This window comes from Anaeromyxobacter diazotrophicus (assembly GCF_013340205.1).
GTDB classification, from domain to species: Bacteria; Myxococcota; Myxococcia; order Myxococcales; family Anaeromyxobacteraceae; genus Anaeromyxobacter_A; species Anaeromyxobacter_A diazotrophicus.
In genome coordinates this window covers 57,672-111,862 of sequence record NZ_BJTG01000011.1, presented here as the reverse complement: position 1 = coordinate 111,862, position 54,191 = coordinate 57,672, and the positions used below count along the sequence as shown (strand labels likewise).

At 75.3% G+C, this 54,191-nt stretch carries 59 protein-coding genes (2 of these 59 cut by a window edge); 43 read left to right on the top strand and 16 right to left on the bottom strand.

Going from position 1 to position 54,191, the window contains the following annotated elements; all coding sequences use genetic code 11:
- The 5 genes from HWY08_RS19840 to HWY08_RS19820 form a co-directional block, all read right to left on the bottom strand.
- On the bottom strand, positions 1–142 hold the 5' portion of the coding sequence (locus tag HWY08_RS19840; RefSeq protein WP_176068487.1) for an N-acetyltransferase. 1,043 nt of this gene lie to the left of the window's left edge; only the first 142 of its 1,185 coding nucleotides appear in the window; the start codon lies at positions 140–142; its stop codon lies off the left edge, out of view.
- Between the two features lie 24 nt (positions 143–166).
- Positions 167–1,723, bottom strand: a complete 1,557-nt coding sequence (locus tag HWY08_RS19835; RefSeq protein WP_176068486.1) for an aminotransferase class I/II-fold pyridoxal phosphate-dependent enzyme — start codon at positions 1,721–1,723, stop codon at positions 167–169.
- Positions 1,724–1,788: 65 nt separating this feature from the next.
- Complete coding sequence (locus HWY08_RS19830; RefSeq protein WP_176068484.1) at positions 1,789–4,353, bottom strand: MMPL family transporter; 2,565 nt, start codon at positions 4,351–4,353, stop codon at positions 1,789–1,791.
- Entirely contained in the window at positions 4,350–5,462 is a 1,113-nt protein-coding gene (locus tag HWY08_RS19825; protein WP_176068482.1) for a Gfo/Idh/MocA family protein, read from the bottom strand. The genes HWY08_RS19830 and HWY08_RS19825 overlap by 4 nt, the downstream gene beginning before the upstream one ends.
- Positions 5,463–5,511: 49 nt before the next feature.
- Positions 5,512–6,858: an aspartate aminotransferase family protein gene (locus tag HWY08_RS19820; RefSeq protein ID WP_176068480.1), complete on the bottom strand. Its 1,347-nt coding sequence runs from the start codon at positions 6,856–6,858 to the stop codon at positions 5,512–5,514.
- Between the two features lie 88 nt (positions 6,859–6,946).
- Between HWY08_RS19820 and HWY08_RS19815 the strand changes: the two genes are divergently transcribed.
- Genes HWY08_RS19815 through HWY08_RS19790 form a run of 6 tightly spaced genes read left to right on the top strand, consistent with a single transcriptional unit; the run spans position 6,947 to position 11,891 of the window.
- Positions 6,947–8,299 carry a TolC family protein gene (locus HWY08_RS19815; RefSeq protein WP_176068478.1) on the top strand — a complete coding sequence of 451 codons (1,353 nt, stop codon included), beginning with the start codon at positions 6,947–6,949 and terminating at the stop codon, positions 8,297–8,299.
- On the top strand, positions 8,284–8,895 hold the full coding sequence (locus HWY08_RS19810; RefSeq protein WP_176068476.1) for an MlaC/ttg2D family ABC transporter substrate-binding protein: 612 nt from the start codon (positions 8,284–8,286) through the stop codon (positions 8,893–8,895). The genes HWY08_RS19815 and HWY08_RS19810 overlap by 16 nt, the downstream gene beginning before the upstream one ends.
- Before the next feature lie 59 nt (positions 8,896–8,954).
- Positions 8,955–9,746: a CDP-alcohol phosphatidyltransferase family protein gene (locus HWY08_RS19805; protein WP_176068474.1), complete on the top strand. Its 792-nt coding sequence runs from the start codon at positions 8,955–8,957 to the stop codon at positions 9,744–9,746.
- Positions 9,743–10,255 carry a GtrA family protein gene (locus tag HWY08_RS19800; RefSeq protein ID WP_176068472.1) on the top strand — a complete coding sequence of 171 codons (513 nt, stop codon included), beginning with the start codon at positions 9,743–9,745 and terminating at the stop codon, positions 10,253–10,255. The genes HWY08_RS19805 and HWY08_RS19800 overlap by 4 nt, the downstream gene beginning before the upstream one ends.
- A complete protein-coding gene (locus tag HWY08_RS19795; protein ID WP_176068470.1) occupies positions 10,252–10,926 on the top strand; it encodes an MtnX-like HAD-IB family phosphatase in 675 nt (224 codons plus the stop codon). Before HWY08_RS19800 ends, HWY08_RS19795 begins: the two co-directional genes overlap by 4 nt.
- Entirely contained in the window at positions 10,926–11,891 is a 966-nt protein-coding gene (locus tag HWY08_RS19790; protein ID WP_176068468.1) for a hypothetical protein, read from the top strand. Before HWY08_RS19795 ends, HWY08_RS19790 begins: the two co-directional genes overlap by 1 nt.
- Positions 11,892–11,895: 4 nt before the next feature.
- Here the strand turns inward: HWY08_RS19790 and HWY08_RS19785 are convergent, their stop codons facing one another.
- Positions 11,896–12,882 (bottom strand): phosphatase PAP2 family protein, encoded by a 987-nt coding sequence (locus tag HWY08_RS19785; protein WP_176068466.1) that lies wholly within the window; start codon positions 12,880–12,882, stop codon positions 11,896–11,898.
- 304 nt (positions 12,883–13,186) lie between these two features.
- On the opposite strand from HWY08_RS19785, the gene HWY08_RS19780 reads away from it, so the two are divergent.
- From HWY08_RS19780 to HWY08_RS19710, 15 genes are all read left to right on the top strand, one after another.
- Positions 13,187–13,741 (top strand): flagellar basal body-associated FliL family protein, encoded by a 555-nt coding sequence (locus HWY08_RS19780; RefSeq protein ID WP_176068464.1) that lies wholly within the window; start codon positions 13,187–13,189, stop codon positions 13,739–13,741.
- Between the two features lie 9 nt (positions 13,742–13,750).
- Positions 13,751–14,752 carry a flagellar motor switch protein FliM gene (locus HWY08_RS19775; RefSeq protein ID WP_176068462.1) on the top strand — a complete coding sequence of 334 codons (1,002 nt, stop codon included), beginning with the start codon at positions 13,751–13,753 and terminating at the stop codon, positions 14,750–14,752.
- 4 nt (positions 14,753–14,756) lie between these two features.
- A complete protein-coding gene (gene fliN / locus HWY08_RS19770; RefSeq protein ID WP_176068460.1) occupies positions 14,757–15,050 on the top strand; it encodes a flagellar motor switch protein FliN in 294 nt (97 codons plus the stop codon).
- Between the two features lie 2 nt (positions 15,051–15,052).
- Entirely contained in the window at positions 15,053–15,712 is a 660-nt protein-coding gene (locus tag HWY08_RS19765; RefSeq protein WP_176068458.1) for a flagellar biosynthetic protein FliO, read from the top strand.
- Positions 15,709–16,407, top strand: a complete 699-nt coding sequence (gene fliP / locus HWY08_RS19760) for a flagellar type III secretion system pore protein FliP (protein WP_235969718.1) — start codon at positions 15,709–15,711, stop codon at positions 16,405–16,407. The genes HWY08_RS19765 and fliP overlap by 4 nt, the downstream gene beginning before the upstream one ends.
- Positions 16,404–16,673, top strand: a complete 270-nt coding sequence (locus HWY08_RS19755) for a flagellar biosynthetic protein FliQ (RefSeq protein WP_176068456.1) — start codon at positions 16,404–16,406, stop codon at positions 16,671–16,673. Before fliP ends, HWY08_RS19755 begins: the two co-directional genes overlap by 4 nt.
- Positions 16,670–17,413, top strand: coding sequence for a flagellar biosynthetic protein FliR (locus tag HWY08_RS19750; protein WP_176068454.1), 744 nt, complete (start codon positions 16,670–16,672; stop codon positions 17,411–17,413). The genes HWY08_RS19755 and HWY08_RS19750 overlap by 4 nt, the downstream gene beginning before the upstream one ends.
- Positions 17,414–17,419: 6 nt before the next feature.
- Entirely contained in the window at positions 17,420–18,490 is a 1,071-nt protein-coding gene (locus tag HWY08_RS19745) for an EscU/YscU/HrcU family type III secretion system export apparatus switch protein (protein WP_176068452.1), read from the top strand.
- A 1-nt stretch (position 18,491) separates the two neighbouring features.
- A complete protein-coding gene (gene flhA / locus HWY08_RS19740; protein WP_176068450.1) occupies positions 18,492–20,573 on the top strand; it encodes a flagellar biosynthesis protein FlhA in 2,082 nt (693 codons plus the stop codon).
- An 18-nt stretch (positions 20,574–20,591) separates the two neighbouring features.
- Complete coding sequence (flhF, locus tag HWY08_RS19735; protein ID WP_176068448.1) at positions 20,592–21,812, top strand: flagellar biosynthesis GTPase FlhF; 1,221 nt, start codon at positions 20,592–20,594, stop codon at positions 21,810–21,812.
- A gap of 2 nt (positions 21,813–21,814) precedes the next feature.
- Positions 21,815–22,681 carry a MinD/ParA family protein gene (locus tag HWY08_RS19730; protein ID WP_235969717.1) on the top strand — a complete coding sequence of 289 codons (867 nt, stop codon included), beginning with the start codon at positions 21,815–21,817 and terminating at the stop codon, positions 22,679–22,681.
- Between the two features lie 2 nt (positions 22,682–22,683).
- The gene (locus HWY08_RS19725; protein WP_176068446.1) at positions 22,684–23,373 is read left to right on the top strand and encodes a sigma-70 family RNA polymerase sigma factor; all 690 of its coding nucleotides are present in this window, start codon (positions 22,684–22,686) and stop codon (positions 23,371–23,373) included.
- A 20-nt stretch (positions 23,374–23,393) separates the two neighbouring features.
- The gene (locus tag HWY08_RS19720) at positions 23,394–24,578 is read left to right on the top strand and encodes a glycosyltransferase (protein ID WP_176068445.1); all 1,185 of its coding nucleotides are present in this window, start codon (positions 23,394–23,396) and stop codon (positions 24,576–24,578) included.
- 250 nt (positions 24,579–24,828) lie between these two features.
- A complete protein-coding gene (locus HWY08_RS19715) occupies positions 24,829–26,154 on the top strand; it encodes a cytochrome ubiquinol oxidase subunit I (protein ID WP_176068444.1) in 1,326 nt (441 codons plus the stop codon).
- On the top strand, positions 26,151–27,182 hold the full coding sequence (locus HWY08_RS19710; protein WP_176068443.1) for a cytochrome d ubiquinol oxidase subunit II: 1,032 nt from the start codon (positions 26,151–26,153) through the stop codon (positions 27,180–27,182). The genes HWY08_RS19715 and HWY08_RS19710 overlap by 4 nt, the downstream gene beginning before the upstream one ends.
- 15 nt (positions 27,183–27,197) lie before the next feature.
- Here HWY08_RS19710 and HWY08_RS19705 read toward each other — a convergent pair whose 3' ends face one another.
- Complete coding sequence (locus HWY08_RS19705; protein ID WP_176068442.1) at positions 27,198–27,617, bottom strand: flagellar FliJ family protein; 420 nt, start codon at positions 27,615–27,617, stop codon at positions 27,198–27,200.
- A 274-nt stretch (positions 27,618–27,891) separates the two neighbouring features.
- Here HWY08_RS19705 and HWY08_RS19700 point away from each other — a divergent pair, with 274 nt between their 5' ends.
- The 15 genes from HWY08_RS19700 to HWY08_RS19630 all read left to right on the top strand — a co-directional run bounded on the left by HWY08_RS19700 (position 27,892) and on the right by HWY08_RS19630 (position 41,161).
- Complete coding sequence (locus HWY08_RS19700) at positions 27,892–28,602, top strand: flagellar hook basal-body protein (protein ID WP_176068441.1); 711 nt, start codon at positions 27,892–27,894, stop codon at positions 28,600–28,602.
- Positions 28,603–28,625: 23 nt separating this feature from the next.
- Complete coding sequence (flgG, locus tag HWY08_RS19695) at positions 28,626–29,411, top strand: flagellar basal-body rod protein FlgG (protein ID WP_176068440.1); 786 nt, start codon at positions 28,626–28,628, stop codon at positions 29,409–29,411.
- 4 nt (positions 29,412–29,415) lie between these two features.
- Positions 29,416–30,000 (top strand): hypothetical protein, encoded by a 585-nt coding sequence (locus HWY08_RS19690; protein WP_176068439.1) that lies wholly within the window; start codon positions 29,416–29,418, stop codon positions 29,998–30,000.
- Positions 29,997–30,680: a flagellar basal body L-ring protein FlgH gene (locus HWY08_RS19685; protein WP_176068438.1), complete on the top strand. Its 684-nt coding sequence runs from the start codon at positions 29,997–29,999 to the stop codon at positions 30,678–30,680. Before HWY08_RS19690 ends, HWY08_RS19685 begins: the two co-directional genes overlap by 4 nt.
- 7 nt (positions 30,681–30,687) lie before the next feature.
- A complete protein-coding gene (locus HWY08_RS19680; protein ID WP_209005195.1) occupies positions 30,688–32,001 on the top strand; it encodes a flagellar basal body P-ring protein FlgI in 1,314 nt (437 codons plus the stop codon).
- 7 nt (positions 32,002–32,008) lie between these two features.
- Positions 32,009–32,764 (top strand): peptidoglycan DD-metalloendopeptidase family protein, encoded by a 756-nt coding sequence (locus HWY08_RS21665; protein WP_235969716.1) that lies wholly within the window; start codon positions 32,009–32,011, stop codon positions 32,762–32,764.
- 18 nt (positions 32,765–32,782) lie between these two features.
- Positions 32,783–33,085, top strand: coding sequence for a flagellar biosynthesis anti-sigma factor FlgM (locus tag HWY08_RS19670; RefSeq protein WP_176068437.1), 303 nt, complete (start codon positions 32,783–32,785; stop codon positions 33,083–33,085).
- Positions 33,086–33,118: 33 nt separating this feature from the next.
- Positions 33,119–33,592 (top strand): flagellar export chaperone FlgN, encoded by a 474-nt coding sequence (gene flgN / locus HWY08_RS19665; protein WP_176068434.1) that lies wholly within the window; start codon positions 33,119–33,121, stop codon positions 33,590–33,592.
- A gap of 11 nt (positions 33,593–33,603) precedes the next feature.
- Positions 33,604–35,013 (top strand): flagellar hook-associated protein FlgK, encoded by a 1,410-nt coding sequence (flgK, locus tag HWY08_RS19660; RefSeq protein WP_176068432.1) that lies wholly within the window; start codon positions 33,604–33,606, stop codon positions 35,011–35,013.
- 7 nt (positions 35,014–35,020) lie between these two features.
- The gene (flgL, locus tag HWY08_RS19655; RefSeq protein ID WP_176068430.1) at positions 35,021–35,899 is read left to right on the top strand and encodes a flagellar hook-associated protein FlgL; all 879 of its coding nucleotides are present in this window, start codon (positions 35,021–35,023) and stop codon (positions 35,897–35,899) included.
- A 6-nt stretch (positions 35,900–35,905) separates the two neighbouring features.
- Entirely contained in the window at positions 35,906–38,170 is a 2,265-nt protein-coding gene (locus tag HWY08_RS19650; RefSeq protein WP_176068428.1) for a hypothetical protein, read from the top strand.
- 36 nt (positions 38,171–38,206) lie between these two features.
- The gene (locus HWY08_RS19645) at positions 38,207–39,037 is read left to right on the top strand and encodes a flagellin N-terminal helical domain-containing protein (protein WP_176068426.1); all 831 of its coding nucleotides are present in this window, start codon (positions 38,207–38,209) and stop codon (positions 39,035–39,037) included.
- Positions 39,038–39,108: 71 nt separating this feature from the next.
- A complete protein-coding gene (gene fliD, locus HWY08_RS19640; RefSeq protein WP_176068424.1) occupies positions 39,109–40,482 on the top strand; it encodes a flagellar filament capping protein FliD in 1,374 nt (457 codons plus the stop codon).
- An 8-nt stretch (positions 40,483–40,490) separates the two neighbouring features.
- Positions 40,491–40,886 carry a flagellar export chaperone FliS gene (gene fliS, locus HWY08_RS19635; RefSeq protein ID WP_176068422.1) on the top strand — a complete coding sequence of 132 codons (396 nt, stop codon included), beginning with the start codon at positions 40,491–40,493 and terminating at the stop codon, positions 40,884–40,886.
- On the top strand, positions 40,883–41,161 hold the full coding sequence (locus tag HWY08_RS19630) for a hypothetical protein (protein WP_176068420.1): 279 nt from the start codon (positions 40,883–40,885) through the stop codon (positions 41,159–41,161). Before fliS ends, HWY08_RS19630 begins: the two co-directional genes overlap by 4 nt.
- 27 nt (positions 41,162–41,188) lie before the next feature.
- Here HWY08_RS19630 and mobB read toward each other — a convergent pair whose 3' ends face one another.
- Both mobB and HWY08_RS19615 read right to left on the bottom strand, forming a co-directional pair.
- Positions 41,189–42,052 carry a molybdopterin-guanine dinucleotide biosynthesis protein B gene (gene mobB, locus HWY08_RS21975; protein ID WP_235969715.1) on the bottom strand — a complete coding sequence of 288 codons (864 nt, stop codon included), beginning with the start codon at positions 42,050–42,052 and terminating at the stop codon, positions 41,189–41,191.
- On the bottom strand, positions 42,049–43,218 hold the full coding sequence (locus tag HWY08_RS19615) for a molybdopterin molybdotransferase MoeA (protein ID WP_176068418.1): 1,170 nt from the start codon (positions 43,216–43,218) through the stop codon (positions 42,049–42,051). Before HWY08_RS19615 ends, mobB begins: the two co-directional genes overlap by 4 nt.
- Positions 43,219–43,448: 230 nt before the next feature.
- Here HWY08_RS19615 and HWY08_RS19610 point away from each other — a divergent pair, with 230 nt between their 5' ends.
- Together HWY08_RS19610 and tatA are read left to right on the top strand one after the other, a co-directional pair.
- The gene (locus tag HWY08_RS19610) at positions 43,449–44,105 is read left to right on the top strand and encodes a Crp/Fnr family transcriptional regulator (RefSeq protein WP_176068416.1); all 657 of its coding nucleotides are present in this window, start codon (positions 43,449–43,451) and stop codon (positions 44,103–44,105) included.
- A 56-nt stretch (positions 44,106–44,161) separates the two neighbouring features.
- Positions 44,162–44,356 (top strand): twin-arginine translocase TatA/TatE family subunit, encoded by a 195-nt coding sequence (tatA, locus tag HWY08_RS19605; protein WP_176068414.1) that lies wholly within the window; start codon positions 44,162–44,164, stop codon positions 44,354–44,356.
- A gap of 95 nt (positions 44,357–44,451) precedes the next feature.
- Here tatA and HWY08_RS19600 read toward each other — a convergent pair whose 3' ends face one another.
- Positions 44,452–45,141 (bottom strand): CBS domain-containing protein, encoded by a 690-nt coding sequence (locus HWY08_RS19600; RefSeq protein ID WP_176068412.1) that lies wholly within the window; start codon positions 45,139–45,141, stop codon positions 44,452–44,454.
- Positions 45,142–45,434: 293 nt separating this feature from the next.
- On the opposite strand from HWY08_RS19600, the gene HWY08_RS19595 reads away from it, so the two are divergent.
- The 5 genes from HWY08_RS19595 (at position 45,435) to HWY08_RS19575 (ending at position 49,432) form a co-directional block, all read left to right on the top strand.
- On the top strand, positions 45,435–45,857 hold the full coding sequence (locus HWY08_RS19595) for a universal stress protein (protein WP_176068410.1): 423 nt from the start codon (positions 45,435–45,437) through the stop codon (positions 45,855–45,857).
- Between the two features lie 60 nt (positions 45,858–45,917).
- Positions 45,918–46,391 carry a CBS domain-containing protein gene (locus HWY08_RS19590; RefSeq protein WP_235969714.1) on the top strand — a complete coding sequence of 158 codons (474 nt, stop codon included), beginning with the start codon at positions 45,918–45,920 and terminating at the stop codon, positions 46,389–46,391.
- A gap of 73 nt (positions 46,392–46,464) precedes the next feature.
- Positions 46,465–47,601 (top strand): sensor histidine kinase, encoded by a 1,137-nt coding sequence (locus HWY08_RS19585; RefSeq protein WP_176068408.1) that lies wholly within the window; start codon positions 46,465–46,467, stop codon positions 47,599–47,601.
- A 17-nt stretch (positions 47,602–47,618) separates the two neighbouring features.
- Positions 47,619–48,329, top strand: coding sequence for a response regulator (locus tag HWY08_RS19580; RefSeq protein WP_176068509.1), 711 nt, complete (start codon positions 47,619–47,621; stop codon positions 48,327–48,329).
- Positions 48,326–49,432 (top strand): sensor histidine kinase, encoded by a 1,107-nt coding sequence (locus HWY08_RS19575; protein WP_176068407.1) that lies wholly within the window; start codon positions 48,326–48,328, stop codon positions 49,430–49,432. The genes HWY08_RS19580 and HWY08_RS19575 overlap by 4 nt, the downstream gene beginning before the upstream one ends.
- A 14-nt stretch (positions 49,433–49,446) precedes the next feature.
- On the opposite strand, the gene HWY08_RS19570 is transcribed toward HWY08_RS19575, so the two are convergent.
- From HWY08_RS19570 to HWY08_RS19545, 6 genes are all read right to left on the bottom strand, one after another.
- Entirely contained in the window at positions 49,447–50,892 is a 1,446-nt protein-coding gene (locus tag HWY08_RS19570; RefSeq protein WP_176068405.1) for a sigma-54-dependent transcriptional regulator, read from the bottom strand.
- Between the two features lie 116 nt (positions 50,893–51,008).
- A complete protein-coding gene (locus tag HWY08_RS19565) occupies positions 51,009–51,674 on the bottom strand; it encodes a TatD family nuclease-associated radical SAM protein (RefSeq protein ID WP_176068402.1) in 666 nt (221 codons plus the stop codon).
- Positions 51,675–51,747: 73 nt separating this feature from the next.
- Entirely contained in the window at positions 51,748–52,056 is a 309-nt protein-coding gene (locus tag HWY08_RS19560; protein ID WP_176068400.1) for a TraR/DksA family transcriptional regulator, read from the bottom strand.
- Positions 52,057–52,219: 163 nt separating this feature from the next.
- Positions 52,220–52,663, bottom strand: coding sequence for a CBS domain-containing protein (locus HWY08_RS19555; RefSeq protein ID WP_176068398.1), 444 nt, complete (start codon positions 52,661–52,663; stop codon positions 52,220–52,222).
- A 63-nt stretch (positions 52,664–52,726) separates the two neighbouring features.
- Complete coding sequence (locus HWY08_RS19550) at positions 52,727–53,203, bottom strand: universal stress protein (RefSeq protein ID WP_176068396.1); 477 nt, start codon at positions 53,201–53,203, stop codon at positions 52,727–52,729.
- Positions 53,204–53,332: 129 nt separating this feature from the next.
- Positions 53,333–54,191 carry the 3' portion of an HD-GYP domain-containing protein gene (locus HWY08_RS19545; RefSeq protein ID WP_176068394.1) on the bottom strand. It continues 506 nt past the right edge of the window, so only the last 859 of its 1,365 coding nucleotides appear in the window; its start codon lies beyond the right edge, outside the window; the stop codon is at positions 53,333–53,335.

The window sequence follows — 54,191 nt, the reverse complement described above, 5'->3', positions numbered from 1 at the left end:
GCAGGTCGTCCTGGTAGATCTTCCAGGGGAACTTGATGAAGCGGTCCCGCTCCAGCGCGTCGACGACGCGGGTCACCTCGACGCTCCCGCTGGCGCTGGCGCCGGGCGTGGCGGCGAGGGAGGGCTTCACGGCGGTGGTCATGGTCTCTCTTCTCTCTTCCTGAGCTCAGCGGCCGTCGGCTTCGGTCGCGTCGGACGCTTCGGCGCCCCGGCGCGGCCCGCGGCGGCTCATCCAGTTCATGCCCATCGAGAGCAGCTTGTTCTGGATGCGGTGCCGCTGCGTCCAGATGCGCTCCGGCAGCTGCGCCAGCCGGCGGACGTCGTCGCCGTCGGTGTTGAGGGCGCGCCAGGTGAGGAGCTCGGCGGCGTCGTCCAGCCGCTGGCGCAGCGAGTCGGCGTGGTTGCGCAGGATGGCGCCCAGCTCGAGCGGCTCCGCCTGCTCGGCGCGGGCGGCGGTCGCGACCGCGTCCTCCGAGGAGGAGGTGAAGCCGTCCGCGCCCGGGCGCGCCATCTTCACCTCGACGCGGGTGTGCGGGCGCTCGTACGGGATGATGCCCACCTCCCGGCCGCAGCGCTGGAAGATCTCGAGCGCGCGCTCGACCTGCTCGTCGGTGTGCGTCGCCATGAAGACGGCGCGGACGCAGTCGCGCTCGACGGCCGGCTTGGTGAAGGGGGAGACGAACAGGCCGGCGTCGGTGAGCTTGCGCCAGAAGATGAAGTTGAGGGCCTGATCGCCGACCGCGATGGGCACCACCGGCGTGACCGAGGGGCGGGTGTCGAAGCCCATGAGGCGGAGCTCGCGGTGGACGCGCTCCGAGATGTCCCACAGCCGCTCGCGCCGCTCCGGCTCCTGCTGGATGATCTCGAGCGCCTTGAGCGCGCCCGCCGCGGCGGAGGGCACCATCGAGGCCTGGAAGATCATGGACCGGGCCTTGTGCTTCACCCAGTTGATGACGTCGGCGCGCCCCGCGATGACGCCGCCGATGGAGGCGAGCGACTTCGAGAAGGTGCTCATGATGAGGTCGACGTCTTCGTGGACCCCGAAGTGCTCGCCGGTGCCGCGGCCGTTCCGGCCCATGACGCCGAGGCCGTGCGCCTCGTCCACCATCAGGCGGGCGCCGTGCTTCTTCTTGAGCTCCACGATGCGGGGCAGGTCGGCCAGGTCGCCCTCGGCCGAGTAGACCCCGTCCACCACGATGAGCTTGCCCGCCTCGCGCGGCGCGGCGACGAGGTGCCGCTCGAGGTCCTCCATGTTGTTGTGGCGGAAGCGCTTCGCCTCGCCGTAGCAGGCGTGGATGCCCTCGACGATGGAGCCGTGCACCTGGCGGTCGGCGTAGACGAGGTCGTGCCGCTCCACCAGCGCCGAGATGGTCCCGAGGTTGGTGGTGAAGCCGGTCGAGAAGGTGGCGGCCGCCTCCTTGCCGAGGAAGGCCGCCAGCTTCTGGTCGAGCTCGTCGTGCAGCGCCAGGGTGCCGTTGGCGAGCCGCGAGCCGCAGGTGGACGAGCCCCAGTCGCGGGCCGCCTGCGCCGCCGCCTCGCGCACGCGCGGGTCCTGCGCCAACCCCAGGTAGTTGTTGGAGCAGGCCATGATCAGGCGCTTGCCGCCGATGACCACCTCCGTGCCGTCGTGCTGCTCGATGACGCGGAAGTACGGATAGTGCCCGGCCAGCTTGATGAGCTGGACCTGCTTCCACTGCGCGCACTTCTCGAAAAGGTCGGCCATCTTCTCTTCTGTTCTCCGCGCCTGCGGCTGTCGAACGAGCTAGGTACCGGCCCTGGCGGGGCGCGTCAAGTGCGGGGCCGGTCGGTGGGTGTAGGTGTGCCGCCCGCCTCCCGCGGACGGAGGAGCCACGCCGGCAGCGCCAGCAGCGCGGCGGTGACGCAGGCGAGCTCGCCGACCGAGGCGAGCAGGCCGAAGCCGCGCAGCGCGCGGTTGTCGGCGACGAGGAGGGAGGCGTAGCCGATGATGGTGGTGAGCGAGCACAGCCCGACCGCGCCACCTGTCTCCCGCAGCACGCGGTGGAGCGAGTCGGGCCCTTCGAGGCGCCAGCGCTGGACGATGTTGACGGCGTAGTCCACGCCGATCCCGAAGGTGATGGGGAACACCACGAAGTTGAGGAAGTTGAGCTTCACCCGGGCCCAGGCGGCGAGCCCCACCAGCCAGACCACGCCGAGCACCAGGCTCCCCAGCACCAGCAGCGCGGGCCGCAGGCGCCGCATGGCGGCGAACACCAGCAGCACCACCGCCGCGAAGGCGAGCGCGGTGGCCTTGGGCCCGTCGCGCACGATGGCCCGCGCGATGTCGGCGAAGAGCAGCGGCTGCCCGACCGCCTGGGCGTGGCCGCCGGCGCGCGCGATCGCGCCGCGGATGAGGTCCACGATGTCCTGCGTCTCGCGGGCGCTCATCCAGCCGACGCGCTTCGGGAAGGCGAGGCCGATGTGGCCGGTGGTCCCGTCGCGCTCCACGAGCGGCAGCCGGAACGTGAGCGGCAGGTCGTCGATCGTGACCGGCCGCGGGTCGGGCGGCGGGCGGAAGAGGAGCGCCTTGCGCCGCACCTCCGGGTCGAGCTGGGCGAGGCGCGCGTCGCTGAGCGACTCGCGGAGGCGCCGCAGCCGCGGGAGCTTCTGCTCCTGGTCCGGCGGCACCACCGTCTCGAGGGTGCGCACCTCGCGGATGGGGTCGGCCGGGCCGCGCCGGGCGCGCTCGCGGTCGAGCTCCGCCACCACCTTCTTCAGCTCCTCCGGGCTGTCGGCGCGGATCATGATGGGCGTGAGGTAGGCCTTGAAGACCTGGTCCACCTTGCCGCCCCAGTACTGCGCCCCCTCGCGCGCGCTCTTGGCGGCCCGGAGCTGGTCGAGGTCGTACTCGATGATCTCGCCGCGGTAGGTCGCGACGCCCGCCAGCGCGACCGCCGCCAGCGCCAGGGAGACCACCCGCACCAGCCGGCCGTGCCGGGTGTCGATCCGGTTCACCAGCACGCCGACGATCGAGCGCTGCCCCGGGTCGACGGCCCGCTTGCTGCGCGAGTCGAGCGCCGCCAGGAGCGCCGGCAGCGTCAGGTAGGCCACGGCCCAGCAGATCGCCATGCCGAGGCCGCCGATGACCCCGAACTGGCTGAACCCGCGGAAGTCGGTCACGGCGAGCGACAGGTACGCGAGCCCGGCGCCGAACGAGGCGACGAAGGTGGCGGCCAGCGTCCCGGCCCAGGTCACCTGCATCGCCTCCACCAGCGGGAGGCCGCGCCGCCGCTCCTCCAGGAAGCGCGCCACGAAGATGATCGAGACGTTGATGCCGTTCCCGACCACGATCGAGCCGAGGAAGGCGGTGTTGGCGTTGAGGTAGCCGACCAGGACCCAGGAGAGCCCGAACGTGAGCGCGCAGCCGACCGCCAGCGCGCCCAGGATCGAGAGGATGGCCGTCCAGCGCCGGAAGTACACGTAGAGGACGGCCAGCACCAGGACCAGCACCACCACCGTCGAGGAGACGAGGTCGGCCTCGAGCGCCGCCTGCTCCTCGACCAGCGTGCCCACCTCGCCGTCGTAGCCGACGCGCACCGCGGGGTCGTACCGGGTCGGCTGGAGCGCCTCCACCTCGCGCTTCACCGCGTCGAGCACGCGCTGGTTCGCGGCGAGGCCGGTGGCCGACTCGGGCGGCCGCACCAGCATCACGAGGAGCTTGCCGTCGGGGGTCTGGAAGTAGCCGTTCCGGAACTGCGCCAGCGCCCCGGTCACCGCGCCGTACTTCCGCTCGATGTCGGAGAAGTCGAGCGACGGCTCGGGGCCGAGCTCGCGCGTGTCCTCGCCGAGCAGGCCGAGGAACGGGTTCTGCTTCTGCTTCTCCCACGCGACGCGAGCGTCGAGCCGGCGCTGGATCTCGGCCAGGTCCTCGTTCGACAGGTACAGGCCGCCGAAGCGGCGGAAGAAGGCCTCCTGCTCGTCGGTGCGGTACTCGACCCGGTCCACGATGTCGCCGGGCAGCGTGCGGAGGCGCCGGGCCAGGTCGTCGGCCAGCCGCTCCAGGGCGTCGCCGTCCTTCCCCTCGAACACGACCGAGAGGTGGGTGACGTTGTGGAGCTTCTTCGCCACGGTGCGCGCCACCTTGACGCTGGCCGCGTTGTCGGGGAGCAGCTCCTCGAACCCGGACCGCAGGTTCGAGTAGAGGCGGACCGCGTAGATCGACCCGAGGACGAAGGCGAGCAGCGCGAGGAGCAGCACCACCCGCCGCTCGCGCACGAGCCACGGGACGAGCGCGCGGCAGCACGGGCCCGGCTGCCCGGGCTCCCGCCGCGGCCCGGGCGCCCCCGGCCCGGCGCGCACCGCGCCGCCGGCCCCGGGGAGATCGCGATCGTTCACCGCGGCGCCCCGGCGCCGCCCGGCGGCACGCCGGCGAGCGGCAGCTCCCGGCAGCCCTCGGCCGACGAGCGGTAGGCCGTGGTGATGATCTCGATGCACCGGTAGGCGTCCTGCGCCTCCTTGCCGGCGAAGTCGTCGCTCGCCACCGCCGCCAGGAACTGGTCGAACATGGCGTTGAACCAGCGGGTGTGGCTGGCGTCCATCCAGTCGGAGGCGATGGTCCGGCGCTCCACGTCCCAGGTGACCGCGCCCTGCGCCACGTCCGGGCCGTCGGTGCGCCGCATCACGGCGATCTGGAGGTCGTCGTCGTCCACGGTGAGGGCGCCGCGCTCCCCCTGCACGTTGTAGATGACCTTGCGCACGCCGGCCGTCCAGGTGAGGTGCACGTCGGCGAGGCCGGTGGGGAAGGTGAGCACGGCCGAGAAGTTGTCCTCGGTGTCCCACTTGGACGGCTCCTGGTTGGTCAGCTTGGCCGTCACCGCGGTCGGCCAGGCGTCCATCCAGTCGAACGTCAGGTAGAAGGTGTGGCTGCCGTGGTCCATGGCGATGCCGCCGCCGGAGTGGCGCACCTCGCGCCGCCAGTGGGTGTTCCACTCGGTGACGCCCTTGGCGTGGGTGTTGCGGAAGGTCGAGAGCGACACCGCCCGGACCTTGCCGATCCGGCCGGAGCGGATCACCTCCCGGATGGCGGTCACCACCGGCGCGTGCTTGTAGTTGTGGCAGGGGAAGAGCACCCGCCTGGCCGAGCGCGCCTTCTCGAGCAGCGCCGCCGCGTCGGCGAGGCGCGTGGCGAGCGGCTTCTCGCACAATACGTGCAGGCCGAGGTCGAGCGCGCGCAGCGCGAGGCGCGCGTGCTCGCTCGGCGGGGTGGCCACGTCGACGAAGTCGATCCGGCCCTGCTCGGCGGCGAGCAGCGCGTCGGCCGACTCGTAGACGCGCGCCCGGGGGAGCTGCGCCGCGACGAGCGCCCGGCGGGCCGGGCAGATGTCGGCCACCGCCACGAGCTCGACGTCGCTCCGCTTCAGGTACGCCGGGACGTGCCCCTGCGCGCCGATGAAGCCATAGCCGATGAGGGCGCCGCGCAGGCGCGGGCCGTGAGTGGGGGTCATCGCTTCCTCTCTGCTCCGGGGTCCGGAGCCCGCGATCCGATCCGGCGGATCACCGCCAGCGGCCGCTCTCGTCCAGCTCCCGGAACGCCTCGTCGAGCAGGGACAATCCCTCGAGCGCCGTGTCCTCGTCGATCGTGAGCGCCGGCTGGAGGCGGATGTGGGGGCTGTAGGTCATGGCGAGGAGCCCCCGCCGCACGCACCGCTGGTAGACGTCCTTCATGACCGCCGTGTCGACCGGCTCCTTGGTCTTGCGGTCCTTCACCATCTCGATGGCGAGGAACAGGCCCGCTCCGCGGACCTGGCCGATGAAGGGGTGCCGCTCCTGCATCCGGCGCAGCTCCGCGAGCATGGCCGCGCCGACCTTCTCGGCGTTCTCCCACAGCTTCTGGTCACGGATGGTGCGCACCGACGCGCGCGCCGCCGCCGCGGCCAGCGCGTTGCCGCCGTAGCTGGAGGAGGCGCCCGAGGGGTTCGCCCAGGGCTTCGCCTGCGAGATGGCGTCGCGGGTGAGCACGCCGGCGATGGGGAAGCCGGAGCCGAACCCCTTGCCGAGCGTCACGATGTCCGGGCGGGCGCCGGAGTGATCCACGCCCCACGGCTTCCCGGTCCGGCCGAAGCCGGTGATCATCTCGTCGGCGATGAACAGCGCGCCCAGCTCGTGGGCCGCGTCGGCCATGGCCGGGAGGAACTCCTTGGGCGGGATGACGTTGCCGGCCGTGCCCTGCATCGGCTCGGCGATGACCGCCGCCACCGGGCCGGACGGCTGCGCCTTCATCGCCTTGCGGGCCAGCTCGATGCACGCCAGGCCGCAGCTCGCCTCCTCGAGGGCCAGCGGGCAGCGGTAGCAGTCGGCGTACGGGACGAGGGTGGTGCCGGCCGGGAACGGCCCCAGGCCGTACTTGGAGGTCGACCCCATGAGCGCGGCCGCGCCGGCGGTCTTGCCGTGGAAGCCGCCCCAGAAGCCGACCACCTCCTGCCGGCCGGTGGCGTGGCGGGCGAGCCGGAGCGCGGACTCGACCGCCTCCGCGCCCGACGAGTAGAGCTGCAGCCGGTCGAGGCCGGCCGGGGCCATCCCGCAGACGTCGTTCACCAGGTCCGCCCGCGGCGCCGAGGTGAAGCTGCCGACGGTGAGCTGCTGCGCCTGCTCGGTGAGCGCCGCCACGTAGGCCGGGTGGCAGTGGCCGAGCGCGTTGACGCCGATCCCGCCGATGAGGTCGACGTAGGTGTTGCCGTCGACGTCGGTCAGCGTGGAGCCCCGCCCGTGGTCCATGGCGACGCCGGCCCAGAGCGCGAAGCCTTGCAGGCCGGGCGCGAGGTGGCGCTGCTCCTGAGCGACGATCTGCTGCGAGCGCGGGCCGGGGATGGCGGTCCGGAGGACGACGTTCTTTTTCTTCATGTGTTTTTTGGGAGCCCCCCGCGGGCCGCTAGTTACTTGAAAAGCCTGACATTGCCAAGTAGCTTGCCGCCGCCACCGGCTCTCCCTGATGACCACCTACATCGTCGCCACGCTCCTCTTCGCGGCCGGCCCACCGTGCGGGCCGCTCGACCTCGACACCGCGCTCGGCCTCGCAGCCTCACGCAGCGACGAGGTCGCCATCAAGCAGGCGGACGTCGTCACCGCCCAGGCGGACGAGGCGATGGCCAGGGCGCTCAGGATCGTCCCGCAGGCCACCGCGACCGTCCTCACCGGCCCCGCCCCCGAGGCGCGTGGCGACTTCCTCAAACCGGAGACGATCGTCGGCACCAACCGGTCGCTCTATGGGATCCGGCCTTTCGTCCGCGTCGAGATCCAGGCACTGCAACCGATCTACACCTGGGGTCGCCTCGACGCTGCGTCTGAGGCGGCGCAGGCCGGCCTCGAGGCGCGCGAGCTGCTGGTACAGGACACGACCTCGCAGGTGCAGCTCCGGGTGGTGCAGACGTGGTGGGGGGTCGCGCTGGCGAAGCGGTTCCTCGCCATCGCCGGCGACGTCCGCGGTGCCCTGGCGCAGGCCGCGCAGCACGTGAAGGAGGCGATGGCGAACGGCGACGAGGACGTCTCGCCCGCCGACCGCTACCGCGTGGATCTCGCCCGCGGCGTCGTGGAGGGGCGCGCCGCCGAGGCGCAGAAGGGCCTCGACCTGGCGCAGGTCGCCCTCGCCGCCATGCTCGGGACCGATCCCGCGCGTCTCGCGCTGCAGGAAGCGCCGCTCGACCCGCCCGCCGCGGCCGTGCCGGACCGCGCCGCCGCGCTGGACGCGGCCGAGCGGCAACGGCCCGACCTGCGCGCGCTGGGCGACGCCATCCGGGCGCGCGACGCGGAGGTGAAGGCCGAGCGCGCCGCCAACAAGCCGCAGTTCTTCCTCGGCGCGCAGTTCGTCTACTCCTACGCGCCCAACCGCGACATCCAGCTCAACCCCTGGGTGAGCGACTGGTTCAACACCCTCTCGCTGGGCGCCCTGATCGGCTTCCGCCAGGACCTGGCGCTGCCCATGATGTCCGCCCGCGCGCAGAAGGCGCAGGCGGAGCGGGACGCCCTGGCTCAGCAACGCGAGGGCCTCGCCCGCCTGGTACAGGTGCAGGTGGACACCGGGCTCGCCGAGCTCAGGGCGGCGCAGGCCCGGCACGTTGCCGCCCAGGCGGCGCTTGGCTCGGGCAAGGCGCTGTTCCGCTCGACCGGGCTCGATTTCGCCGCGGGGCTCATCGACGCGAAGAGCCTCATCGACGCCTACACGCAGTACGTCGAGAGCCAGGTCGCGGCGGCGCAGGCTGCGTATGACCTCTACGTCGCGCGAGCGAAGCTCGCGCAGGTAACGGGCGAAGCCCCCAGGAAAGGCGTGCAATGCGAGCTGCCCTGACCCTCACGCTGACGGCGCTGCTGCTGGGGGGCCGAGCGCTCGCCGCCGAGGGCACCGCCACCGAGGCGCTCCGCGCCCGCGACGCCGAGATCCGCGCCGCGCTGCCGCCCGCCGGCGGCCAGGTGACCCCCGAGGTGCGCCGCCGCCTGGAGTCCATCGTGACGCGGGCGGTGGACCTGCGGGGGATGGTGCAGGCCGCCATGGGCAAGCGCTGGGCGGAGACCCCCGAGAAGCAGCGGCGGCGGCTCATCGGCGCGTTCGAGTCGCGCTTCCGCAAGGCCAGCGGCGGGGAGCTCGACGCCTACCGCTCGACGCAGATCGACTACCGGCCCGAGGCGCCGCAGCCCGAGGGGACGGTCCAGGTCCCCACCAAGGTGGTGGTGAAGGGTGAGCCCACCGACATCACCTACACCCTGAAGCGGGAGGCGCCCGGCTGGCGGATCGTCGACATTACGGTGGACGGCGTGTCCACCGTCGAGAACTACCGCTCCTCCTTCTCGCGCATCATCGGCAAGGAGGGCGTCGACGGCCTCATCCGGCGCCTGGAGAAGGGCGGCGGCGAACCCGCGCCGAAGGCCGGCGCGACGGCGCGGTGACCATGGGGTGACGGGTGGCCCTTGATGTACCCCGCTCGGGAACGGTAGAAGCCCTCTCGGTGCTCGACCATTACCTCGATTACCTGGAGACCCCCACCCTGCGCTGGGGGCCGCTCGTCCTGACGGCCTGCTTCCTGGCCGCCTTCGTCGCCTTCGCGCTCAAGAGCGCGATCCAGGGGCGGCCCCACACGGCGCGCGTCGAGAAGGCGGGCGGCAGCATCCTGCTCGGCAAGTACGTCATGGAGTACGGCCTGTGGGTGTTCGGGCCGCTCACCCGGACCGCCATCCACCTCGGCGTCCACCCCGACTTCTTCTCCTGGACCTCCCTCGTCCTGCAGATGGGCGCGGCGGTGCTCATCGCCGGCGGCTTCTTCGGGCTCGGCGCGTGGGTGCTCATCCTGGGCGCCTTCTGCGACGCGCTCGACGGCGCGGTGGCGCGCGCGCGCGGCATCGCCTCCGACGCGGGCGAGGTGCTCGACGCGGCGATGGACCGCTGGGCCGAGATGGCCGTGTTCTTCGGCTACGCCTGGTACTACCGGAGCCAGGGGTGGGCCTTCCTCCTCGCCTGCGCCGCCTGCGCCGGCGCGGTGATGGTGAGCTACGCGCGCGCCAAGGGCGAGTCGTTCGGCATCGACGCGTCCATGGGGCTCATGCAGCGGCACGAGCGCGCCGTGTGGCTCGCGGTCTCGACGCTCGGCTCCGCCCTGTGGGAGCTGTGGCGCCCCACCCCGTCGGGCGAATTCGCGTACCACACGCCGGTCCTGTTCGCGCTCGGCATGATCGGCGCGCTCGGCAACTGGACCGCCTGGATCCGCACCCAGTACACGCGCCAGGAGCTCCGGAAGCGATGACGGCGCCCGCCCGGCGCGGGCTCGTGGCCGAGATCGGCCGCTTCGTGCGCGCCAACCTCTCCTCCACCCTCGCCTCCGGCGCCGAGTACGTGCTCGTCACCGGGCTGGTCCTCGCCGGGCTCCACTACCTGTACGCGGCCTCCGCGGGCGCGGTGCTGGGCGCGCTGGTGGACTTCACGCTGAAGCGCCACTGGGCGTTCGACCGCGCCGCCAAGGGCGCCGTGCACCACGAGGGGCTGCGCTACCTGCTGGTCTCGGCCACCTCGCTCGGCCTCAACCTGGCGCTCGCCTACGCCCTCGTCGACGGGCTCCACCTGCCCGCGGTCCCCGGCGTCATCGCCGCCTCGCTGGTGGTCGGCTTCGCCTGGAACTACCCGCTGCACCGGCTCTACGTGTTCCGCACCGCGCACCGCCGCGGCGGGCCCATCCTCGGCCACGCCGAGCGCCGGGCGAGCCTCGCGGCGCCGCTCGAGGCACCCGGGCGCGCGGCGCCGGGGGGCCGGCCGTGAAGCCCTCGGTGGCGGTGGTGTGCGACTTCGACGGGACCGCGACGGTGGAGGACCTCGCCGACGCCCTGTCCATCCAGCACCTCGGGTACGACCGCTGGAAGGCCGCCAACGACGCCTTCCACGCGGGCGAGATCTCGTTCGTGGAGCTGCTCCGGCGCATCTTCGAGCCGGTGGCGGCCACGCCCGACGAGGTCCGCGCCTTCGCGCTCGCCCACGCGCGCTTCCGGCCGGGGTTCGCCGAGCTGCTGGCGACCTGCCGCCAGCGCGGCGTCCGCTTCGTGCTGGCCTCGGGCGGCCTCGACCTCTACATCCGGCCGGCGCTGACCAAGCTCCCGGCGGCGCTCACCGACGGCCTCGAGATCCGCGCCAACGGCGCGCGCCACGTGCCGGGCGGGCTCGCCCTCTCCTTCCCCTACGCGGAGGCGCCCGGCGCCTGCGGCCAGTGCGGCTCCTGCAAGGGCGCCATCGTGAAGGAGCTGCAGGCGGAGGGCCACACGGTGATCTCGGTCGGCGACGGCAACGCCGACCGCTGCATGGCCGGCGTGGCCGACGTGCTCTTCGCCCGCGGCCGGCTCCACGCCTGGTGCGGGGAGCAGGGGATCGCGTGCGAGGAGTTCGAGACCTTCGCCCCCGTCATCGCGCGGGTGGCGGCGCTCTCCCGGGCCGCCTGATGCGCCGCGCGGCCGCGCTCGCCGCGGCGCTCGCGCTCGCCGCGCCCGGCGTCGCCCTCGCCTCGGCCGCGCTGCGGCCGCTGCTCCTCGAGCGCGGCACCTACGGCGAGTCGTTCACCTTCGTGGCCGACCTCGAGGACGGGACCTACGTCCAGGCCGGCCTCTCCTTCACGAACCTCGGCCCCGGCTCGACGAAGGGCATCTGCCGCGCGCTGGTGGTCGCCCCGGACGGGCGGCTGTGGCGCGTCCAGGAGCGCTTCTCCCGGTCAGAGATCACCTGGCGCGACGGCGGCGACGAGCGCCTCGCGGTGGGCCCCTGCGCCGCCTGGGTGAGCGAGGACGGGAGCGGCGTCGAGGTGAAGCTCGACGGCGGGTCGGTCCGCCTCGCCACGCCCGAGCGCCCGCGCCGGCAAGGAGGCGAGGCGGCGCTCCAGGTGGACGGCCGCCCGTACCGGAGCGAGGTGCTGCTCTTCCGGGCCCCGCTCGCGGCGACGCTCGCCCGGCCCGGCGCGGCGGCCCGGCAGGTCGCCGGGGCCCTCTACCTCGACCACACCCGCAGCGCCGTCCCGACGAAGGACCTCGCCCGCCGCTGGGTCCGGTTCCGCGCGCTCCGCGGCCCGCGGGCGCTGCTCGTGCTCGGGCGCGAGGGGCACGACGGGCGCTTCGCGCCGGTCTGGGCCTGCGGCGAGGAGGGCTGCCAGGACGAGGAGGCCTTCGCCGCGGCGCGGCGCGGCGAGGGGCAAGCGACGAGCTTCGTCGTGGAGGTGCGGGGCGAGGCGCCGCTCACCCTCCGCGCCGGCCGGCTGCTGTACCGCGACGCGCCGGTCGAGGACCTCGGGCTGCTCGGCCCCCTGGTGCGGCCCTTCACCGGCTCGCCGGTGACCTACGTCTACCGCGCCACCGCCCAGCAGGGCGCGGGCGCGCCGATGGATGGGATCCTCGAGGTCGAGCTCTCCGGCGAGTGAGGGCTCACGCCCCCGCGGCGCCGGCCCGCCGCCGCGCCTGGAGCCACCGGTCGATCCCCCACGCCACCACCGTGTAGAGGACGCCCAGGAGCACGTCGAGCACGTAGTGGTGGCTGAGGTAGACCGCCGCGAAGGAGACGAGCGCGAAGAGCGCGAAGCTCGCCAGGTCGAGCCAGCGCCGCCGGAGCTCGATCCCGAACAGGAAGGTGAGCAGCGGGTAGGAGACGTGGAGCGAGGGGATGGCCCCGAAGACGTCGGCGCTCCGCCCGTAGAAGCCGGCGAAGTAGGGGATGCCGGTCAGCGCGTCCCAGCGCGCCGCCCCCGCCGCCGAGGAGCGCACCGAGAAGTCGGCCGGCCCGAAGCCGTGGTCCGCCACGTACCAGGGCGGCGCGGCCGGGTAGACGTAGTAGGTCGCGAACCCGACCACGTTCATGAGCAGGAACGTCCACCCGAAGCGCGCCAGCAGCCGGCGGCCCTCCTCGTCGCGCCGGAAGATCGCCAGGTACGCGGCGAAGCCGATCGCCCAGTAGACGAAGACGATGTACGCGGTGCCGGTGAAGAGATCGACGACCGGCCAGTGGTGCCGGGCGAAGAACTCGTTCGGGGTGAGCACCGCCCCGCCCTCCCGGATGCCGAACAGGGCGCGGTCGAACGCGTACGGCTCGGCGATGTGGATGTGGAGGTAGCGGAAGAGCGGCTGGGTGATGTGCGTCAGGTCGTAGACGATGCCGAAGAGCAGGAACGGCAGCATGCCGATGAAGAAGCGGCGCGTGGCGTCGCTCCACACCACGAGCCCCAGCATGGCGGTGCACAGCGCGAGCTGCTCGGGGCGGCTCACGCCCTGGAAGAGCCTCATCGCGACGAGGTAGGCGCCCATGCCGCCGAGCGCGCCGTAAAGAACGCCCGGCGGCGTGTCCCGCACGCGCTGGGCCAGCGTCGGCGAGCGGCGCTGCGGGACGACGGCTTCGTTCGCGGTGGGCTGCGGTTCCATGTCCGGGGCGTGGTACCGGCCCTGGGCCGCGGCGTCAAGGGCGGGAGCCCCGCGCCGCGAGCGCCTGGGCGCTCGCCGGGCGATCGAGGCCGGCGGAGGTGGCAGGAGGTGGTCGCCGCTCGCCGTCGCGCGCGCCTCGCCGGCGCGCCCGGGCCGGCCGCCGCTGACGCGCCGTCAGGCGGCTGTCGCGCCCGGGAGCCCGGCGCCAGCCGCCTGACGTTGCGAAGCGCCCTCTTTCCGGCGGGTTGGGCGCGCTCCCGGGAGGCACGCCGCTTGCGAGGGGCTCCGGCACGAAGGAGCGTGCATGGCGGACGCAGACCAGAAGACCGAGGCGAAGCCGGCGGCCCCGGCGGCGGCAGGCGGCTCGAAGGCGGTGCCGCTGCTGCTCGCCGTCAACAGCGTGCTGCTCGCGGCTGTGCTGGCGCTGCTCGTGCTGAAGCCCGGCGGCCTCAAGCACGCCGAGGCGGCCGAGGGCGACCACGGCGCGGCGGCGGCGGGCGCGGGCGAAGGCGGCAAGCCGCACGGCGAGAAGGGAGCCAAGGGCAAGGAGGCGCTGCCCGGCCCGACGCTGCGCCTGCCCGACTTCGTCGTCCACCTCCGCGACGCCGACGCCGATCGCTACGCCCGGCTCTCCTTCGAGCTGGAGCTGCCGGACGAGAAGGCGAAGGAGGGCGTCACCGCGCGGCTGCCGCAGATCCGCGACGGGTTCCTGTTCTACCTCGCCGACCGCACCGCCGAGGACCTGCGCGGGAGCGAGGCCATGATGAAGGTGAAGACCGCCCTGGCCCAGAAGCTGGGCGAGCTCGCGCCGGGGGTGCCGGTGCGCGGCCTCTACGTCACCGAGCTGGTCGTCCAGTAGGCCTGCGCCATGCCCGCCACGCTCTCACCGGAGGAAGTCAAGGCGCTGATGAGCGCCATCCAGGACGGGAAGGTCGCGACCGAGGGCGCGCGCGGTCACCGCGGCCCGGTCGCCAACTACGACCTCACCAGCCAGGACCGCATCATCCGCGGGCAGATGCCGACGCTCGACGCGATCAACGAGCAGATCGCGCAGCAGCTCGCCCTGGGGCTCACCGGCCGCACCCGGCTCGCCATCCGCGCCAGCTCGGCGGCCGCGACGCTGCTCAAGTTCGCCGACCTGACGCCGCTCCTGGCGCCGCCGGCGGCGGTGTGCGTGCTCGGGCTGGGCGGCGGCTACGGCTTCGGGCTGGCGGTGCTCGAGCCCGGCGTCGCCGAGCAGCTCCTGGCGGCCGCGCTCGGGGACCGCCGCTCCCGCCAGCCCGACGCCGTCCCGGACGCGCGCCGCGAGCTGACCGCCGTCGAGCAGGGCGTGCTGAAGCGGCTCCTGGGCGTGTTCACCGACGCCATCGCCAGCGCGTGGGAGCAGGTGATGCCGTTCAAGCCGGAGCCGCTCCGGTTCGAGCTGGACCCGCGCATGGCGTCCATCGCCCCCCCCTCGGACGTCGGCATCGTCTCGGCCTTCGAGCTGACCGGCGGGCTCGACGGCCGGCTGCAGCTCGTCATCCCCTACGCCGCGGTCGAGCCCGCCAAGCAGCGCCTGGCCGCCCCCCGCCGCCTCTCCCAGCGCGGCGACGACCGGGTGGCGCGGATGATGGCGCGCGAGATCGAGCAGGTGAAGGTCGACGTGCGCGGGCTGCTGGGCGCGACCCGCATCACGCTCTCGCGGCTGCTGGAGCTGGAGCAGGGCGAGGTGCTCCTGCTCGACCGCGACGAGTGCGCCCCGCTCCCCATCTCCGTGCAGGGCCGGCTGAAGCTGCTCGGCTCGCCCAGCGTCGCCGGCGGCGCCATGGCCATGAAGGTCGAGCGCGCCCTCGCGGCCCCCTCCCCGGCCGCTCTCCTCTCGAGGTGACCCGATGAGCAACGAGACCACGCCCAGCGAGGGCCAGACCCGCCGCCTCGACATGCTGCTCGACGTCCCGCTCGACGTGTCGGTCGAGCTGGGCCGCTGCCGCATGACCATCCAGGACCTGCTGGCGCTCTCGCCGGGCTCGGTGATCGAGCTCGACAAGGTGGCCGGCGAGCCGCTCGACATCCTCATCAACGACCGGCTCGTCGCGCGCGGCGAGGCGGTGGTGGTGAACGACAAGTTCGGCATCCGCATCACCGACATCGTGAGCCCGCAGGAGCGGATCGCGAGGCTGAGGTAGCGATGGCTTCGACCGCGACCCCGACCCCGACCGCGATTCCGACCTCGACCTCGACCGCGACCGCGACCCCGACGTCGACCTCGCCCGCGAGCGAGGCGCCGGGGCAGGCCGCGGGTTCGGCGGAGGCGGCGGGCAGCGCGCTGACCGCGCTGCCGGGGTACCCCGCCACCCTGCCCTCCTCCTCCTTCTCGCCCGGCCCGTTCGCCGCCGGCCTGCTGCTCGCGGCGATGGCCGCGGCCGCCTTCGTCATGGCGCGCCGGCGGCGCGCCGTCCCGCGGCTGGTGCAGGTCCTGGAGCAGACGAGCCTCGGGCCGAAGCGCGCGCTGGTCGTGGCGCGCCTCGGGGACGAGCTCCTCGTGCTCGGCAGCTCCGAGGGCGGGATCGCGCTGCTCGCGACCCGGCCGGCGACCTCGACCTCGACCTCGACCTCGACCGCGACCGCGACCTCGACCTCGACCTCGACCGCGAACGCGAACGCGAACGGGGCCTCGGCCGCGGGCCTTGCGCGGGCGGTGCCGCTCGCCGGCGCGGCGGTGGACCTCCTGGCGCGGCTCAAGCGGCGGGCGCCGGGCCGCTCCTTCGACGCGACCCTCGCGGAGAGCGTCGAGGACGTGGAGCTGCGCCGCAAGCTGGCGCAGGGGCAGCGGGGGAGCGTGCGATGATGTCCGCCCCGGCGCTGCGGCTCGCGCTCGCCGCCGCGGACCCTGCGCTCTCGCTCAGCCTGGGCGGCGGCGGGTCCGCGCCGGTGAAGCTGTTCCTGCTCTTCACCGTGCTCTCGTTCGCGAGCGCGCTGCTCGTGTCGGTGACCTGCTTCACCCGCATCGTCATCGTCCTCAGCTTCCTGCGGCAGGCGCTGGGGACGCCGCAGCTCCCGCCCAACCAGGTCATCATCGGCCTGTCGCTCATGCTGTCGTTCTTCGTCATGGGACCGACGGCGGACCGGGTCTGGGGCGAGGCGCTCGGGCCCTACCTCGACGACCGCATGCCCCCGGCGGTCGCGATCGAGAAAGCCAGCGCGCCCCTGCGCGAGTTCATGCTGCGGCAGACGCGGGAGCAGGACCTGCGGCTCTTCTACGAGATCTCCCACCGCCCCCGGCCGGCCCGCGGCGACGAGATCCCGATGACGGTGGCGATGCCCGCCTTCATGGTCTCGGAGCTCACCACCTCCTTCCGCATGGGCCTGTTCCTGTACGTGCCGCTGCTCCTCGTCGACGTCCTCGTCGCGGCCATGCTCATGTCGATGGGCATGATGATGGTGCCGCCGGCGATGATCGCCCTGCCGCTCAAGGTGGGCGTCTTCCTCATGGCCGACGGCTGGCGGCTCGTCGTCGCCAGCCTGGCGAGGTCGTTCCAGTGAGCCCCGAGCTCCCGTCGAGCCTGCTGCGCGAAGGGCTCGTGCTGCTCGGGACGGTCGGCGCGCCCATGTTCGCGGCGGCGCTGGCGGTGGGGCTCCTCGTCGGCGTGCTGCAGGCGGCGACGCAGATCAACGACCCCGCCACCGGCTTCCTGCCCCGCGCGCTCGCGGCGGCGCTGGTGGTCTGGGTGGCCGGCCCCTGGATGGCGGAGCGGCTCTCCGGCTTCCTCGCCAGCTCCATCGCGCGCATGTCCGGGCACGGCGGATGACGATCCCGCTGGGCGAGGCCTGGGCGCTGGCCCTGCTCGCCTTCCGCGCCGCGGGGCTCGTCGTGTCGGCCCCCATCCTCTCGGCGCGGACGGTGCCGGCGCGGGTGCGGCTCGGGCTGGCGCTGCTGGTCGCCTTCGCCGCCTGGAGCGGCGCCGGCGCGCCCTCGGCCGCGCCGCCGCTCGAGCTGGGGAGCCTCGCCGGCGCGGTGGCGACCGAGAGCGCGCTGGGCCTCGTGGCCGGCCTGTCGGCCCGGTTCGTGCTTCTCGCCGCCCTCATGGCGGGCCAGCTCGCGGCGCAGGCGATGGGCTTCGGCATGGGGGCCATCCTCGACCCGAACAGCGGGGCCGAGTCCTCGGCGCTGCCCGAGCTCGTCTACATGTCCGCCCAGGCGGGCGCGGTGGCGCTCGGGCTGCACCGCGAGGCGATCGCCTGGCTGGCGCGCTCCGCCGTGGCCTTTCCCCCCGGCGCCGCCCTCTCGCTGCGCGCGCGGGCGGTGGAGGTGGTCTGGCAGGCCACCGGCGCCACCGCGCTCGGCGTGCGCCTCGCCTTCCCCATGCTGGCGGCGGTGCTGCTCGGCCACGTGGTGATGGCCGGGCTGGCGCGCACCGCCCCTCAGCTCAGCCTCGGCACGCTGGGCTTCTCGGTCGCGATCCTGGCCGGCGGCGGCGCGTTCTACCTCGTCGCGCCCGCCGCGGCCGAGCTGGCCGCCCGCGCGGCGGTCACCGCCTTCGCGAGGTGACGGGCCATGGCCGGCGAGGACCAGGAGAGCAAGACCGAGGCGCCCAGCGGGCGCCAGCTGGCGCGCGCCTGGGAGGAGGGCGACGTCCCGCTCGGCCGCGACCTGCCGCTGGTGGCGGGGCTGGCGGGCGCGGTGACCGCCCTGGTGGCGCTGGGCGGCGCCGTGCGCGGCGGCCTCGTGCGCGCCTGCGCCCAGGCCATGAGCGCGGTGGCGGAGGCGCCCTTCTCCACCCTGCCCGGCCTCCTCGCCGGCCCGGCGCTGGCGGCGGCGGCGGTGTGCGCGGCGGCGGCCGCGGCCAGCGCCCTCGTCACGCTGGCGCAGACGCAGGGGCGGATGTGGGCGGAGCGCCCGCTCCCGGACCTGTCGCGGCTCATGCGCGGCGCCCAGCTCGGACGGCTCTTCAGCCGCGAGCTCGGCGCCGACCTGGGCCTCGCCGCCGTCAAGGTCGTGGCGGTGGGGTGGGCCGCCTGGTCCAGCCTCCACGGCGACTTCCTGACGCTCTCGCGCCTCCTCGGCGCCAGCCCCGCCGACCAGCTGGCGCAGACCTTCGGGATCGTGCTGCGCGCCGGCTGGCGGATGCTGCTCGTGGCCGGGGTGCTGGCTGGCCTCGACCTTGCACTCGTCCGGCTCAGGTTCACCAAGCGAATGCGCATGACGAAGGCCGAGGCCAAGCGCGAGGCGCGAGAGGACGACGGCGATCCCCTCCTCAAGGGGAAGCGCAAGCAGCGGCACCGCGAGCTGGCGCGGGGCCGGGCGCGCGTCGAGGTCCCCCGCGCCGACGCGCTGCTCGTGAACCCCACCCACATCGCCATCGCGCTGCGCTACCGCCGCGACGAGGGCCGGGCGCCGCGCGTCACCGCCAAGGGCAAGGGCGTCCTCGCCGACTACATGCGCGAGCTGGCGCGCGAGAACGGGATCCCCATCGTGAAGGACATCCCGCTGGCCCGCCTGCTCCACCGCAAGGTGAAGGTGGGCCGCGAGGTGCCGGCCAGCACGTACAAGGCGGTCGCGGCGGTGCTCGCCTTCGTCTACCGCCTCACCGGCCGCGCGCCGGGCGCGAAGGGAGCGGAGGCCTAGCATGGCGGAGAGCAACGCCCCGGGCGCGGCGCGCGCCGAGACCCTGCTGGCGGTCGCCGTCCTGGCGGTGGTGGTCATCCTCATCGTGCCGGTCCCGGCGGCCGCGCTCGACGTGCTGCTCGCCTTCTCGGTGGGCCTCGCCCTGCTCATGCTGCTCACCGCGCTCGGCCTCACCCGCGCGCTCGACTTCTCCGTCTTCCCGGCGCTGCTGCTCGTCACCACGCTCTTCCGCCTCGCCCTCAACGTCGCCACCACCCGCCTCATCCTGCTCCACGGCGGCGAGGGGCCGGGGGCGGCCGGGCACCTCATCGAGACGTTCGGCCGGTTCGCCGTCGGCGGCAGCCTGGTGGTCGGCCTGGTCATCTTCCTCATCCTGCTGGTGGTGAACTTCTCGGTCATCACCAAGGGCGCCGGGCGCGTGTCCGAGGTGGCGGCCCGCTTCACCCTCGACGCCATGCCCGGCAAGCAGATGTCGATCGACGCCGACCTGGCGGCCGGCATCATCGACGACCGGGAGGCGAAGAACCGGCGCTCCTCGCTGGAGAAGGAGGCGGAGTTCTTCGGCGCCATGGACGGCGCCTCCAAGTTCGTCCGCGGCGACGCGGTGGCGGGGCTCGCCATCACCGGCATCAACATCGTGGGCGGCCTGGTGGCCGGGCTCCTGCGCGACCACGTCTCGCTGGCCCAGGCCGCCGAGACCTACACCCTGCTCACCGTCGGCGACGGCCTCGTCTCCCAGCTCCCGGCCCTGCTCGTCTCCACCAGCGCCGGCCTGGTGGTCACGCGCGCCGGCGGCGACCACCTGGGCTCGCAGGTCGGGACGCAGGTGTTCGGCCGCCCGCGCGCGCTCTCCACCGCCGCCGCGGTGCTGGCCGCGCTCGGCCTCCTCCCCGGCATGCCGCTCCTCGCCTTCTGGAGCGTGGGCGGCGCGCTGTGGCTCCTCTCCCGGCGCGCGTCGAAGGCCGAGCAGGCCGCCGCCGCCAAGCCGCGCGCGCCGGCCGAGCCGAAGGGCCCGGAGCGGGTGCAGGACCTGCTGGCGGTCGAGGCGCTCGAGCTGGAGGTGGGCTTCGGCCTCGTCCCCCTCATCGACCTCGCCAAGGGCGCCGAGCTCCCCGGGCGCGTCACGGCGCTCCGCAAGCAGCTCGCCGGCGACCTGGGCGTGGTGCTCCCGTCGGTGCACCTGCGCGACAACCTGCGGCTCGAGGCGAACCAGTACCGCGTGCTCCTGCGCGGGCTCGAGATCGGCAAGGGGGTCGCGCACGCCGACCGCCTCATGGCGCTCGACCCCTCGGGCGGCGCCCCGTCCATCGACGGGCTGCGCGGCCACGACCCCGCCTTCGGACTGCCGGCGGTGTGGGTGGTGCCCGCCGACCGCGCCCGCGCCGAGGCGGCCGGGCTGACCCTGGTGGACCCTCCGTCCGTCATGACCACCCACCTCGCCGAGCTGCTCCGCCGGCACGCGCACGAGCTCATGGGCCGGCAGGAGGCGCAGGAGCTCCTGGCGGTGGTGGGCAAGGAGGCGCCCAAGCTGGTGGAGGACGTGGTCCCGGGCTCGGTCTCGCTGGGCGAGCTCGTGCGCGTGCTGCGCGGGCTCCTGCGCGAGAGCGTCTCCATCCGCGACCTGCGCACCATCCTCGAGGCGGTGGCGGACGCCGCCCCGCGCTCCAAGGAGACGCCGTGGCTGGTCGAGCAGGCGCGCCGGCGGCTGGCGCGCCAGATCACCGCCCGGGTGGCGGGCGCCGACGGCGTGGTGAAGGCCCTGACGCTGGAGCGCGCCACCGAGGACGCCCTGCGCCAGAGCCTGGGCGCCTCCGACGGCGAGGCCGCGCTGGCGCCCGACGTCGACACGGCGCGCCGGCTCATCGGCAGCCTGGAGTCGCACGCGCAGCGGCTCGCCACCGCCGGCCTGCCGGTGGTGCTGCTCGCGCCCCCGGACCTGCGCCGGCCCATCTTCGACTTCGGGGCGCGGTTCGTGTCCGACCTGTGGGTGGTCGCCGCGCGCGAGCTCGTGCCCGGCACCACCGTCGAGCCGGCCGGGATCGTGCAAGCCGTCACCCCGCAGCTCGAGAGCGCCGCCGCCTAGCGAGGAAACCTCGACCCCATGAGCGCCACCGTCCGCACCTTCCGCGCCCCCGACTCCACCGCCGCCCTGGCGGCGGTGAAGGCGGCGCTCGGCCCCGACGCCATCCTCATCTCCACCCGCACCGTGCAGGGCGGGCTCTTCCGCCGGCCGGAGGTGGAGGTCACGGCCGCTGCGGGCGACGCCCTCGAGGCGCCGGTCCCCCGCCGCGGCGACGGCCCCTCCTCCCCCCGCGGCGACCGCGCCCCCTCCGCGACCGCCCCCGCGGCGGGAGACGGCCAGGGCGAGGGGCGGCGCCCCTCGGGCCTCGCCGCCTACGCGGCGCCCCGCCCCGTCGACGACGCGCTCGCCTCCGAGGTGCAGCTCCTGCGGCGCTCGGTCGAGGAGACGCGCCGGGCGCTCGCCACCGTCACGCGCGAGGCGCGCGCCGGCCGCGAGCTGGAGATTCCGCCCGCCGCCGCCGCCCTGCACGCGCGCCTCATCGCGCGCGGCGTGGAGCCGGTGCTGGCGGAGGAGCTGGTGCGCCAGGCGCTGCAGCTCACCGCCTCGCCGCGGGCCGGCGGGCTCGAGGGCGCGGTGCGCGACCTCCTGGGCGAGCGGCTCGTGCCCTGCCGCGCGCCCTGGCTGCACGACGGGCGCCACGCCCTGGCGCTCATCGGGCCGACCGGCGTCGGCAAGACCACCACCCTCGCCAAGATCGCCGCGCGTGCGCTGCTCGAGGCGAAGAAGAAGGTGGCCCTGCTCACCGTCGACACCTACCGCATCGGCGCCTGCGACCAGCTCGCCCGCTACGGCGAGATCATGGGCATCCCGGCGCTGGTGGCGCGCGACCGGGGCGAGCTCGTCCAGGCCTACGAGCGGGTGAAGGACGCCGACCTGGTCCTGGTGGACACCGCCGGCCGCTCCTCGCCCGAGGACGTGGCGCGGCAGGCGGAGCTGGTGCGCGCCATCCCCAAGGTGCAGCTGCACCTGGTGGTCTCGGCGGCCACCGGCGCGCTCGAGCTCTCGGCGGTGGCGGAGCGCTACCGCGACCTCCGCCCGGACCGGCTCCTCTTCTCCAAGCTCGACGAGGCGGCCGGACCCGGCGCGGTGCTGTCGGCCGCGGTCCGCATCCCGCGCCCGGTGAGCTGCGTCGCCGACGGGCAGCGCGTCCCAGAGGACCTGCACGCCCTCGGCGCGGCCGAGCTCGTCGACCTGGCGCTGCCGCCGGCGCCCCGCACCCCGCAGCACGAAGGAGCGTAGCCGTGGATCAGGCCGAGAGCCTCCGCCAGCTGGTGAGCCGCCGCGACCCCGCCGCGCCGCCGCTGCGCGTCATCGCCGTCACCAGCGGCAAGGGCGGGGTGGGCAAGACGCACCTCGCCTGCAATTTGGCGGTGCTGGCGGCGCGCGCCGGGCGGCGCGTGCTCGTGATCGACGCGGACCTCGGCCTCGCCAACGCCGACATCGTCCTCGGCATCGCGCCGCACTACCACCTGGGCCACGTCCTCGACGGCTCGGTGCCGCTCGACGACATCCTGGCCGAGGGGCCGGAGGGGGTGCGCGTCCTGGCCGCCTCGACCGGCGTCCAGCAGCTCACCCAGCTCGACGACCAGCAGAAGCTGCGGCTCGTCTCGGCGCTCGATGGGATCGAGGACCGCTTCGACCTCGTCCTCATCGACTGCGGCGCGGGCATCGGCGACAACGTCCTCTTCTTCGCCGGGGCGGCCCAGGAGGCGCTGCTCGTCATCTCCCCCGAGCCGACCAGCCTCACCGACGCCTACGCCGCGGTGAAGGTGCTCTCGCAGCAGGGGGGCGTGGAGCGCTTCTCCGTCATCGTGAACCAGGTGCCGCTCGAGGCGCTCGCCCGCGACGTCTACGGGAAGCTCACCCGGGTCACCGAGCGCTTCCTCACCGCCCGGGTCGGGTTCCTCGGCCACGTGCCGCGCGACGAGAACCTGCAGCGCGCGCTCATGGCGCAGCGGCCGGTGGTGGACCTGTTCCCGCGCTCGCCGTGCAGCCGGGCGATGCAGGACCTCGCCAAGACCCTGCTCGAGCGCCCGCCGCCGCCCTCGCTCCAGGGTGGCCTCAAGTTCCTCTGGCAGCGGCTGCAGCGCGAGGCGGGCCCGGGCTAGCCTTGCACCGCGCCCACGCCCGCTACGCCGCCGAGGGCGACTCCGACGCCGCGCTGGTGACGCGCCACGCGGCGCTCATCGACCGCGCCGCGCGCCGCGTGGCCGCGCGCACGGCGGGCGTGGTCTCGGCCGAGGACCTCTGGTCGGCCGGCGCCATGGGCCTCATCGAGGCGGCGCGCCGGTTCGACGGGGCGCGCGACGTGAAGTTCGAGACCTTCGCCGCCCACCGCATCCAGGGCGCCATGATCGACGAGCTGCGCCGGCTCGACCACCTCCCGCGGCGGCTGCGCGCGCAGGCGGAGGAGGTGGAGCGGGCGCGGGCGCGGCTCGGTCACCAGCTGCAGCGCGAGCCGACCACCGAGGAGCTCTCGCTCGAGGTCGGGCTCGAGGGCGAGGAGCTCTCGGCGGTGATGGGCGTGGCGCAGCCCACGCCGGCCGTGCTCGAGGCGGTGGAGTCGCCGGCCGTCCCCGCCGACGAGCAGGTGGAGCGCCGGCAGCTCCTGGGCGCGGTCGCGGGCGCGGTGGCCGAGCTCCCCGAGCGCCTGCAGCTCCTGCTCTCGCTGCACTACGTGGAGGGGCTCACCTACCGGGAGATCGCGAAGGTGCTGGCCGTCTCCGAGCCGCGGGTCTGCCAGCTCCACGGCGAGGCGATGGCGCTCCTGCGGCGGGTGGCCGGCCCGGGCGCGCCGTGACCGGGAGCATCTCGCTGTGCATGATCGTCCGGGACGAGGCCGCCATGCTGCCGGACTTCCTGGCGGCGGCGCGCGGCGCCTGGGACGAGCTGGTGGCGGTCGACACCGGCTCCGCCGACGCGACCCCCGAGCTGCTCGCCGCGGCGGGCGCGACCGTCGTGGCCCGGCCGTGGGACGGCGACTTCTCCGCCGCGCGCAACTTCGGCCTGGCGCGCGCCAGCGGCGACTGGCTGCTCGTCCTCGACGCCGACGAGCGCGTCTCGCCGGAGCTCCGCGCCGGGCTGCGCCAGGTCGCCGCCGATGCCCGCCTCGGCGCGGGGACGCTGGCGGTGCTGAACGAGCTCCCGCACGGGCACGTCCGCCGCTCCCGGCTGCTGCGCCTCTTCCGCAACGGCGCCGGCGTCCGGTTCCGGCACGCCATCCACGAGGACGCCGGGGAGGACGTGGCCGCCTTCCTCGCCACGAGCGGCCTCGCGCGCGCCGAGGTGCCGGGGACGCTCGTCCACCTCGGCTACGCCCGCGACCACGCCGCGGCGCGCCACAAGCAGGCCCGGGACGTCGCCATCCTGCGCCGGACGCTGGCCGCCGATCCGGCCGACCTGTACGCTCGGTTCAAGCTGCTCGAGCAGGCGCGCTTCTGGCACGACGCGCCGCTCCGCGCCGAGGCCGCCCGCGACCTCGACGCCGAGCTCCGCCGCGGCGGCGCCGAGCGCCTGCGCGGCGCGCACTTCGCGGGGGAGCTCTTGGCGCTGGCGGTGGATGGCCTGGGGCTCCCGCCGCGCGAGGCGCTCGGGTGGCTCGAGCCGCTCGCCGGCCGCGCGCCCCCGTCGGCCGCCCTCGAGCTCCGGCGGGGCGAGCTGCGCGAGCTCGCCGGCGACGCCGCCGGCGCCCGGGAGGCCTTCGCCCGCTGCCTGGCGCTCGAGGCGGTCACGGACGACGTCCAGCTCGCCACGGTGCGCCCGCGCATGGGCCTCGCCCGCCTGGCGCTCGCGGCGGGCGACGCGGCCGGCGCCGCCGCCGAGGCGGAGCGGGCGCTCGCCCTGGCCCCGCGCGACCCGGAGGCGCTGCTCCTCGCCGCCGCCCTGCGCCGCCTCACCGGCGGTCCGGGCGCGCTGGCGCGCTTCGCGGAGGAGCGCCGCGCCGCCGCCGGCGACTCCGAAGAGCTGCGCGCCGCGCTGCGCGAGGCCGGCGGGGCGACGGGCTGATGGGCGCCCTCTCCCCGCGTGCGGGCCGGCAGCGAATGGGCTCGAGCGTGGCGCGGCGCGCAGGTCGCGGCGCCTGAAGCTGCGGCGGGCATGCCTCGACCGCAGGCGCTTCGAGGCCCGAGGAACCACTGAGTCCCGCTCCCCTCTCCCCCACCGAGAGAGGCCAGAGAGCGGGGGGCGTCGCCGCGGGTGAACTCCCCGCGGCATCGCCGCGTTGCGTCACCGCCCGGCGCCGGTTACCTCGGGCGGCGTGACCGACCTCCTCGCCGCCCGCTGGCTCTTCGGCACCTCCCTCGCCTTCCACATCGTCTTCGCGGCCGTCGGGGTCGCGATGCCGCTCTTCATGGTGCTGGCGGAGTGGCGCTGGCGGCGCACGGGCGACGAGGTCCACCTCGAGCTGGCCCGGCAGTGGGCCAAGGGCACCGCCATCCTCTTCGCGGTGGGCGCCGTCTCGGGCACGGTCATCTCGTTCGAGCTCGGCCTGCTGTGGCCGCGGTTCATGGCGTTCGCGGGCCCGGTCATCGGGATGCCCTTCTCGCTCGAGGGGTTCGCCTTCTTCGCCGAGGCCATCTTCCTCGGCATCTACCTGTACGGCTGGGAGCGGGTGGGGCCGCGGCTGCACCTCGCGGCCGGCGCGCTGGTGGCGCTCTCCGGGGCGGTCTCCGCCTTCTTCGTCACGCTCGCCAACGCCTGGATGAACCGGCCGGCTGGGTTCTCCCTCCTCGACGGGCGCGCCGAGGACGTGCGGCCCTTCACCGCCATGTTCCCGCCTGGCTGGGCCCACGAGGTCATCCACGTCCTCCTCTCCTCCTACGCCGCCACCGGCTTCGCCGTCGCCGCCATCCACGCCTTCTTCCTGCGCCGCGCCCCCGCGAGCGCGTTCCACCGCGCGGCGCTCGGCATCGCGCTCGGGGTGGGGGGCGCCGCCGCGCTCCTGCAGCCGCTCTCGGGCGACCTCTCGGCGCGCCAGATCGCGGTCACCCAGCCGGAGAAGCTGGCCGCGGCCGAGGCCCACTTCGAGACCTCCCGCGGCGCGCCGCTCCAGCTGGGCGGCCTCCCCGACGCCGAGGCGCGCACCACCCGCTACGGGCTCCGGATCCCCTACGGCCTGTCGCTCCTCGCCTTCCACGACCCGCACGCGGAGGTGAAGGGGCTCGACGCCTTCCCGCGCGACACCTGGCCGGACCCGCTCCACGTCCACCTCGCCTTCGACGCGATGGTGGGCCTCGGGACGCTGCTCGCCCTGGTGTCGCTCACCGGCGCGCTGCTCGCCTGGCGCGCCCGCGCCGTCCCCACGCACCGGCGCTACCTCCTCGCGGTGGTGGCGTGCGGGCCGCTCGGGTTCCTGGCGCTCGAGGCGGGCTGGCTCGTCACCGAGTGGGGGCGACAGCCCTACACCATCCGCGAGGTCATGCGGACGGCGGAGGCGGTGACTCCGGTCGGCCAGCTCGCGCTGCCGCTCTTCGCCTTCGTGCTGCTGTACGTCTTCCTGGGCGCCATGGTGGGGGTCCTGCTCTGGCGGCAGATCGCCCACGCCGGCGGCGCGGCGGCCGCGGCGCCGGAGGTGACGCCGTGACCCCTGCCGACCTCCTCGGCGCGGTCCTCCTCGTCGCGCTCGTCGCCTACGCGCTGCTCGCCGGCGCCGACTTCGGTGGCGGGATCTGGGACCTCTTCGCCTCCGGGCCGCGGCGCGAGGCCCAGCGGCGCCTCATCGAGCACGCCATCGGCCCGATCTGGGAGGCGAACCACGTCTGGCTCATCCTGGCGGTGGTGCTGCTCTTCAGCGGCTTCCCGGCCGCCTTCGCCGCCGTGTCGATCACGCTCTTCGCGCCGCTCGTCCTCCTGCTCATCGGGATCGTGCTGCGCGGGGCAGCCTTCACCTTCCGCACCTACGACGACCGCGGCGATCGCGTCCAGCGCCGCTGGGGCGCGGTCTTCTCCGGCGCCAGCGTGCTCGCGCCGCTGCTGCTCGGGGTGGCGGTGGGCGCGCTGTCCTCGGGCACGCTGCGCTCCGGGCTCGGCGCGGCCCCGCGCTCCGGCCCGCTCGTCCCCTTCTCCACCTTCGCGCTGTCGGTCGGCCTGTTCGCCTGCGCGCTCTTCGCGTTCCTGGCGGCGACCTACCTGACCGTCGAGGCGGAGGGGGAGCTGCGCGAGGACTTCCGGCGGCGCGCGATCGCCGCCGGGATCGCCGTCTTCGCCACCGCCGCGCTGTCGCTCGCCCTCTCCGCCCGCGACGCGCCGCGCCTCTTCGACGGCCTCACGCGCCACGGCTGGTCGGTGGCGCTCCACCTCGCCACCGCCGCCGCGGCGGTGGGCGCGTTCGCGGCGCTGCTCGCCCGCCGCCCGCGCCTGGCGCGCCTGTGCGCCGCGGCCCAGGTGACGCTCATCGTCCTCGGCTGGGGCGCCGCGCAGTACCCGTACCTGGTCGGGCCGGAGGTGACGCTCGCCTCGGCCAGCGGCCCGCGCTCGACCCAGGTGGCGCTGCTCGTCGCGCTGGCGGTGGGGGCGCTGACGCTCTTCCCGAGCCTCTACCTGCTCTTCCGCATCTTCAAGGGCGAGCGGCCGTTCTCGGTGGTCGACCGCCGCCCGGCCCGGCGCGCGTGAGGCGCGGCGGCGGGCTCAGCGCGGGAGGTTGAACCGCAGGGTCGCGAGCTCGTCCACCTCGCGCCGCTCGCGCTTCTCACGCTCGCCCCGGATCTCGGCGCGGCGCCGCTCCTGGACGCGCTGGACGATCTTCGTCCCCTGGCGCGCGGCGGCGTAGCCGTCGCGGGCCTGGGCCTCGCGCTGGCGCGCCTCGCGCAGCGCCGCCTCGGCCGCGCGGACGTCCTGCAGCGCCCGCCGGTGCACCAGCTCGTCCACCTGCCACAGCTCGACCGGGCCGCCGGCGCGCCCGTCGCGCCGGGTCACCTCCACCGCCCGCGCCAGCCGCGCGCTCGCGCTCGTCACGGTCGCCTGCGCCCGCGCCAGCCCGGCCAGCGCGTGGTCCTCGGCGCGCTCCCGGAGCTCGACCACCTTGTCCACCCGTGTCGGAGGCGGCATCACGTCCCTCGTCGCGCCGCGCGGCGCGAGCCCTCCCGCTGCACCGCGCGCGCCACGCGGCCTGGCGCGCCGGCGCGGGCCGCGCCGCCAGATCCCTGACGCGCGGCCGCGGCCGGCCGGAGCGGCGGCCCTCGCCCAGCGCCCGGCAAGATCGGCCGGGGCGGCCGAGGCGCGCGGCCGGCGACGCCGCCAAGGCCGCGTGAAGACGGGCCTTCCCTGACGGTGCGTTCGGCCGGCGGCCGCTGGCCCCGTCCTTGCTGAGGAGAGCCTCCGCATGGCCGACGGCATTTACGTGACGATGAACGGGGCGGCGGCGCGGAGCGAGCAGCTCGACGCCATCGCCGACAACCTCGCCAACGCCCAGACCCCTGGGTTCAAGGCGGCCCGCCCCGCGTTCGAGGCGTTCTTCCCGGCGAGCGGCGCGGAGGACAAGGCCTACCCGGCGGCGGTCGCTACCGGCTTCGACCTCCGCCCCGGCCCGACCACGCGCACCGACGCCCCGCTCGACGTGCTGCCGGAGGACGGCGCCTTCCTGGCGGTGGCCGCGCCCGGCGGCGGGGTCGCCTACACCCGCGACGGCCGCCTCTCGGTCGACTCCGAGCGGCGCCTCGCGACCGCCACCGGTCGGCTCGTGCTCGACCGCAGCGGCGCGCCCATCCGCGTGCCGCCCGGGCCCCCGCCCCAGGTCGGCCAGGACGGCGTGATCCGCTCCGGCGACACCGCGATCGCCGAGCTCGCGCGCGTGAAGCTCGACGGCCCCGTCGACCGGATCGGCCCCTCGCTCCTCGCCCCGGCGCCCGGCGGCCGCGCCCTACCCTCGGACGCGAAGGTGCGCACGGGCGAGGTCGAGCTCGGCAACTCCGGGGCGCTGGAGGGGATGGTCCAGCTCATCTCCGCGCAGCGCCACTTCGACGCCTCGATGCAGGCCCTCCAGACCTACCGCAGCCTCGACCAGCGCTCCGCCGAGACGGGCCGCGTCCGCTAGCCGCCCACCGAAAGGACCCCCGCATGCTCCGCTCGCTCTACACGGCCGCCACCGGAATGGAGGCCCAGCAGCTCCGGATGGACGTCATCGCGAACAACCTCTCCAACGCCAGCACCACCGGCTTCAAGAAGACGCGGGCGGAGTTCGAGGACCTGCTCTCCGAGACGCTCAAGGGCGCGGGCGCGCCCGGCCCGCGCGGCGGCGGCGATCCGGCCCCGCTCCAGGTGGGCCTCGGCGTGCACGCCGGCTCCACCACCCGGTCCTTCGGTCAGGGCGACGCGCTCACCACCAACAACCCGCTCGACCTCGCCATCCAGGGGCAGGGCTTCTTCAAGGTCCAGCAGGTGAACGGCGATCCCGCCTACACCCGCGCCGGCAACTTCAGGCTCGACTCCACCGGGCGGCTGGTGACGCAGCACGGCGAGATCGTCGAGCCGGGCATCACCGTGCCGCCCGACGCGACGCAGGTCACGATCGGCGCCGACGGCACGGTCACCGCCACCGTGGCGGGCCGGACCGACGCCGCCACCCTGGGCCAGCTCGAGCTCGCCAGCTTCACGAACCCGGCCGGCCTCACCAGCGTCGGGAACAACCTGTTCACCGCGAGCGCCGCCTCCGGCGAGGCGCAGTCGGTGAAGCCCGGCGAGCAGGGTACCGGGACGCTGGCGCAGGGCATGCTCGAGGGCGCGAACGTGAAGGCGGTGGAGGAGATGATCGACATGATCGCCTGCCAGCGGGCCTACGAGCTCAACTCCAAGATCATCAGCACCGCCGACCAGATGCTGCAGCGCCTCACCAACATCCGGTGACCCGATGCCGGCCGCCCTCGCCATCGCGCTCGCGGCGCTGCAGGCCGCGCTGGGGCTCCCCGGCGCGCGCGCCGAGCTGCACGCGCTCGAGGGGGCGCCGCCGGGCTGCGCGGTGGCGCGGGCCGAGGTGCCGCGACCGGTGCTCGCGTCGGGGCGCGCCGCGGTCCACCTCTTCGGCGCCGACGCGGGCGGGCGACCCTGCGAGGCCTGGGCCTGGGCCCGCGTGCGCGTCACCGCCCCGGCGCTCGTCACCTCTCGCGACGCCGCGGCCGGCGCGCCGCTCGAGGGCGCGGTGGAGACCGTGCGGCGCGAGGTCCTCCCGGGACGGCGGCCCCTCTTCGCCCTGCCGGAGGGGGCGCGCGCCGCGCGCGCCCTGCCGGCCGCCGCGGGCCTGGAGGAGGGCGACGTCCGCGTCGGCCCGGCCCCCGGCGCCGAGGTGGCGGTGCTGCTCCGCGCCGGCGCGCTGGCGGTCGAGCAGCGCGGCACCGCCCTCCCCTGCCGCGCCGGCCGCGCCTGCGCGCTCCTGCCCTCGGGCCGGCGCGTCGAGGGCCCCTGGCACGGCGGGCGCATCGAGCTGGGTGAGCCATGAGGCGTCAACTTCCCGCCGCAGCCCTCCTCGCCGCGCTCGCCGGCTGCGCCACCTCGACGCACATCGAGAAGTACGTGCCGAAGCACCGGGAGTACGAGCCCGCCTCCGCGTCGCAGCGCGGGGACGAGGCCCCGTCGCCGGGCAGCCTGTGGCGCGACGGGCGCTCGCCCGCGATGCTCTACACCGACGCCCGCGCGCTGCGCGAGAACGACCTGGTGGTGGTGAAGGTGGAGGAGGTGGCGGACGCGAAGCGCAGCGCCGACACCGACGTGACCCACAACTCCAGCGCCACCGCGACCGCCCAGTTCCTCTCCTCGCTCTCCGACCTGACGAAGGGGCCGCAGGGCGGCCTCAAGGGCGGCCTCGACCGGCGCTTCCAGGGCACCGGCAGCACCGGCCGGACCGAGCGGCTCACCGCCACCGTCCCGGCGCTGGTCCGCAAGGTGCTGCCCAACGGCAACCTCTTCATCGAGGGGCACCGGGTGGTGCTGGTGAACAGCGAGGAGCAGCACTTCTACATCTCCGGCGTGGTCCGCCCCATCGACATCGACCAGGAGAACAGCGTCAAGAGCTCCATGATCGCGGAGGCGGAGGTCGAGTTCACCGGGCGCGGCATCCTCTCCGACAACCAGCAGCAGGGCTGGGTGGCGAAGCACCTCGGCTGGCTGTGGCCGTTCTGAGGCGACCATGACCACGACCTCGACTGCGACCTCGACCTCGACCGCGACCGCGACCGCGACCTCGACCACGACCGCGACCGCGACCTCGACCTCGACCTCGACCGCGACCGCGACCGCGACCGCGACTGCGAGCCTGACCTCGACCGCGGCCCGCTGCGGGGTCCTGGCCGCGGTCGCGCTGCTCGCGCTCGGCGCGGCCGCTCCAGCGCGCGCGGCGGTGCGGCTCAAGGAGCTGGCCGACGTCCAGGGCGTGCGCGAGAACGAGCTCTTCGGCTACGGTCTCGTGGTCGGCCTGGCCGGCACCGGGGACACCGAGCGCGTCCTCTTCACCCAGCAGTCGGTGGCCGGCATGCTGGGCCGCCTCGGGGTGCGCGTGGACGCCAAGGAGGTGCGCGCGCGCAACGTGGCGGCGGTGATGGTGACGGCGCGGCTGCCGGCCTTCAGCCGTCCGGGCCAGCACCTCGACGTCACCGTCGGCTCGCTGGGCAACGCCCGGTCGCTCGCCGGCGGCATGCTGCTGCTCACGCCGCTCGCGGCCGCCGACGGCCAGGTGTACGCGGTGGCGCAGGGACCGGTCCAGACCGGCGGGTACGACGTCTTCGCCGCCGGCTCCTCCCTCTCGAAGAACACCCCCACCTCCGGCCGCGTCCCGGCCGGCGCCTCCATCGAGCGGGCCGTCACGCCCGCGCTCTCCGGCCCGACGCTCGTGCTCGGGCTGCACCACCCCGACTTCACCACCGCGCACCGCATCGCCGCCGCCGTGAACGGCAGCCTGGGCGGCGCGAAGAGCGGGGCTGCGCCGGCCGAGCCGGCGCCCGCCGGGGCCGCGCCGCCGCAGCCGCCGGCGCGCGCGCTCGACCCGGCGGCGGTCGAGATCACCGTCCCGGAGCGCTTCAAGGACGACCCGGTCGCGCTCATGGCGCAGCTCGAGGTCATCGAGGTCGACGCCGACGAGCGGGCCAAGGTGGTCGTCTCCGAGCGCACCGGCACCGTCGTCGCCGGCGAGCGGGTCCGGATCCGGCCGGTGGCCATCTCCCACGGGGGGCTGCAGGTCTCGGTCACGGTCCAGCCGCTCGTCTCGCAGCCGGGGGCGAGCTTCTCGCAGGCGCCCAACCCGAACGCGCGCACGGTGGTGTCGCAGGCCGGCACGCCGGCGGCGACGGAGGAGTCGCGCGGCACCATCGCGCTGCCCGCCACCACCACCGTGCAGGAGCTGGCGAAGGCGCTCTCGACGCTCGGCGCCAGCGCCCGCGACCTCGTCTCCATCCTCCAGGCGATGAAGGCGGCCGGCGCGCTCGACGCCGACCTCGAGGTCATCTGACGTGCCCGTGAAGCCCCCCGGCGCCGACGCGGCGCGGCTGCACCAGGCCGCGCAGCAGCTCGAGGGGCTGTTCCTGAAGCAGCTCGTCACCTCCAGCAAGGCCTTCACCGGCGGCGAGGGCGCGGGCAGCGCGGTCCGCGCCGACCTGTTCGCGGACGCGCTCGCGGGGGCGCTGGTGAAGAGCGGCGGGATCGGGCTCGCGCGGCAGGTGGAGCGGAGCCTGGGGGCGGACCCGACCGCGACCCCGACCCCGACCCCGACCGCGACCGCGATGGCGACCTCGACCGCGAGCTCGATCGCGACCGCGGCGGCGGGGGCTCCGGAGGGCGGCGCCCCGTCGCCCGCCGACCTGCTCCCGGCGCACGCGGTCACGAGCCCCTTCGGCCTGCGTCAGGATCCCTTCGACGGCCGGTTGACGCGTCACGAAGGCGTCGATCTGGCGGCGGGCGACGGCGAGCCGATCCGCGCCGCCGCGGGCGGCGTCGTGGTCCGCGCCGGGGCGCGGGGCGGCTACGGCGACGCGGTGGAGATCGACCACGGGGACGGGCTGACCACCCTCTACGCCCACGCCTCCCAGCTCCTGGTGCGCGAAGGGGACACGGTGACCCCGGGTCAGGCGATCGCCCGGGTCGGCCACACGGGTCGCGCCACCGGCTCCCACCTCCACTTCGAGGTGCGCCAGGGCGGCCGGGCGGTCGATCCGGCCCGCGCCCTTAAGAATTATCGCCTCCGTGCCGATGATCTCCTCGGAAGCAGGTCCTGACCGCGAGGAGGCGCCGTCATGAAGGTCACGGACACGAGTCAGATCAAGGCGTTGTCCCCGGGCAAGCCGCCCGAGCCGTCCCGTGCGCCGAGCGAGCACGGCGAGGTCGCCGACCGCGTGACGACCGAAGAGTCGGCGCGCGTCGCGGCGGCGATCGCCACCGCGAGCCAGGCCGCCGGGAGCGGCCGGTCGGCGAGGCTGGTCGAGATCGCGGCCGCGGTGCGTCAGGGTACGTACAAGCCCGACCCGCAGCAGATCGCGCAGCAGATCCTGGACGACGCGGAGCTGGCCGCCCGGTTGCAAGTCATCTTCAACAAGTAGGCGCCCCGCACACGGCGGCGCCGGGGACGGCTCATGGACCTCGAGCACGCACTCGAGCTGGCGGGACAGCTGCGCGACGCGATCGCCGCCGAGGTGGAGCGCGCCCGGGACGAGCGCCGGCTGCTGCGGGCGCTCGACGCGGCCGGGCTGTTCGCCCGGGCCGCGCAGCGCGGCGAGTTCCTGGCCGAGGTGGCGCGGCTCGAGCGCGAGCTCGCGACCGCGCTGGGCCGGGCCGCCTCCGCCCTCGGCCTCGCCGAGGTCACGCTGGAGCGGCTCCGCCTGCGCGTCCCCCGGGAGGGCGAGGCGCTGGCGCGCGTCCTCTCCGAGGTGCGCGCGCTGGCCGGCGCGCTGCGGGAGATCGACGCCCTCAACCTGCAGCTGGCGGGGCGCGCCCTCTCCTGCGTGCGGGGGTACGTCCAGGCGGTCCGCCCGGCCCCCCTCGCCTACGACCGGCGCGGCCTCCGCGCCGCCCAGCCCGCGCTGGCGCTCGTCTCGAGCAAGGGCTGACAGGAGCACGCATGGCCGACCTCCTCTCCATCCTCAGCGGCGCCGCCACGAGCCTCTCGGCGCAGCGCGCGCTCAGCGCCACCGCCAGCCACAACCTCGACAACGCCAACAACGCCGGCTACTCGCGGCAGACGGCCTCGCTCGAGGCGCTCGTCCCCGCCGAGCAGGTGAACGGCGCCTACCTCGGCCGCGGCGCGACCCTCGGCACGGTCACCCAGGCCCGCGACCGGTTCCTCGAGGCGCAGCTCCCGGCCGCGTTCGGGAACGCGGCCTTCTCCACCGCCCAGTCGGACGCGCTGCAAGCGTTTCACGGGCTCGATCCCGACGCCACCGGCGGCCTCTCCGACGCCATCTCCGGCTTCTACTCCGCGCTCTCGTCCCTGGCGCAGAACCCCAGCGACGCGGGGCTCCGCTCCTCCTTCCTGGGCGCGGCCCGCTCGCTCGCCCAGACCTTCAACCGCACCAGCCAGGGCCTCGAGGCGGCGCGCAGCGGCCTGGACGCGAAGGTCGGCGCGCTCGCCGGCGAGGTGAACGTCGAGGCGTCGGCCGTCGCCTCGCTGAACGTCCAGATCCGCCAGGCGGGCGCGAACGGCGGCACCCCCAACGACCTGCTCGACCTCCGCCAGCAGCACCTCGACCGGCTGGCCGAGCTCACCGGCGCCACGACCATCCCCACGTCCACGGGGGACGTCAACGTGGCGCTGCCGGGCGGGGTGGCGCTGGTCGCGGGCGACCGGGCCGCGTCGCTCGCCACCGAGCCCGACCCCGGCAACGCGCCGCACCTCCGCGTCACGATGAGGCTCCCCGACGGCAGCGGCCCGGCGGCCGTGCCGAACGCCTCCCTGGGCGGGACGCTGGGCGGCACCCTCTCCGCGCGCGACGGCACCCTCGCCCAGACGGGCCAGGACGTCGACCACCTCGCCTACGACCTGGCGCAGGCGGTGAACGCGCAGCACGCCGCGGGGTTCAAGCTCGACGGCACCGCCGGCCAGCCCGTGTTCGACGCTGGGGCGAGCGCCGCCGGGGCCGCCGGGCGCCTCACCCTCCTGCTCGCGAGCGGCGCCGACCTGGCGCTCTCCGCCACCACCAGCGGGACCTCCGCGCCCTCCGGCGACGCCGGCAACGCGAACGCGCTCCTCGCCACCGGGCAGGCGGCGCTCGCCACCAGCGGCAAGGACGTGCAGGCTACCGTGGCGCAGGTCGTCTCGAGCTTCGGCTCGGCCGCCTCCACCTCGAAGGCCTTCGCGGCCCAGGACGGCGCGCTCAAGGACAGCCTCGCGACGATGCGCGAGTCCACCTCCGGCGTCTCGATCGACGAGGAGATGATCGCCCTGCAGCGCGCGCAGCGCGGCTACGAGGCCATCAGCAAGGTCATCCAGACCGCGGACCAGATGCTCGAGACGCTGCTCAACCTCCGGTAGGAAGCCCATGCGCGTCACGGATCGCCTCATCTTCGACAACGCCACCCGCGACACCGCGCAGGCGCGCGCGGCCGCCGAGGACGCGAGCCGCGTCGCCTCGACCGGCACCCGCATCCACCACCCCTCCGACGACCCGGCCGCCGCCGGCATGATCCCCGCTTTCCAGATCGCGGGCGCGCGCTACGCCGCCATCGGGCAGGCGGCGGGGCTCGCCTCGGACGAGCTCAACGCCGCCGACGGCGCGCTCGACTCGGTGGGGACGGCCCTCTCCCGCGCCCGCGAGCTGGCGGTCCAGTTCTCGAACGGCACCTACGACGCGTCCCAGCGGGCGGGGGGCGCGCTCGAGGTCTCGCAGCTCGCCGACCACGTCCGCGCCATCCTCAACACGCGCTTCGGCAACCGCTACCTGTTCGGCGGCACGAAGGACGACGCGCCGCCGTTCGACGCCGCCGGCAACTACGTGGGGGACACCGGCGTGCGGCAGGTCGAGGTCGCACCCGGCGTGCTCCAGCAGGCCAACGTGCTCGTGAACGGGATGGGCGCGGGCACCACCGGCGGGGTGCTGCAGGTGCTCGGCGCACTCCAGGCCGCGCTGACCGCCAACGACCCGACCGCCGTCTCCGCCACCCTCGACGGGCTGGCCGCCGGCACCGACGCCGTCGCGAACACCCGCGCGCAGGTGGGCGCCTCGATGCACGCCTTCGACACGGCGGTGACCGCCAGCAAGGTCGCCTCGGACGGCGAGACCGGCGAGGCGAGCAAGCTCGGGCAGGTCGACCTCGTCGACGCGTCGATCCAGCTCCAGGCGACGCAGACCGCGCTGCAGGCCTCGCTCGCCGCGACCGCCAAGTCATTCCAGCTGAGCCTCGTCGACTACCTGAAGTGACCGGGGATGGCGCGCGGTCCCGACCTGGCGAAGCCGCGCCTCGCGCCCGCCGGGCACGGCCCGCTCGGCGAGGACGCGCGGCGCGCCGTGTCGGCGCTGCTGCGCGAGCGCGCCCGCCGGCTCCCGCGCGTCCTCCCACCGCGGGTGGCCGCCGGCGCCCGGCTCCTGCCGGTGCTCCTCCACGCCAGCTTCGAGCGCGCGGGGGTCCGCGGCGACGCGCCCGGCCTGGCCGGCCTGCGGTACCGGCGCGGCTGGGCGAGCCTGGCGCGCGCCTTCGGGCTGCCGCCCCCCCACCGCGCCCAGCGCGGCCGGTGCGCCGCCGAGGCGCTGCTGGCCCTCCCCGGGCCGGCCGGACTGGACGCCCTGGTCCTCGTCCGGCGGGACCTGCCCATCGAGGACCTCGGCCGGCTGCAGGAGCGGCTCGAGGCGGCGGAGCAGCTGCTGGCCGCGGGCGGGGCGGCGGTGCGGGCGGTGATCTACGATCCGGCCCGCCTGGAGCACGACCTGGAGGTCGCCCAGCGGGCGATGGCCTTCGGCGCGCTCCTCGGCGGGCGGCTCTCGCCCGAGGCCTGGGCCTCGCTCGAGACGACGCGGCGCCCGCTCCCGGCGCTCACCGCCTCGGCCCTGGCAGTCCAGGCGAACCTCCCGGCGGCGACGCTGGCGCTCTCGCTCATGGCCCGCGCGCGCGGTCCCGGTCCGCTCGACGCGGCGGTCGCGCTGCTCGCCCACGGGGTGCCGCTGCGGCGGCTGGCGGGCACCGAGGCCTTCTGCCTCGGCTGGGCGGGGCTCTTCCCGGGCCTGGGCGCCCCGCTGGAGGAGGCGGTGCGGCTCGCGCGGGGCGGCGCGGAGCTCGGGCGCCTGCTCGAGCACGGGCGGGCCCTGGCGCTCGCCTGCGCCCGCGCCATCCGCGCCTCGCGCCTCGGCCACATCGACCGCTCCTCGCAGCGGCTCTGGCTCGAGGCGCTCGGCCCCGGCCTGCCGCGCCTGCTCCTGCCGGCCCTCGGGGCCAGCCTCGCCGAGCTGGCGGCGGCGGGCCAGCTGCGGCTCGAGCCGATGCGCGCGGCCCGCGGGTACGAGGTGCGACTCCGCGGCGGCGAGGTGCTGGGCCGCGGCGCCTCGCCGGTGCAGGCGCGCCTGCGGGCGGTCGCGATCGTCGCCGCGGCCGACGCGGCGCGCCCGCCCGCCGCCCGCGCCGCGGCGCCGCTCCACGCGGCGCTCGACGAGGACTGGCGCGAGCTCGCGCTGCGGGTGGTGCGGCCGCGCGACGAGCCCGCCCTGCTGCTCCTGCCCATCGCGGGCGGCGCGGCGCGCCCCGGCCCGCCGCTCGACCTCCTCAACCGCGGCCCCGGGCGCGCGCTGGAGCTGGACGGGGCGCTGGCCGTGCGCGCCGTCCCCGGGCGCCGGCCCAGCGGCCGGCTGCTGGCGGCCGGCGAGGCCGTGCGCGCCGTGCTGGCGCGCGCTCAGGCCGGCGCGAGCCTGGAGATCGTGGCCTCCCGCAGCGCCGCCCGGCCGGTGGCCGCGCGCCTGGCGCAGGTCGCCGCGCTGCTCCGCGATCCCTCCTTCCCCGGCCCGGCCGCGATCGAGGCGGGCGGCGAGGTGCTCCTCACGCTGGGGCGCGGCGTCCGGGTGTACCCGCTGGCGCGCTTCGCGGCGCGGCCGCGCGTCTTCACGCCCGACCCGCACGCGCCGGACATCTCCATCTCCACCGGCGAGCGGCGCGCCTTCCGCGCGCGCGACCCGGGCGTGCTGCAGTGCCGGGTGTCGCTCGCGCAGGACGGGGGCGCCGCGCTCCTCTACGCCGACGCGAGCGGGGGGCACCTCCGCGAGGAGGTGGCGCTGGCCGATCTCGAGGAGCGCCTGCGCGAGGCGCGCGCGCTCGTCCGCGGCGGGACGCCCCCGGCCTCGCTGGCGGTGCGCCTCTCCGAGGACCTCGAGGCGGCGGTGCGGCGGGCCGGCCCGCCCGGCCGCAAGGCGCCGATCGCGGTGCGAGGTGCGCTGCCGTGGGTGGAGGTGGAGATCGAGGGGGAGCGGTTCGGCGGCCGCAGCAGGCTGGGCTGGGGCGCCGCGGCGGAGGCGCTCCTGTCGCGCTGGTCCGCTGGCGCGGAGGGGCTCGTCGCCGTCAGCGCGGTGGCGGTCGAGGCGCGCGGCGCCCCCGCCTCGCCGCTGCTGGCGCTCTACGCCGCGGGGCTCGCGCGGCGTCGCCTGCGCACCCACCTCCGCCGCGCGCTCGCCGCTTATCGAACCGCCGCCACGCGCCGAAGAGAGGGGTGAGGGCGAACACAACGTCGCCCGCCACCAGGAGATCCCATGTCGCTCTCGATTCGCACCAACGTGGCTTCGCTCGACGCGCAGCGAAACCTGTCCCAGACGCAGCTCTCCCTCGACTCGTCGCTGTCGAAGCTCTCGTCCGGCTACCGCATCACCAAGGCGGGCGACGACGCCGCCGGCCTCGGCATCAGCACCTCGCTCGACGCCCAGTACAAGAGCTACAACCAGGCCGTCCGCAACGCCAACGACGGCCTCTCGGTCGGGCAGACCGCCGAGGCGGGCTTCAACGAGATCTCGAACATCCTGACCCGTATGCGCGAGCTGGCCATGCAGGCCTCCTCGGACGGCGTCACCGACTCGCAGCGCTCGTCGATGATCGACACCGAGCGCAGCCAGCTCTCGAGCGAAGTGGACCGCATCGCCAACTCGACCAAGTTCAACGGCGTCGCCCTGCTGTCGGGCTCGGCCACCACCCTCGACTTCCACGTCGGCATCGGCTCCAGCGGCACGAACGACGTCATCGGCGTCTCCTCGGTGGACGTGACCGCCAGCGGCCTCTCCATCGGCAGCCTCGACCTCAGCACGAAGGCCGGCGCGGTCAGCGCGCTCGACACCATCGACTCCGCGCTCGACACCCTCTCGACCAAGCGCGCCACCTTCGGCGCCGTCGGCAACCGGCTGCAGAGCGCCATCAACGCGGTGCAGACCTTCGCCCAGGCGACGGCCGCCGCCAACAGCCGCATCCGCGACGTCGACGTGGCCCAGGAGACGGCCAACATGACGCGCGCCAACATCCTCGCCCAGGCCGGCGTCTCCGTCCTCGCCCAGGCGAACCAGATGCCGCAGATGGCCCTGAAGCTCCTCGGGTAGCACCCGCGGACCCTCTCGGCTGAACCCGCCCCGCGGCGCGACCCGCCGCGGGGCGGCTCCATGGAGGCAGGATGAGCACCGTCACGTCGAGCAGCAGCACCAGCCCCAGCTTCACCGCCGGCGGCCTCGCCTCAAACCTCGACAGCGCCTCCATCATCGACGGGCTGGTCGCGCTGCAGCAGCAGCCGCTGACGCTCCTGCAGAAGCAGCAGTCCGCCTACCAGTCGCAGATCTCGACCCTCGGCAGCATCGCCTCCAGGCTGTCCGCGCTGAAGAGCGCGGCCCAGGCCCTCGGGACCGGCGGCGCGCTGGCGGTCGGCGTCACCAGCTCCAACACCTCCTTCACCGCCACCACCGGCGCGGGGGCCGCGGCCGGCTCCTACGACCTCCAGGTGACCGGGCTCGCCGCGGCGGCCAAGGCGCGCTCGGCGGGCTTCGCCAGCGCTGTCACCGTGACCGGCGGCTCGCTCGACCTGGCCGTGGACGGGAAGCACTACCCCACCGCCGCGTGGAAGGACGGCGCCAGCCTGGCCGACGTCGCGGCGGCCATCCAGGCCTCCGGCGCGCCCGTGACGGCGGTGGTGCTCGACGACGGCACGAACAGGTACCTCTCGGTCACCAAGCGCGACACCGGCTACGCGGTCGGCTCGGATCCGAAGCAGGCGCTCGTCCTCACCGAGACCTCCACCGGGACCCAGGGCCACGCGCTGGGCCTCGCGGCCACGCAGGACCCCGCCAACGCGAGCTTCACCCTCGACGGCCTCCCCTTCACCCGCACCTCCAACACGGTCTCGGACGCGCTCCCCGGCGTCACCCTCGCGCTCGCCTCGAAGGGCTCCGCCGAGACGCTCACGCTCGCCAACGACGTCTCGGGCACCGCCAGGAAGCTCCAGGGCTACGTCGACGCCTACAACGCGGTCATCCAGATCGTGCAGACCGAGCTCTCCCCGGCGGCGAACACCGACCGCGCCCAGACGCTGGCCGGCGACGCCACCGTCCGCGGGCTGCAGCAGCGCCTGCAGGGGCTCGGCAGCCAGCAGGTCGCCGGGCTCGGCACGGTGCGGACGCTGTCCGACCTGGGGATCAAGACCAACCGGGACGGCACCCTCACGCTCGACTCGACGGCGCTCGCGGCCGCGGTGGCGCGCTCGCCCTCCTCGGTGGACGCCCTCTTCTCGACCGCCTCCACCGGCCTCGCGGCGGTGGTGGGCGCCGCGGTGGACCAGTACACGCTGCCGGCGAGCGGCCTCCTCTCGCTGGCGCAGTCCGGCCTGCAGGACCGCGTGAAGCAGATGGACGACCAGGCCGCCACGCTGCAGAGCCGGCTCGACGCCTACCACGCGACGCTCCAGGCGCAGTTCACCGCCATGGAGTCGGTGGTCAGCCAGTGGAAGACCGTCGGCAGCTTCCTCTCCTCCCAGGCCTCTCAGAGCACCTCCAAGTGAGCCCCCTCATGAACCCGACCCGCCGTTACGCCCAGGCCCAGACCGAGACCGCCTCCCCCGAGCGCCTGATGGTCCTCCTCTTCGAGGCGGCGCTGCGCCACATGCGCAGCGGCGCCACCGCGCTCGACCAGGGCCGGCACGCCGACGCGAACCAGGCGCTGGCGCGGGCGGGCGACATCGTCGCCGAGCTCGACTCCACCTTCGACGCCGCGCGCCACCCGAAGCTGGGCGAGCAGCTGGGCCAGATCTACACCTTCGTCTCGGAGCGGCTCCTGCTCGCCAACGCGCGGCGCGACGCCGGGCTGGCGCGCGAGGCGGAGCGCGTCTTCGCGCCGGTGGCCGACGGCTTCGCGCGCGCGGTCCAGCAGCTCCAGGCCGAGCAGGCCGGGGCGGCGAGGCCGTGATCGCGGAGGCGCTCGCCGGCGCGCTCGAGCGCGCCGCCACCGCCCTCGAGGCGGGGGACGCGCCCGGCGCCGCGGCCGCCATGGGCGAGGCGAGCCGGGCCTGCCAGGAGGCCGAGGCGCGCGGCGAGCGCGTCGCGCCCGCGGCGCTCGCGGAGCTGACGGCGCTCCACGCCCGCTGCGGCCAGAGCGCCGCCCGCGCGCGCGCCACGCTGGAGCAGGCGCTCGAGTCGGCGGGCGCGGCCCGGCGCGCGGTCAGCGCCTACCGCCGGCCCTGAGCGCCCGTACCGCTCGCCCCGCGCGCGTCAGCGGGTGCGCGAGCTGCGGCCGCCCTTGCGGCTCGCGCTGCGCCCCGCGCGCGCCGCGGCGGCGGCGCGGCGCGACCCGCCGCTCGACTTGCCGCCCTTGCGGCCGATGCGGGAGTAGAACTCCGGCCCCCGCCGCTCCAGCGTGCGGCGGCCGCCCTTGCGTCCCGCCTCGCGCACCGTGGCGCCGCCCCCGCTCGCCCGGGCGCGGCTCGTGGCCCGGCGCCGCTTCGGGCCGCTCGCGCGCGCGCCGGCGCGGCCGCGGCGGGCGCCCGTCTTCTTGGTGGTGGTCCTCGCCATGCCGTTCTCCCGCACCTCGTCTGAGCTGCGAGTCGAACGTTGAGCACGCTTCCTGGGGAGGGCAAGCGCGCGCTCGCCCCCCTTCGCCCAGCGCGCCACCCACTCGGCCAGCGCCTCCACCTCCCGGGCCGCGAACCAGGGCAGCGGGCGGGGCGGCTCGACGTCGCTCACCACCGCCAGCACCCCCCGGTCGCGCGCGCACAGGAACGCCCGGTCGATCGCCTCGCGGTGAACCTCCACCCGGGGGACGCGCTCGCGCTTGAAGCCCTCGGCCAGGACGAGGTCGCAGGGCGGCAGCAGCGCGACGAGCTCCGCCAGCGCGCGCCGGGGTGGCCCGAAGTAGGCGACCTCGCGCGGGCCCGAGAGCGCCACCGCCAGCGCGCCCGCCCCGCGCAGGCGGGCGCTGTCCTTCCCCGGGCGGTCGAACGGGTGCTCATGGCCGGAGTGCTTGAGCGCCGCCACGGCGAGGCCCCGCGCCCGCAGCGCGGGGATGAGCTTCACGAGCAGGGTCGTCTTGCCGGAGCCGCTCGCCCCGGAGAAGGCCAGCACGGGCGGGCGCTTCACCGCGCCTCCTCCTCGAGCAGCCACGTCTCGACGGGCGCGCCGGCGGGGAGCTCTCCCGTCGCCTCGGGCAGCCGGACGAGCGCGTCGGCCAGCGCGGGCCCCCGCACCTGGGCGGCGTCGCGGCCGATCGGGCGCACCCGCCCGTCGTCCTCCACCGCCGCCCACAGGAAGCGCGCGCGGCCCGGGCGGCCCCCGGCGGGCTCGGCCAGCGGCAGGGCGAGCGCGCGGCGGAAGCGCCGCGCGGCGCCGGCGAGCGCCAGCAGCGCCGGGCGCGCGAAGACCTCGAACGCGACCAGGCACGCGGAGGGGCTCCCGGGCATGCCGAAGACGGGCTTCTCGCGCGCGAGGGCGAACAGGAACGGCTTCCCGGGCTTCATCGGCACCCCGTGCACCCGGACCTCGCCCCCGGCCCGCTCCACGGCGGCCCGGACGTGGTCGTGAGCGCCCACCGAGACGCCGCCGATCGTCACCACGGCGTCGGCCGACGCGAGCGCGCGCTCGAGCGCCGCCGCCAGCCGGTCGAGATCGTCGCCGACGCGCTCGGGCGCCACATCCGCGCCCAGGGCGCGGAGCGCGCCCGCCAGCGCCACGCCGTTCGAGTCCGGCGTGCGGCCGGAGAGCACCTCGTCGCCGGTCGAGAGGAGCGCCACGCGCGGGCGGCGCACGACCTGGACCTCCTCCACGCCGACCGCGGCCAGCAGCGCGAGCTGGCGCGGACCGAGCCGCCGCCCGGCGTCCAGCGCGAGCCCCCCCGCCGCGACGTCCTCGCCCGCCAGCCTCACGTTCTCCCCCGGGCGCGCCGCGTCCCGCAGCTCGACCTCGCCCGCGGCCTCGCGCGCCGCCTCCTCGCGCACCACCGCGTCCGCGCCCGGCGGCAGCGGGGCGCCGGTGAAGATGCGGATCGCCTCGCCTGGGGCGAGCGGCGCCCCCGGGAGCTCGCCCGCGAAGATCGTCCGCCCCGCGCGCAGCCGCGCCGCGCCGTGGACGTCGGCCGAGCGCACCGCCCAGCCGTCCATCGCGGAGCAGGTCTCGGGCGGCGCGGGACGGACCGCGGCGACCGGGTGCGCCAGCCAGCGGCCCCCCGCCGCCGCGAGCGGGGCGCGCTCGGTCGGGAGGGGCGCGAGGCCCTCCATCACGGCCAGGCGAATCCGGTCCAGCTTGTCCATCGCGCCATCTTAGTGAATCCGGCCCGCGCGCGGCCGGCCGCGTCGCCCTCCGCCTGCCCTCGCGCTCACCGTGCGAGCCCCTCCCTGGATCGCAAACGTTGCGTAACACCCGCGTTGATCCGGGCCAAAGCGCAAGGCCTGCATGTCGCACCCCCTGATTCTCCGTAGTTACGCGGGCCTAGCTCATGCAAAGCGACGGCGATCAAGCGAAGTTACCCTGGAGGTCTCCCGTGCTCTCGACCGCGCCGGTGAACGACTGCAACGTCTGCTCGCTTGGCGTAGCCTCGGCAGGGCGTTGCCGGTTCACCCCGACGGCGCGCGAGGCGGGGGCCACGCTCTGCGCCCAGGGGGAGCGGCCGCGCACCGTCTACTTCGTGAAGGAGGGCTTCGTCTCGCTCTCCGCCGTCAGCCCGCGCGGGAGCGAGGTGCTCCTCACGCTCCGCGGCCCGGCCTCGCTCCTGTGCACCGAGTCGCTGCGCGGCGACCCCTCGCCTTACGAGGTGCGCGCGCTCTCGCGGGTGAAGCTGTGCGGGATCGCGGGCGATCAGATGAGCAGCTGGGTCGGCCCCGATCGGAGCCCGGCGCGCGCGGTGCTCGACCTCCTCCTCACCGAGGGCAAGCTGCAGCGCGACGAGGTGAACTACCGGCAGGGCGACTGCCTGTCGCGGGTGGCGCGCTTCGCCCTGGCGCACGCGCGCTTCCTCGCCGATCGCCCCAACGCCGTCCGCAAGCAGGTCGTGGCGCGCCTCCTCGGGATGCGGCCGGAGACGCTCTCGCGCTGCCTCACCCGCCTCGAGCGCGACGGGGTGGTCGACGCCTCGCGCGGCGTGCGCGTCCTCGACCCCCGCCGGCTGGCGGCCATCGCGACGGAAGACGCGAACGCCTGACCGGGTTATAAGGTCGCTGCCGCCGCGCGCGGCCGCCGTCACCCCGAGGTCCCTTCATGTTCGGTCTCCGACTCCCAGAGCTGCTCCTCATCCTCCTCGCCGTGCTGCTGCTCTTCGGCGGCAACAAGCTGCCCCAGCTGGGCAAGGGCCTCGGCGAGAGCGTCCGGAGCTTCCGGCGCGCGCTCCGCGAGGCGAAGTCCGACGAGCCCGAGCCGGCCGCCAAGGAAGAGACGACCGTCCGCGCGAAGTAGCGCGAGCCCGGTCCCTGAAACGCCGCGCGGCCCGCGGGCGCCTCCTCGAGGCGTCCGGCGGGCCGCGGTGCTTCGGGGGTCCGGCTCGCCCGGGCTCAGCGTGCCTGCAGGCTGTGGCCGGAGGGCATGAGCTGCCCGTCCTGCTGGGCGAGCCAGCGCAGCAGGTCGAGGACGGTGACGATCCCGACCACCCGGCCCTCGCGCCCCACCACCGGCGCGCGGTGGACGCCCTCCGCCGCCAGCAGCGCCGCCGCCTCGGAGATGGGCGCCTGCTCCGGCAGGGTGAGCACGTTCCGGCTCATCTCGTCGGCCACCGTCCCCCCCGGGCGCCCGGCGCCCGCGCGCAGCAGGTCGGTCTTGGAGAGGATCCCGAGCGGCTTGCCGGCGTCGTCCACAACCGGCGCGCCGCCGATCCCCCGCTCCAGGAACAGCGCCCGGGCCCGCTCGAGCGGCAGGTCGGCCTGGACGGCGATCACCACCCGCGTCATCACGGCCTGCACCGGCGTCCGGTCCGCGAGCGAGGCCTCGGGATCGCCCGGCTCGCGCGCCGGTGCCGCCCGCGCCGGGCCCTCGCCCAGGCACTCGACGAATCCCGGGCGCGCGCCCGGATCGCGCGCCTCGCCCTGGCTGTCGACGCACGGCAGGCAGTCGTCGAGGGGCTTGGCGCGCTGCTCGCGCGGGCAGAGCACGGCGGACAGGGTGCGCGTGCTCGCGGCGCCCGCGATCTCGAGCGTCATCACGCTGAGGTCGCGGCCGCGCCCGGCCGGGTGGGTGGTCTGGGGCATGTCGTCTCTCCTGGTCGCCCGAAAGGCTTGCACGGCACGCGGGCGCGGAGCCCCTCCCTACAAGCTCCAGGCCATCCGCCGCTCCGGGGGGGCGCGAACCACCCGCGCCCCAACCGGGAGCTGCGAATTCTGCGGCGAGCCGGGAGGTGCCGCACCTTCTGCCGTGCGCCGGACGTGCGGCGGAGGGACCGGCGCAGGCGACCGCACGGCGCGTGAGAGGCTTGCCGCGCCGCGGTGGCCACCGCCCTCGGCATCCCCCTTGTACGTCAGTCCTCGTGGAGAGGAGGCAGGTCATGAAGCGCATCCTGGTGGGGATCGACGGCTCCGAGCCCGCGACCAAGGCGGCGCAGATGGCGACGGAGATCGCGATGCGGTTCGGGGCGAAGCTGACGCTCGCCTACGTCGTTCCGCGGCTGGTCCTGCCGCCGGACGCGTACGGACTGACCACCGCCGACGTCGAGGCCGACCACCGCGCCTACGCCGAGAAGCTGCTCGCCCATGCGGAGGGCCAGCTCGCCGAGTCGGGCGTCCAGGCCGACACGCTCGTCCTGTCCGGCGCGCCCGCGGAGTGCCTGGCCGAGGCGGCCCAGGCGAGCGACGTCGACCTGGTGGTGGCGGGCAGCCGGGGCCGCGGCGCGGTCGCGCGCATGCTGCTCGGCAGCGTGACCGACCGCCTGGTGCACATCAGCCCGAAGCCGGTCCTGGTGGTGCGGTAGCGCTCGGGATGTGGCAGCATCGCGCCTTCCGGGCAGGAGCCGGCCCGAAGGAGGTGCGCGATGCAGCAACCCGATGAGGCGGCGCCGGCGGCGGAGAGCGGGGTGCGCACGCTCCGCGTGGGCGATTTCATGACCCGCGAGCTCGTCACGCTGAAGGAGACCGACGATCTGGCGCTCGCCGAGCAGATGCTGCGCCTGGGCGCGATCCGCCACCTCCCGGTGGTGCGGGACGGGAAGCTGGTCGGCCTCGTCACCCAGCGCGATCTCCTGCGCGCCTCCGCGACCCGGCCGGCGCGCACGACCGCCGCGAGCGAGATCATGGTCCGCGAGCCGGTGACGGTCAGCCCGACCACCTCCCTCGTCCGCGCCGCGCGCGTGATGCTCGAGAGGAAGTACGGCTGCCTGCCGGTCTGCGGCGACGACGGCGCCCTCCTCGGGATCATCACCGAGGCGGACTTCGTCCGGTTCGCAGCCGACATGGTGCAGGACCTCGACCTGGTGGCCGAGGCGGTGCAGGGCTCGACGCGCGCCTGAGCCCGAGAAGCGAGCGCCTGCCCCGTCGGTTGAATTGATCTCGGGCAAGCGAAGCCCTACAACCCTTCCAGGCATGGAAGAGACCCTGTTCGACGAGCTCAAGCGGTACGTCGGCTGGAGCGAGGTCGACGAGCGCGCGCTGCGTGCGCTGCACGCGTCCGCCGCGCCGCACTTCCCTGCCGTGGCCGAGGTGTTCTACGCCACCATCCTCGGCCACGAGGGGGCGAAGCGCTCTCTCACCGGCGGAGAGAGCCAGGTCGGGCACCTCAAGATCACCCTCCAGCGCTGGCTCGACACCCTCCTGCGCGGGCCATGGGACGAGGCCTACTACCAGAACCGCTCCCGGATCGGCCGCTACCACGTCCGCATCGAGCTGCCGCAGCACTACATGTTCGGCGCCATGAACGTCGTCCGGCGCGAGCTCAACGCCATCGTGGACGACACCTACCGCACCTCCCCGGACGCGCTGAAGACCGTCCGGGAGGCGCTGGGACGCATCCTCGATCTCGAGCTGGCGGTGATGCTGCACACCTTCCGGGAGGACCTGGTGGCGCAGTCGGCGCGGGCGGAGCGCCTCGCCACCTTCGGCCAGCTGGTGGGCTCCATCGGCCACGACCTGCGCAACCCGCTCGGCGTCATCGAGACCTCGCTCTTCATCCTGCGCGGCCGGGTCGGCGCCGACGAGCGGGTGAAGAAGCACCTCGATCGCATCGGCGACCAGCTGGGCGTGGCGAACGGCATCATCACCAACCTGCTCGACATGATCCGCAACCGGCCGCTGGTGAAGGAGCGCGTGCGGCTCGAGCAGGTGGTGGCGGGCGCGGTGGACGCGGTGATGCGGCCGGAGGCGATGCGGTTCCGCGCCGAGGGGCTGGCCGGCCTGGAGGTGGAGGGCGATCCGGGGCAGCTCCGGCAGGTGTTCGTGAACCTGCTCTCCAACGCGGTCGAGGCGGCCTCGCCGGCGGGCGCGGTGTCCATCGCGGCCAGCCGCGAGGACGGCCGGATCACCGTGGCGGTGGAGGACAGCGGGCCGGGGGTCGACCCGGCGGTGGCGCGCCGCCTCTTCGAGCCGCTCATCACCACCAAGGAGCGCGGCATCGGCCTGGGGCTCGCGCTCGTGAAGCGCATCGTGGAGCGGCACGGCGGCTCGGTCGCCTACGAGCCGCCGGCCGGCGGCGGCGCGCGCTTCCTGGTGCACCTGCCGGCGTGACCTCCGCCTCGACGGCCATGCGCCACTACCTCATCGTCGACGACAACCGCGCCTTCGCGGAGAACCTGGGCGAGATCCTCCGCGACCAGGGGGCCGAGGTGACGGTGGCGGAGGGCGGCGGGCCGGCCCTGGAGCAGGTGGCGCGGCGGCGCTTCGACGCGCTCGTCACCGACATGCGCATGCCGCTCATGGGCGGCGCCGAACTCGTGCACCGGATCCGCCGCGTCGACCCGGAGCTGCCGGCCCTGGTGGTGACGGCGCACGTGGAGGACCGCGAGCTCGAGGCGGCGCGGCGGGAGGGGCTGCTGGCGGTCCTGTCGAAGCCGGTCCCGATCGCGCGCCTGCTCGACCTGCTCGCGGTGGCGCGCCGCGGGGGCCTGGTGGCCGTGGTCGAGGACGACGCGGCGCTGCGCGACAACCTGTGCGAGGCGCTCCGCGCGCGCGGGTTCTCGGCCGTCACCGCCGCCTCGGTGCTGGAGACCGACCGGCTCGGCCCGGTCGTGCCGTGCTGCGCGCTCGTCGACCTGCGCCTGCCCGGGGGCCCGGACGGCGAGGCGATGCTGCGGCTGGCGGCCAAGTACCCGGGCCTGCCGCTCATCGTGCAGAGCGCCTACGACGCGCCGCCGCCGGTGCCGGCCGCGGCGGTCTTCGCGAAGCCGTTCGACACCGCCGCCCTGCTGGCCGAGGTGGAGCGGCGCCACGCCTCGCCGCACGGGAGCCGCGCATGAGCCAGCTGCACGACCGCCCGCGCGTCCTCGTCGTGGACGACAACGCCACCCTGGTCGAGAACCTCACCGAGATCCTGGAGGAGGCCGGCTACGCCGTGCGCGGGCACGGCACCTGCGCCGAGGCGCTGCACGGCGCGCGCGAGCAGGGCTTCGACGTGGCGCTCGTCGACCTGCGGCTCCCCGACGGCGACGGCACCGCGCTCGCGCCGCAGCTCAAGGAGGTGGCCCCCGACGGCGAGGTGGTGCTCCTCACCGGCTTCGCCACCCTGGAGTCGGCGGTGGCGGCGGTGCGCGCCGGCGCCTGCGCCTACCTGGTGAAGCCGTGCGCCACCCAGGAGCTGCTCGTCACCGTCGAGCAGGCGATGCGGCAGGTGCGGCTGCACGGCGAGAAGCGCGAGCTGTCGCGCCGCGCCCAGATGGCCGAGAAGCTGGCGGCGGTGGGGACGATGACGGCCGGGCTCTCCCACGAGATCCGCAACCCCCTCAACGCCGCCGCGCTCCAGCTCACCGTCCTCGAGCGCCGCCTGCAGCGGCTGCCGGCGGCCACCCAGCCGCCCCTGCTCGAGCCGCTCCAGCTCGTGCGCGACGAGATCCGGCGGCTCGACCACATCCTCGAGGACTTCCTCCAGTTCGCCCGCCCGCGCGAGTTCCAGCCGCACCCGGTGGAGGTGGCGACGGTCCTCACCAAGGTGCTCGACCTCCTGGAGGGCGAGGCGGAGCGGCGCCACATCGCGCTCGAGCGCGACCTCCAGCCGGTGCCGCGGGTGGCGGGCGACGAGGAGCGCCTGCGGCAGGTGGTGATGAACCTGGCGCTCAACGCGCTCGACGCGGTCGGCCGCGGCGGGACGGTGCGCGTCTCCTGCCAGGTCGAGGAGCCGGCCTCCGGCGAGGTGGCGATCTACGTGGACGACTCCGGGCCCGGCATCGCGCCGGAGCTGCGCGACCGCATCTTCGAGCCGTTCTTCACCACCAAGGCGCAGGGCTCCGGGCTCGGCCTCTCCATCGTCCACGCCATCGTGGTGCAGCACGGCGGCAGCATCACCATCGAGGACGCCCCGGGCGGCGGCGCGCGCTTCGCGCTCCGGCTGCCGGCGGCGCGGTAGCTCCCCGCCCTGCCCTACTCCGCGCGCTCCGGCCCGCCGTCGCCGGCACCCTCGGTCTCGGCGTGGTCGGCCGGAGGGGCGCCCCCGGCGTACTCCTTCAGGCGGTACTGGATCTTGCGGACGCTGATGCCGAGGATCTCGGCCGCGCGGGAGGTCGAGCCGCCGACCATCTCCAGGGTGCGCAGGATGGCCTCGCGCTCGATCTCGTAGAGGGTGGCGCCGGGGATGAGGGCGCCGGGGGCGCGCTCGCGGGGGCGCGGGCCGCGCAGGGTGGGCGGGAGGTCGTCGGCGGTGAGCTCGGGGCCCTTGCACAGCACCACCGCGCGCTCCACCACGTTCTCCAGCTCGCGCACGTTGCCCGGCCAGTCGTGGCTGAGCAGCGCGTTGAGCGTGCCGGGGGCGAGGCCGCGGATCTCCTTGCCGTAGGCCTTCGAGTACTTCTCCACGAAGTGCGAGACGAGCGCCGGGATGTCCCCCTTGCGCGCGCGCAGCGGCGGCAGCGTCACCGCCACCACGTTGAGCCGGTAGTAGAGGTCCTCGCGGAACTTCCCCGTCTTCACCTCGGCGGCGAGGTCGCGGTTCGTGGCCGTCACCACCCGCACGTCCACCTTGATGGTCTGGGTGCCGCCGACGCGCTCGAACTCCTTCTGCTGCAGGACGCGCAGGAGCTTGATCTGCAGGGTGGGCGAGATGTCGCCGATCTCGTCGAGGAAGAGCGTGCCGCCGTCGGCCAGCTCGAACCGCCCCTCCTTGCGGCCGATGGCGCCGGTGAACGAGCCCTTCTCGTGCCCGAAGAGCTCGCTCTCGAGCAGCGTCTCGGACAGCGCGGCGCAGTTCACCTTGATGAACGGCTTGTCGTGGCGCGGCGACTCCTCGTGCAGCGCCTGGGCGATGAGCTCCTTCCCCGTGCCGGACTCGCCGAGGATGAGCACGGTGGCCTTGGTGGGCGCGGCGCGCTTCACCACCTCGTAGACCGCCTGCAGCTCGGGCGCGTCGCCCACGATGTTGTGGAAGCGGTACCGCTCGCGGACGCGCTCGCGCAGGTTGGCGGTGTCGCGCTGCAGCCGGAGCTTCTCGAGCGCCTTCTCGAGCACCACCAGCACCGCGTTCACGTCGAGCGGCTTCACCAGGTAGTTCTCGGCCCCGGACCGCATCGCCTCGACGGCGGCCTCCACGCTCGCGAACGCGGTCATCATGACGAACACCGCGTCCGAGCCCGCCTCGCGGGCGCGCTTCAGGAGCGTGAGCCCGTCCATGCGCGGCATGCGCACGTCGGCCAGGATGGCGGCGGGGGCGAAGCCGGCCAGCAGCGCCAGCGCCTCCTCCCCGTCCGCCGCCTCGGCGATCTCGTACCCCTCCTCGGAGAGGATGGTCCTGAGCGCCACCCGGGCGTTCTGCTCGTCGTCGACGACGAGGATGCGCTCCTTGGTCGCGCGCGGGCCGGTCTTGCCGACGGTCATGCCTGCCTTTCAGGCGGCGCAGCTCCGCAAATGATGCGCGCCGCCGCATGTTATGCACGGGTTTTGTGCGCGGGTCCAGCAGGTTTGCCCGCGCGCCGCGTGAAGACGCGCGGCCCTCAGGCAGGTTGCGCCTTGGGCTCGGGCAAGCGGCCGAGCCGATCGTACGGCCGCCAGCGGAACCGCGCCCCGAGCCCCTCGGCGACGGCGCGGCAGGCCGCCTCCGAGAGCTCCGGGAGGGCCACGCAGCTCGCCGCCGTCTCGAGCCGCGCGGCGACGCAGGCGCGGATGAACTCCTGGCAGGCCGCGTACGCGCGCTCGCCGAACCGGTTCGGGCAGATGCGGGCGTAGGTGGCGGCGTCCGGGGCGTTGAGCGAGACGCTCACCGCGTCGAGGCCGGCCGCCACGAGCTCGGGGACGACGTCGCGCCCTTCGCGCAGGCTCGCCAGCCCATCCGTGTCGAGTCGGATGCGCCGCACCCCAGCCGCCCGGAGCCGGCGCGCCAGCTCCAGCACGACCGGCAGGCGCCGCGTCGGCTCGCCCAGCCCCGTGAAGACCACCTCGGAGCGGCCGGACAGCCCGGCGGAGAGCGCCTGGGCCCACACCTCGTCGGCCGTCGGATTGCCGCGCAGCTTCAGGTCGAAGCCGCCCACTACCCAGTCGTCGTCGCGGATCTTGGGGCAGAAGGTGCACGCCAGCGTGCACGCGCTCGTGACGTTCAGGTAGAGCGCGTCGCCGAGGGGGTAGGCGTAGACCGTCGAGGTGCCGGGAGCGTGTTCGTCCACCGCCAGGGTCTAACGCGCCTGCAGGGCGATCTCCACCCTCCCGGGGTGAAGCACCGCCGCGGCGCTCACGCGATCAGCCCAGGTCGCGGTGCCCGCTGCAGGTGACGCAGTAGCGCGCCTCGGGGATGGCGCGGATGCGCTGCAGGCCCATCGGGCCGCCGCACGCCACGCAGCGCCCGTAGCTGCCCTCCTCGATGCGCCGGAGCGCCTCCTCGATGTCCGCCAGCTCGCGCCGCGCCGGCTCGGCGATCGGCTCGACCTGGGATTCCCAGTCGCGCCAGCTCGAGGTGGGGTCGCCCCGCTGGGACTCCATGGGCCCCCGGCACAGCGACTCGCGGCGCTTGAGCAGGAGGTTGCGGGCCTCGGCTTCAATACGGCTCATTTCGGCGTGACCTTCGAAGGCGGCAGGGCCTCTTCCTTTCGCGCCCACCCGCCTTTACACGCCGCATGCCGGGGCCTAATCCCGCGAATTCCCGCAGTTTGTCACGCCAAGGTTGCGCTGCCCCCGGCGGCCGACGCACGGCTTGCGTCCCCGCGCCGCGACTTCACCGCGGCTCGGTCGCCCGCGCCGGAGGGCGCGGCGGGGCCGCAGGGCGGCCGCGCCGGAGCACCGAGGCGAGGGCTCGCAGCGCGTCGACGGTGGTGAAGATCCCGACCACCTCGCCCCGCTGCACCACCACCGCCGCGCCGTACTTGTGGGCCGCCATCTCGCGCGCCACCTCCTCCAGCGGCGCCTCGGGGGGCACGGCGTACGGCTCGGCGTTCATCGCCTCGGAGACCGGCTCGGCGCCCGCGTCGACGCCGCGGAGCGTCTGGATGAGGTAGAGGTCGCGCTGCGAGACGACGCCGACGAGCCGAGCGCCCTCGACCACCGGGAGGTGCCGGATGCCGCGCTCGCGCATGAGCTGGTGCGCGTCGGCGAGCGTCCGGTGGCTCGGGATCACGACCGGGCTCACCGTCATGTACCGCTGCACCGTGTGCTTGGGCATCTCCCCCCCACCGGGTCGGATAGCAAGGGGGAGGCCACCGCCGCGCCGAGGAGGCGCCAGGGGCTACATGCAGAGCGCCTCGCGCGCGACGCGGCCGGGCAGGCGCAGCGTCATGACCAGGCAGTGCGCCTTGCGCACCACCGCCTCCGCCACGCCCCCCAGCGCCAGGCGCGAGACGGGCCCTTGCCCGTGCGTGCCCATGAGCACGAGGTCGAAGCCCCCGTCGCGCGCCACCTCCGGGATGACGTCCGCGGGCACCCCCGCCTCGACGCGCACCTCGTCGAGCCCGGGCCGCTCGATTCCCAGGAACTGCTCCAGCTCGCGCAGGATCTCGACGCGCACCAGCTCCCAGCGCCCGCTCGGGTGATCGATGGGCATGAGGGCGAGCGAGTCGGCCCCTACGAACCCCGAAGGCTCGTGGACGTGGAGCACGCTGACGCCGGCCCCGAACGCCGACCGCAGGGCGAGCGCGTGGCCGAGCGCCGCCCGGGACGAGGGCGAGAAGTCGATCGGGACCAGGATGCGCTTGATCGAGGTCATCGGTTCTTCCTCCCCCGGAGTCGCGGCCCCGCGCCGCGCGCAAAGCGTGCAGGCGGAGGCCCAGGAGACCTGTCCTACCCAAGCGCCATGCCACTCTCAGTGGACGGCCTCGAAAGGGATCGCGGGCGGTCACCCGGGGAGGGTCCGCCGCACCGCGCCGCAGAGCGCCAGGTCCAGCCGCTCGGCGCTGAGCGCGCGCGTGCGCAGGTCGTAGACCCGCACGAACGGCTGGGCGAACGTCTCGCGGCTGCGGACGGGCGAGATGGACCGCGCGTACCGACCGTCGTCCAGCTCCAGCAGTGTCCCGGGCGGGTATCGGCCGAGGACGTTCACCAGGAGCTGCACGAGCGCCGGCTGGTAGAGCCGGCCCGCCGCCCGCGCCATCGCGCCGAGCGCGTCGGCGGGCGAGATGCGCGCGCCGTGCAGGCGGAGCAGCGTCGTGTAGTCCTCGGCGAGGCGCAGGATCTCGCCCAGGATCGAGGGCGCGCCTCCCGGCGCGGCGTGATCGCGGTGGTGATCGAGCACGGCGCGCAGGCGCCGCAGCTTGGCCGCGTTGAAGCCGCGCTGCCGGAGGAGGATGCGCGCCCCCTCCCCCGGATGCCGCGCGAGGCCGTCCGGGCCCTGGGCCACCTCGGCCGGAAGCTGGGCGTAGCCGGTGTCGTGGAGCAGGGCGGCCAGCCCCAGGTCCTGGAGCACCGCCTGGCCGAAGCCGGCGGCGCGGCCGACGAGCAGCGCCAGCAGGGCGACCGTCGCCGCGTGGCTGGCGTGCGGCAGCGCCTCGCCGAGGTGCTCCCACAGCTCGGGCGTCGCCGGGCCGACCGTGATCAGCTCGACCACCGCGCGCCGCAGGGGGAGCGGGTTCACCACCCGCCCGGCGGCGAGCTGGTCGAAGCTCTCCTCGCACAGGCGGAGCGCGCGCCGCAGCGCCTCGGCCGGGTCGATCGCCGCCTGCTCCCCCTCGCTCTGCGCGCGGAAGCGGAAGCGCGGC

Bases quoted from the DNA above. Each gene is read 5' to 3' on its own strand.
- HWY08_RS19765 (WP_176068458.1), top strand. From the start codon at position 15,053: ATGGCTTCGACCGCGACCCCGACCCCGACCGCGATTCCGACCTCGACC.
- tatA (WP_176068414.1), top strand. From the start codon at position 44,162: ATGTTCGGTCTCCGACTCCCAGAGCTGCTCCTCATCCTCCTCGCCGTG.
- flgG (WP_176068440.1), top strand. From the start codon at position 28,626: ATGCTCCGCTCGCTCTACACGGCCGCCACCGGAATGGAGGCCCAGCAG.
- fliD (WP_176068424.1), top strand. From the start codon at position 39,109: ATGAGCACCGTCACGTCGAGCAGCAGCACCAGCCCCAGCTTCACCGCC.
- HWY08_RS19690 (WP_176068439.1), top strand. From the start codon at position 29,416: ATGCCGGCCGCCCTCGCCATCGCGCTCGCGGCGCTGCAGGCCGCGCTG.
- HWY08_RS19700 (WP_176068441.1), top strand. From the start codon at position 27,892: ATGGCCGACGGCATTTACGTGACGATGAACGGGGCGGCGGCGCGGAGC.
- HWY08_RS19680 (WP_209005195.1), top strand. From the start codon at position 30,688: ATGACCACGACCTCGACTGCGACCTCGACCTCGACCGCGACCGCGACC.
- HWY08_RS19780 (WP_176068464.1), top strand. From the start codon at position 13,187: ATGGCGGACGCAGACCAGAAGACCGAGGCGAAGCCGGCGGCCCCGGCG.
- HWY08_RS19590 (WP_235969714.1), top strand. From the start codon at position 45,918: ATGCAGCAACCCGATGAGGCGGCGCCGGCGGCGGAGAGCGGGGTGCGC.
- HWY08_RS19785 (WP_176068466.1), bottom strand. From the start codon at position 12,882: ATGGAACCGCAGCCCACCGCGAACGAAGCCGTCGTCCCGCAGCGCCGC.
- flgL (WP_176068430.1), top strand. From the start codon at position 35,021: ATGCGCGTCACGGATCGCCTCATCTTCGACAACGCCACCCGCGACACC.
- fliP (WP_235969718.1), top strand. From the start codon at position 15,709: ATGATGTCCGCCCCGGCGCTGCGGCTCGCGCTCGCCGCCGCGGACCCT.
- HWY08_RS19650 (WP_176068428.1), top strand. From the start codon at position 35,906: ATGGCGCGCGGTCCCGACCTGGCGAAGCCGCGCCTCGCGCCCGCCGGG.
- HWY08_RS19645 (WP_176068426.1), top strand. From the start codon at position 38,207: ATGTCGCTCTCGATTCGCACCAACGTGGCTTCGCTCGACGCGCAGCGA.
- flgN (WP_176068434.1), top strand. From the start codon at position 33,119: ATGGACCTCGAGCACGCACTCGAGCTGGCGGGACAGCTGCGCGACGCG.
- HWY08_RS19670 (WP_176068437.1), top strand. From the start codon at position 32,783: ATGAAGGTCACGGACACGAGTCAGATCAAGGCGTTGTCCCCGGGCAAG.
- HWY08_RS19550 (WP_176068396.1), bottom strand. From the start codon at position 53,203: ATGACCTCGATCAAGCGCATCCTGGTCCCGATCGACTTCTCGCCCTCG.
- HWY08_RS19745 (WP_176068452.1), top strand. From the start codon at position 17,420: ATGGCCGGCGAGGACCAGGAGAGCAAGACCGAGGCGCCCAGCGGGCGC.
- HWY08_RS19775 (WP_176068462.1), top strand. From the start codon at position 13,751: ATGCCCGCCACGCTCTCACCGGAGGAAGTCAAGGCGCTGATGAGCGCC.
- HWY08_RS19800 (WP_176068472.1), top strand. From the start codon at position 9,743: ATGACGGCGCCCGCCCGGCGCGGGCTCGTGGCCGAGATCGGCCGCTTC.
- HWY08_RS19560 (WP_176068400.1), bottom strand. From the start codon at position 52,056: ATGAGCCGTATTGAAGCCGAGGCCCGCAACCTCCTGCTCAAGCGCCGC.
- HWY08_RS19600 (WP_176068412.1), bottom strand. From the start codon at position 45,141: ATGCCCCAGACCACCCACCCGGCCGGGCGCGGCCGCGACCTCAGCGTG.
- fliN (WP_176068460.1), top strand. From the start codon at position 14,757: ATGAGCAACGAGACCACGCCCAGCGAGGGCCAGACCCGCCGCCTCGAC.
- HWY08_RS19570 (WP_176068405.1), bottom strand. From the start codon at position 50,892: ATGACCGTCGGCAAGACCGGCCCGCGCGCGACCAAGGAGCGCATCCTC.
- flgK (WP_176068432.1), top strand. From the start codon at position 33,604: ATGGCCGACCTCCTCTCCATCCTCAGCGGCGCCGCCACGAGCCTCTCG.
- HWY08_RS19615 (WP_176068418.1), bottom strand. From the start codon at position 43,218: ATGGACAAGCTGGACCGGATTCGCCTGGCCGTGATGGAGGGCCTCGCG.
- HWY08_RS19595 (WP_176068410.1), top strand. From the start codon at position 45,435: ATGAAGCGCATCCTGGTGGGGATCGACGGCTCCGAGCCCGCGACCAAG.
- HWY08_RS19720 (WP_176068445.1), top strand. From the start codon at position 23,394: ATGATCGTCCGGGACGAGGCCGCCATGCTGCCGGACTTCCTGGCGGCG.
- HWY08_RS19705 (WP_176068442.1), bottom strand. From the start codon at position 27,617: ATGCCGCCTCCGACACGGGTGGACAAGGTGGTCGAGCTCCGGGAGCGC.
- HWY08_RS19585 (WP_176068408.1), top strand. From the start codon at position 46,465: ATGGAAGAGACCCTGTTCGACGAGCTCAAGCGGTACGTCGGCTGGAGC.
- HWY08_RS19790 (WP_176068468.1), top strand. From the start codon at position 10,926: ATGCGCCGCGCGGCCGCGCTCGCCGCGGCGCTCGCGCTCGCCGCGCCC.
- HWY08_RS19810 (WP_176068476.1), top strand. From the start codon at position 8,284: ATGCGAGCTGCCCTGACCCTCACGCTGACGGCGCTGCTGCTGGGGGGC.
- HWY08_RS19750 (WP_176068454.1), top strand. From the start codon at position 16,670: ATGACGATCCCGCTGGGCGAGGCCTGGGCGCTGGCCCTGCTCGCCTTC.
- flhF (WP_176068448.1), top strand. From the start codon at position 20,592: ATGAGCGCCACCGTCCGCACCTTCCGCGCCCCCGACTCCACCGCCGCC.
- HWY08_RS19575 (WP_176068407.1), top strand. From the start codon at position 48,326: ATGAGCCAGCTGCACGACCGCCCGCGCGTCCTCGTCGTGGACGACAAC.
- HWY08_RS19555 (WP_176068398.1), bottom strand. From the start codon at position 52,663: ATGCCCAAGCACACGGTGCAGCGGTACATGACGGTGAGCCCGGTCGTG.
- HWY08_RS19815 (WP_176068478.1), top strand. From the start codon at position 6,947: ATGACCACCTACATCGTCGCCACGCTCCTCTTCGCGGCCGGCCCACCG.
- HWY08_RS19825 (WP_176068482.1), bottom strand. From the start codon at position 5,462: ATGACCCCCACTCACGGCCCGCGCCTGCGCGGCGCCCTCATCGGCTAT.
- HWY08_RS19685 (WP_176068438.1), top strand. From the start codon at position 29,997: ATGAGGCGTCAACTTCCCGCCGCAGCCCTCCTCGCCGCGCTCGCCGGC.
- fliS (WP_176068422.1), top strand. From the start codon at position 40,491: ATGAACCCGACCCGCCGTTACGCCCAGGCCCAGACCGAGACCGCCTCC.
- HWY08_RS19820 (WP_176068480.1), bottom strand. From the start codon at position 6,858: ATGAAGAAAAAGAACGTCGTCCTCCGGACCGCCATCCCCGGCCCGCGC.
- HWY08_RS19580 (WP_176068509.1), top strand. From the start codon at position 47,619: ATGCGCCACTACCTCATCGTCGACGACAACCGCGCCTTCGCGGAGAAC.
- flhA (WP_176068450.1), top strand. From the start codon at position 18,492: ATGGCGGAGAGCAACGCCCCGGGCGCGGCGCGCGCCGAGACCCTGCTG.
- HWY08_RS19835 (WP_176068486.1), bottom strand. From the start codon at position 1,723: ATGGCCGACCTTTTCGAGAAGTGCGCGCAGTGGAAGCAGGTCCAGCTC.